Origin of the sequence: Arsukibacterium sp., from assembly GCF_018402695.1 — a bacterium.
Taxonomy (GTDB): domain Bacteria; phylum Pseudomonadota; class Gammaproteobacteria; order Enterobacterales; family Alteromonadaceae; genus Alishewanella.
Genome location: NZ_JAGYIM010000022.1, coordinates 57,554 through 103,047 on the forward strand (window position 1 = coordinate 57,554; position 45,494 = coordinate 103,047).

Annotated in this window: 54 protein-coding genes (1 of these 54 cut by a window edge); 43 read left to right on the top strand and 11 right to left on the bottom strand. The window is 48.8% G+C overall.

All coding sequences use genetic code 11. The features are described 5' to 3' along the window. On the bottom strand, positions 1–1,079 hold the 5' portion of the coding sequence (locus KG631_RS14780) for a response regulator (RefSeq protein WP_214000453.1). It extends 1,672 nt beyond the left edge of the window; only the first 1,079 of its 2,751 coding nucleotides appear in the window; its start codon is at positions 1,077–1,079; the stop codon falls past the left edge of the window. An 82-nt stretch (positions 1,080–1,161) separates the two neighbouring features. Here KG631_RS14780 and rlmD point away from each other — a divergent pair, with 82 nt between their 5' ends. From rlmD to KG631_RS14800, 4 genes are all read left to right on the top strand, one after another. Then, complete coding sequence (gene rlmD, locus KG631_RS14785; RefSeq protein ID WP_214000454.1) at positions 1,162–2,499, top strand: 23S rRNA (uracil(1939)-C(5))-methyltransferase RlmD; 1,338 nt, start codon at positions 1,162–1,164, stop codon at positions 2,497–2,499. Positions 2,500–2,508: 9 nt separating this feature from the next. Then, a complete protein-coding gene (gene relA / locus KG631_RS14790; RefSeq protein WP_214000455.1) occupies positions 2,509–4,707 on the top strand; it encodes a GTP diphosphokinase in 2,199 nt (732 codons plus the stop codon). A 23-nt stretch (positions 4,708–4,730) separates the two neighbouring features. Further along, positions 4,731–5,516, top strand: coding sequence for a nucleoside triphosphate pyrophosphohydrolase (gene mazG, locus KG631_RS14795; protein ID WP_214000456.1), 786 nt, complete (start codon positions 4,731–4,733; stop codon positions 5,514–5,516). 159 nt (positions 5,517–5,675) lie between these two features. Then, entirely contained in the window at positions 5,676–7,304 is a 1,629-nt protein-coding gene (locus KG631_RS14800; RefSeq protein WP_301003871.1) for an endonuclease, read from the top strand. A 56-nt stretch (positions 7,305–7,360) separates the two neighbouring features. Here the strand turns inward: KG631_RS14800 and KG631_RS14805 are convergent, their stop codons facing one another. The 4 genes from KG631_RS14805 to KG631_RS14815 form a co-directional block, all read right to left on the bottom strand. Beyond that, positions 7,361–7,615, bottom strand: a complete 255-nt coding sequence (locus tag KG631_RS14805; RefSeq protein ID WP_214000457.1) for a Txe/YoeB family addiction module toxin — start codon at positions 7,613–7,615, stop codon at positions 7,361–7,363. Continuing rightward, positions 7,612–7,857 (bottom strand): type II toxin-antitoxin system prevent-host-death family antitoxin, encoded by a 246-nt coding sequence (locus tag KG631_RS14810; RefSeq protein ID WP_301003872.1) that lies wholly within the window; start codon positions 7,855–7,857, stop codon positions 7,612–7,614. The genes KG631_RS14805 and KG631_RS14810 overlap by 4 nt, the downstream gene beginning before the upstream one ends. Before the next feature lie 100 nt (positions 7,858–7,957). Further along, on the bottom strand, positions 7,958–8,107 hold the full coding sequence (locus KG631_RS18985) for a tyrosine-type recombinase/integrase (protein ID WP_301003873.1): 150 nt from the start codon (positions 8,105–8,107) through the stop codon (positions 7,958–7,960). Between the two features lie 4 nt (positions 8,108–8,111). Beyond that, positions 8,112–8,996, bottom strand: a complete 885-nt coding sequence (locus tag KG631_RS14815) for an integron integrase (protein ID WP_301003874.1) — start codon at positions 8,994–8,996, stop codon at positions 8,112–8,114. Positions 8,997–9,255: 259 nt separating this feature from the next. Between KG631_RS14815 and KG631_RS14820 the strand changes: the two genes are divergently transcribed. From KG631_RS14820 to KG631_RS14925, 22 genes are all read left to right on the top strand, one after another. Then, positions 9,256–9,540 carry a hypothetical protein gene (locus KG631_RS14820; protein WP_214000459.1) on the top strand — a complete coding sequence of 95 codons (285 nt, stop codon included), beginning with the start codon at positions 9,256–9,258 and terminating at the stop codon, positions 9,538–9,540. A 115-nt stretch (positions 9,541–9,655) separates the two neighbouring features. Continuing rightward, a complete protein-coding gene (locus KG631_RS14825; RefSeq protein WP_214000460.1) occupies positions 9,656–10,090 on the top strand; it encodes a hypothetical protein in 435 nt (144 codons plus the stop codon). 72 nt (positions 10,091–10,162) lie between these two features. After that, positions 10,163–10,465 (top strand): hypothetical protein, encoded by a 303-nt coding sequence (locus tag KG631_RS14830; protein WP_214000461.1) that lies wholly within the window; start codon positions 10,163–10,165, stop codon positions 10,463–10,465. Between the two features lie 122 nt (positions 10,466–10,587). Further along, on the top strand, positions 10,588–10,854 hold the full coding sequence (locus tag KG631_RS14835; RefSeq protein WP_214000462.1) for a hypothetical protein: 267 nt from the start codon (positions 10,588–10,590) through the stop codon (positions 10,852–10,854). A gap of 109 nt (positions 10,855–10,963) precedes the next feature. Then, positions 10,964–11,455: a hypothetical protein gene (locus tag KG631_RS14840; RefSeq protein WP_214000463.1), complete on the top strand. Its 492-nt coding sequence runs from the start codon at positions 10,964–10,966 to the stop codon at positions 11,453–11,455. Then, the gene (locus KG631_RS14845; RefSeq protein WP_214000464.1) at positions 11,448–11,876 is read left to right on the top strand and encodes a hypothetical protein; all 429 of its coding nucleotides are present in this window, start codon (positions 11,448–11,450) and stop codon (positions 11,874–11,876) included. Before KG631_RS14840 ends, KG631_RS14845 begins: the two co-directional genes overlap by 8 nt. A gap of 603 nt (positions 11,877–12,479) precedes the next feature. Continuing rightward, on the top strand, positions 12,480–12,872 hold the full coding sequence (locus KG631_RS14850) for an ankyrin repeat domain-containing protein (protein WP_214000465.1): 393 nt from the start codon (positions 12,480–12,482) through the stop codon (positions 12,870–12,872). An 88-nt stretch (positions 12,873–12,960) separates the two neighbouring features. Beyond that, positions 12,961–13,266 carry a hypothetical protein gene (locus KG631_RS14855; RefSeq protein ID WP_214000466.1) on the top strand — a complete coding sequence of 102 codons (306 nt, stop codon included), beginning with the start codon at positions 12,961–12,963 and terminating at the stop codon, positions 13,264–13,266. Between the two features lie 54 nt (positions 13,267–13,320). Then, positions 13,321–13,707, top strand: a complete 387-nt coding sequence (locus KG631_RS14860; protein WP_214000467.1) for a hypothetical protein — start codon at positions 13,321–13,323, stop codon at positions 13,705–13,707. Between the two features lie 127 nt (positions 13,708–13,834). Continuing rightward, a complete protein-coding gene (locus KG631_RS14865) occupies positions 13,835–14,161 on the top strand; it encodes a hypothetical protein (RefSeq protein ID WP_214000468.1) in 327 nt (108 codons plus the stop codon). 90 nt (positions 14,162–14,251) lie between these two features. Then, a complete protein-coding gene (locus tag KG631_RS14870) occupies positions 14,252–14,641 on the top strand; it encodes a hypothetical protein (RefSeq protein ID WP_214000469.1) in 390 nt (129 codons plus the stop codon). Between the two features lie 77 nt (positions 14,642–14,718). Further along, the gene (locus tag KG631_RS14875) at positions 14,719–15,072 is read left to right on the top strand and encodes a hypothetical protein (RefSeq protein ID WP_214000470.1); all 354 of its coding nucleotides are present in this window, start codon (positions 14,719–14,721) and stop codon (positions 15,070–15,072) included. Positions 15,073–15,175: 103 nt separating this feature from the next. After that, entirely contained in the window at positions 15,176–15,478 is a 303-nt protein-coding gene (locus tag KG631_RS14880; RefSeq protein WP_214000471.1) for a hypothetical protein, read from the top strand. A 157-nt stretch (positions 15,479–15,635) separates the two neighbouring features. Further along, positions 15,636–15,962: a hypothetical protein gene (locus KG631_RS14885; RefSeq protein ID WP_214000472.1), complete on the top strand. Its 327-nt coding sequence runs from the start codon at positions 15,636–15,638 to the stop codon at positions 15,960–15,962. Positions 15,963–16,105: 143 nt separating this feature from the next. Beyond that, a complete protein-coding gene (locus KG631_RS14890) occupies positions 16,106–16,753 on the top strand; it encodes a hypothetical protein (protein ID WP_214000473.1) in 648 nt (215 codons plus the stop codon). Between the two features lie 110 nt (positions 16,754–16,863). After that, positions 16,864–17,445: a tetratricopeptide repeat protein gene (locus KG631_RS14895; protein WP_214000474.1), complete on the top strand. Its 582-nt coding sequence runs from the start codon at positions 16,864–16,866 to the stop codon at positions 17,443–17,445. A 100-nt stretch (positions 17,446–17,545) separates the two neighbouring features. Further along, on the top strand, positions 17,546–17,977 hold the full coding sequence (locus KG631_RS14900) for a hypothetical protein (protein ID WP_214000475.1): 432 nt from the start codon (positions 17,546–17,548) through the stop codon (positions 17,975–17,977). Between the two features lie 144 nt (positions 17,978–18,121). Then, positions 18,122–18,478 (top strand): VOC family protein, encoded by a 357-nt coding sequence (locus KG631_RS14905; RefSeq protein ID WP_214000476.1) that lies wholly within the window; start codon positions 18,122–18,124, stop codon positions 18,476–18,478. A 138-nt stretch (positions 18,479–18,616) separates the two neighbouring features. Further along, on the top strand, positions 18,617–19,003 hold the full coding sequence (locus tag KG631_RS14910) for a hypothetical protein (protein ID WP_214000477.1): 387 nt from the start codon (positions 18,617–18,619) through the stop codon (positions 19,001–19,003). Between the two features lie 221 nt (positions 19,004–19,224). Continuing rightward, positions 19,225–20,163, top strand: coding sequence for a YihY/virulence factor BrkB family protein (locus KG631_RS14915; protein ID WP_214000478.1), 939 nt, complete (start codon positions 19,225–19,227; stop codon positions 20,161–20,163). A 10-nt stretch (positions 20,164–20,173) separates the two neighbouring features. Next, positions 20,174–20,626, top strand: coding sequence for a DUF6194 family protein (locus KG631_RS14920; protein WP_214000479.1), 453 nt, complete (start codon positions 20,174–20,176; stop codon positions 20,624–20,626). Positions 20,627–20,709: 83 nt separating this feature from the next. Beyond that, complete coding sequence (locus tag KG631_RS14925) at positions 20,710–21,057, top strand: hypothetical protein (protein WP_214000480.1); 348 nt, start codon at positions 20,710–20,712, stop codon at positions 21,055–21,057. A gap of 23 nt (positions 21,058–21,080) precedes the next feature. On the opposite strand, the gene KG631_RS19270 is transcribed toward KG631_RS14925, so the two are convergent. Genes KG631_RS19270 through KG631_RS14940 form a run of 3 tightly spaced genes read right to left on the bottom strand, consistent with a single transcriptional unit; the run spans position 21,081 to position 23,415 of the window. After that, positions 21,081–21,248: a hypothetical protein gene (locus KG631_RS19270; RefSeq protein ID WP_365869176.1), complete on the bottom strand. Its 168-nt coding sequence runs from the start codon at positions 21,246–21,248 to the stop codon at positions 21,081–21,083. Between the two features lie 56 nt (positions 21,249–21,304). Next, positions 21,305–23,122 (bottom strand): EAL domain-containing protein, encoded by a 1,818-nt coding sequence (locus tag KG631_RS14935; RefSeq protein ID WP_214000482.1) that lies wholly within the window; start codon positions 23,120–23,122, stop codon positions 21,305–21,307. Between the two features lie 41 nt (positions 23,123–23,163). Next, positions 23,164–23,415, bottom strand: a complete 252-nt coding sequence (locus KG631_RS14940) for a hypothetical protein (RefSeq protein WP_214000483.1) — start codon at positions 23,413–23,415, stop codon at positions 23,164–23,166. 15 nt (positions 23,416–23,430) lie between these two features. Here KG631_RS14940 and KG631_RS14945 point away from each other — a divergent pair, with 15 nt between their 5' ends. Both KG631_RS14945 and eno read left to right on the top strand, forming a co-directional pair. Further along, positions 23,431–25,068, top strand: a complete 1,638-nt coding sequence (locus KG631_RS14945) for a CTP synthase (RefSeq protein ID WP_214000484.1) — start codon at positions 23,431–23,433, stop codon at positions 25,066–25,068. Between the two features lie 59 nt (positions 25,069–25,127). Beyond that, on the top strand, positions 25,128–26,420 hold the full coding sequence (gene eno, locus KG631_RS14950; RefSeq protein ID WP_214000485.1) for a phosphopyruvate hydratase: 1,293 nt from the start codon (positions 25,128–25,130) through the stop codon (positions 26,418–26,420). Positions 26,421–26,492: 72 nt separating this feature from the next. Here the strand turns inward: eno and KG631_RS14955 are convergent, their stop codons facing one another. Beyond that, positions 26,493–27,011: a DUF1569 domain-containing protein gene (locus KG631_RS14955; protein ID WP_214000486.1), complete on the bottom strand. Its 519-nt coding sequence runs from the start codon at positions 27,009–27,011 to the stop codon at positions 26,493–26,495. Between the two features lie 105 nt (positions 27,012–27,116). On the opposite strand from KG631_RS14955, the gene KG631_RS14960 reads away from it, so the two are divergent. From KG631_RS14960 to KG631_RS15010, 11 genes are all read left to right on the top strand, one after another. After that, positions 27,117–27,776, top strand: coding sequence for a hypothetical protein (locus KG631_RS14960; RefSeq protein WP_214000487.1), 660 nt, complete (start codon positions 27,117–27,119; stop codon positions 27,774–27,776). 101 nt (positions 27,777–27,877) lie between these two features. Next, positions 27,878–28,183: a cell division protein FtsB gene (gene ftsB, locus KG631_RS14965; protein WP_214000488.1), complete on the top strand. Its 306-nt coding sequence runs from the start codon at positions 27,878–27,880 to the stop codon at positions 28,181–28,183. After that, on the top strand, positions 28,180–28,905 hold the full coding sequence (ispD, locus tag KG631_RS14970) for a 2-C-methyl-D-erythritol 4-phosphate cytidylyltransferase (RefSeq protein ID WP_214000489.1): 726 nt from the start codon (positions 28,180–28,182) through the stop codon (positions 28,903–28,905). The genes ftsB and ispD overlap by 4 nt, the downstream gene beginning before the upstream one ends. Further along, positions 28,902–29,381 carry a 2-C-methyl-D-erythritol 2,4-cyclodiphosphate synthase gene (gene ispF / locus KG631_RS14975; protein WP_214000490.1) on the top strand — a complete coding sequence of 160 codons (480 nt, stop codon included), beginning with the start codon at positions 28,902–28,904 and terminating at the stop codon, positions 29,379–29,381. Before ispD ends, ispF begins: the two co-directional genes overlap by 4 nt. Continuing rightward, positions 29,381–30,439: a tRNA pseudouridine(13) synthase TruD gene (locus KG631_RS14980; protein WP_214000491.1), complete on the top strand. Its 1,059-nt coding sequence runs from the start codon at positions 29,381–29,383 to the stop codon at positions 30,437–30,439. The genes ispF and KG631_RS14980 overlap by 1 nt, the downstream gene beginning before the upstream one ends. A 23-nt stretch (positions 30,440–30,462) precedes the next feature. Next, positions 30,463–31,215: a 5'/3'-nucleotidase SurE gene (surE, locus tag KG631_RS14985; protein ID WP_214000492.1), complete on the top strand. Its 753-nt coding sequence runs from the start codon at positions 30,463–30,465 to the stop codon at positions 31,213–31,215. Between the two features lie 2 nt (positions 31,216–31,217). Further along, complete coding sequence (locus tag KG631_RS14990; RefSeq protein WP_214000493.1) at positions 31,218–31,856, top strand: protein-L-isoaspartate(D-aspartate) O-methyltransferase; 639 nt, start codon at positions 31,218–31,220, stop codon at positions 31,854–31,856. Between the two features lie 33 nt (positions 31,857–31,889). Next, entirely contained in the window at positions 31,890–32,780 is an 891-nt protein-coding gene (locus tag KG631_RS14995) for a DUF368 domain-containing protein (RefSeq protein WP_214000494.1), read from the top strand. Then, positions 32,755–33,693, top strand: a complete 939-nt coding sequence (locus KG631_RS15000) for a peptidoglycan DD-metalloendopeptidase family protein (protein WP_301003877.1) — start codon at positions 32,755–32,757, stop codon at positions 33,691–33,693. The genes KG631_RS14995 and KG631_RS15000 overlap by 26 nt, the downstream gene beginning before the upstream one ends. A gap of 115 nt (positions 33,694–33,808) precedes the next feature. Continuing rightward, positions 33,809–34,810, top strand: a complete 1,002-nt coding sequence (gene rpoS, locus KG631_RS15005) for an RNA polymerase sigma factor RpoS (RefSeq protein ID WP_214000495.1) — start codon at positions 33,809–33,811, stop codon at positions 34,808–34,810. A 193-nt stretch (positions 34,811–35,003) separates the two neighbouring features. Continuing rightward, complete coding sequence (locus tag KG631_RS15010; protein ID WP_214000496.1) at positions 35,004–37,676, top strand: M14 family metallopeptidase; 2,673 nt, start codon at positions 35,004–35,006, stop codon at positions 37,674–37,676. 26 nt (positions 37,677–37,702) lie between these two features. On the opposite strand, the gene KG631_RS15015 is transcribed toward KG631_RS15010, so the two are convergent. Both KG631_RS15015 and mutS read right to left on the bottom strand, forming a co-directional pair. Beyond that, positions 37,703–38,872 carry a benzoate/H(+) symporter BenE family transporter gene (locus KG631_RS15015; protein WP_214000497.1) on the bottom strand — a complete coding sequence of 390 codons (1,170 nt, stop codon included), beginning with the start codon at positions 38,870–38,872 and terminating at the stop codon, positions 37,703–37,705. Then, positions 38,872–41,481 (bottom strand): DNA mismatch repair protein MutS, encoded by a 2,610-nt coding sequence (gene mutS, locus KG631_RS15020; protein ID WP_214000498.1) that lies wholly within the window; start codon positions 41,479–41,481, stop codon positions 38,872–38,874. The genes KG631_RS15015 and mutS overlap by 1 nt, the downstream gene beginning before the upstream one ends. A 32-nt stretch (positions 41,482–41,513) precedes the next feature. Between mutS and KG631_RS15025 the strand changes: the two genes are divergently transcribed. From KG631_RS15025 to KG631_RS15035, 4 genes are all read left to right on the top strand, one after another. Continuing rightward, positions 41,514–41,861 (top strand): nicotinamide-nucleotide amidohydrolase family protein, encoded by a 348-nt coding sequence (locus tag KG631_RS15025; protein WP_365869183.1) that lies wholly within the window; start codon positions 41,514–41,516, stop codon positions 41,859–41,861. Between the two features lie 5 nt (positions 41,862–41,866). Beyond that, on the top strand, positions 41,867–42,016 hold the full coding sequence (locus KG631_RS19275; protein WP_365869184.1) for a CinA family protein: 150 nt from the start codon (positions 41,867–41,869) through the stop codon (positions 42,014–42,016). Positions 42,017–42,069: 53 nt separating this feature from the next. Continuing rightward, on the top strand, positions 42,070–43,113 hold the full coding sequence (recA, locus tag KG631_RS15030; protein WP_214000499.1) for a recombinase RecA: 1,044 nt from the start codon (positions 42,070–42,072) through the stop codon (positions 43,111–43,113). 328 nt (positions 43,114–43,441) lie between these two features. Then, entirely contained in the window at positions 43,442–43,876 is a 435-nt protein-coding gene (locus tag KG631_RS15035) for a hypothetical protein (RefSeq protein WP_214000500.1), read from the top strand. The last annotated feature ends 1,618 nt before the right edge of the window (positions 43,877–45,494 follow it).

Sequence of the window (45,494 nt, forward strand, 5' to 3'; positions counted from 1 at the left end):
AGTAAGTCACGCAGTGAAAACGGTTCAGGATTAATTGACATCCGGCCTTCTTCCAGCTTGGAGAAGTCCAGCACATCGTTTACCAGGTGCAGTAAACTGTTGGCCGATTTCTGGATGGTGCTAAGGTAATCATGCTGGTTGGCACTAAGCTGGGTTTTCAGCAGCTGGCGGGTAAAACCGATTACGCCATTTAACGGGGTGCGCAGTTCATGGCTCATTTTCGCCAGAAATTCTGATTTTTGCCGGTTCTCCTCCACCGCTTTGCGTCTGGAGAAATCCAGTTGAATATTCTGAACTTCCAACTGTTCCATACTCAGCTGTAAGTCACTGGTTACCTGCTCAATATTCTGCTGCATTTCCTGTTCCAGCGAGGTGAGCTGCTGACTAAGCTGGTTAATGCTGGTCTGAATTTGATCCAGCTCTTTAATGCCAGACACGTTTGGCTGTTGCTGATAATTACCCGCCTGCAGCTCTTGCAGCTGCAACTGCAGCCGGCTGAGTACCGGTTGAATTTTCTGACGGACAAACTGGCTTAAAATAACACATAGCATAATGACTGCCGCTACCAGCATGGTGACATGCAACTTATAGCGTTGTTGCTGCAGCAAAATTTGTTCATTTTGTAAATGCAGCAGAATATAAGGCCCCTGCGCCGGCTGGTTGCTGTTAAATAGCAACGACTGATAAGTCAGCAAGCTTTGCTCAAAAGGCACCAGCTGGCCCACTGCGCTGCCGTTGTCAGGGGTAAAAGCAGGATAGGCGGCGGGTTTATGTTGCGGGTTGCTACTGGCAAGCACTTGCCCGTCTTCGGCAAACAGCAGAATATTGCTGACCACCGGAGAATTCAGGCGATGACTGGTATTTAATAATTCCTGAATAGCAGCAATATTATTGGCCGCCAGAAACTTTTCGCTGCTAATTGCCAGCGGCACTGCTATATTTCTGGCCTGGGCAGCCAGGTTCCGGTGCAATTCCGCTGTCTTACTGGAGGCAAAATAACTACCCAGACTGACACTGGCCAGCACGGCGGGCAGCAGAGCGCAAAGTAGTATCCAGTAACGTAAAGCAATTTTCGTCATTAGGGCCAGGGCTTGTTACAATAGTTGCGGGCCTGCCCATAATGACATAACAATTTCTACTTGCCTATAACACAGAGCGCAGATGGTCACACTATACAAAGCAAAGGCGAAAGCCCGCCTGATTAAGGCAACCCTTACCCTGGACATTGACAGCACAGACTACGAGGTAAATGGCCTTAGCCGCTACCAGCAAAAAATTGCTTTTGTCAGCGGTGCGTTGCCAGGCGAAAAGGTGCAGGCGCTGGTGCTGGAAGATAAACCGGGTTTTATCAAAGCCCGTACCATAAAAGTACTTAAACCAGCACCAGAACGGCAAACCCCATTTTGCCCGCATTTTAGCCAGTGCGGTGGCTGTCAGTTGCAGTATCTGGATAACGACCGGCAACGCCAGCTAAAACAGCACGGGGTAAACCAGTTAATCCGCCATCAGGCCGGGCTTGACAGCTTGCCCTGGCAACCGATGATCAGTGGCCCGGATACCCATTACCGGCGTAAAGCCAGGTTGGGTGTCTGGTATGATAAAAAAACACGCCAGCTGAGTGTTGGTTTTCGTGCTGAGGGTAGTAAGGCCATAACTGCTATCGGCGAATGCAGCATGTTAAGCCCACTGCTGACACCGGCGCTGACCCTATTGCCGCCGGTGATCAAGGCCCTGCCCGAGCCTGCGGCAATTACTCACCTGGAACTGTTTGTTGCTGCTGAGCGGCCCTACGTGGTGGTGCGCCATGTTAAACCCTTAACCCAGGCCCAGCAGCAACTGTTCAGCCAAAGCTGGCCCCAAGCGTATTTTCTGGGCGATGACGGTACAGAGACTTTGCAGCCCTGGCAGGCTGATACGCCCGCTCCGGCGTATACCCTGGCAGAGCAGAATATTACGCTGCAGTTTCAGCCGGGCGATTTTATTCAGGTAAATGAGGCGATTAATCAACAGATGGTAGCGCAGGCACTGGCCTGGCTGCAGGTAAACGCCGACGATATCATTCTGGATTTATATGCCGGTATTGGTAACTTCAGCCTGGCGCTGGCCAAATATGCCAAAACAGTGCAGGGTATTGAAGGGGTGGCCAAAATGGTGCAGCAGGCGGCAACCAATGCGCAGCTAAATGGTCTTAGCAATGCCAGTTTTGCCCGGGCCGACTTACATCTACCCTGGCCAGAGGCACCCTGGGTCAGGCAGCGTTACACTAAAGTGGTGCTGGATCCGGCCCGTGCCGGCGCGCAGGGCGCCATAGCGCAAGTTGCCGCACTTAAAGCGGCACAGATATTGTACGTGTCGTGCAACGCTGCCACCTTCGCTCGCGATGCCAAGGTATTGCTTGGCCAGGGCTATCAGCTGCAAAAGCTGGCTGGCATCGATATGTTTCCGCATACCAGCCACCTTGAGCTGATGGCGTTATTCAGTTTGCCCGCAAAAAAATAAGGAGTTTTCATGGTCAGGGTTCGTCAATCGCATAGTAGTGGCTATCATGGCGGCGATACGCTGGAGTGGCTGTGTTCGCTGGGATTGACTGAAAAGAAAATCAGCGCCTTGCTAAATTGTGGCTTATGGCTGAAACAGCAAGGATTAGATGACAACATTGCCCAGGTGCGGACCGGCTGGGAAATGGTGGAAATTCTGGCCGATTTGAAAATGGACCACGACTCTTTGCTGGCCGCGTTATTATTTCCGGCGTTTGACGGCCACCTGCTTAGTGAAGACCAGCTGGCCGCAGAATTTACCCCAACCGTTATCAGCCTGCTGCATTCTGTGCAGCAAATGGATGCTATTCGCACTATTCCCACCGGCGCCAACCAGAGTGTTAACCCCCAGCAGGCCGATAATTTGCGCAAAATGCTGCTGGCGATGGTAGAAGACGTCCGGGCAGTGGTATTAAAGTTGGCGGCACAAATTTGCTATTTGCGTGAGGTAAAAGACGCCGATGAAGAAACCCGGGTGCTGGCCGCCAAAGAAACCAATGCGATTTTCGCGCCGCTGGCCAACCGGCTGGGTATTGGCCAGCTGAAATGGGAGCTGGAAGATTTAGCCTTTCGCTATTTGCATCCCGGCGTCTACAAGCAGGTGGCCAGTTTACTGGAAGAAAAGCGGCTGGACCGCGAGCAGTATATGCAGGATTTTGTTGCTGCGGTGCGCCAGAAAATGCAGGACGCCAAACTCGACGTTGAGGTGTATGGCCGGCCCAAACACATATTTAGTATCTGGAAGAAGATGCAGAAAAAACAGCTGAGCTTTGATCAGTTGTTTGATATCCGGGCGGTACGAATAATTACCGACCGGGTGCAGGATTGTTATGGTGCGCTGGGTATCGTCCACACCGGCTGGCGCCATTTACCCAAAGAGTTTGATGATTATATCGCGACCCCGAAACAAAACGGTTATCAGTCAATCCATACCGTGGTGCTGGGGCCGCAGGGTCGTGCCGTGGAAATTCAGATCCGCACCCGGCAAATGCATGAAGACGCCGAGCTGGGTGTTGCCGCCCATTGGCGCTATAAAGAAGGTGCGGTAGGCGGCAATAAAGTGGTCGCCAATGACGAGAAAATTGGCTGGCTGCGTAAGTTACTGCAATGGCAGGAAGATGTGGTTGACGGTACCGATTTAGCTGAAGAGCTGCGCACTCAGGTTATTGAAGACCGGGTGTATGTGTTTACCCCCAAAGGCGATATTGTCGATTTACCGATAGGATCGACACCTCTCGATTTTGCCTACTATGTGCATTCCAATGTGGGCCATCGCTGTATTGGCGCCAAAATTTCCGGCCGCATTGTGCCCTTTACCTATCAGCTGAAAACCGGCGATCAGGTGGAAATTTTAACCGGGCGCGAACCTAACCCCAGCCGTGACTGGCTAAACCCGAACCTGGGCTATTTAAAATCAAGCCGGGCCCGCTCCAAAGTACAGTATTGGTTCCGGCTGCAGGACCGCGACAAAAACCTGGCAGCTGGCAAAGAGCTGCTGGACACCGAATTAACCCGCTTAAATCTGGTGATGGAGTACCCGGCCAAGGTGCTTAGCCGCTTTAATGTTAATTCGATGGACGAACTGCTGGTGGGCATAGGTGGCGGTGAAATTAAAGTGACCCAGGTCGTACACTTTATTCAAAGCCAGAGTGGTAAGCTGGCACAGCCGGAAATTGACCCGCGTCTTAAAACCAAACCGTTGCCTGGTAGTAAAAGCAAAAGCGATGTCGTGGTGCAAGGGGTCGGCAATTTACTGACCCATATGGCAGGCTGTTGTCAGCCGCTGCCGGGCGATGCCATTATTGGTTATATTACTCAGGGCCGGGGTATTGCGATTCACCGCGACGACTGCGATCAGTTTAAAACGTTGCAGGACAGTCATCCACAGCGGGTAGTCGACGCCACCTGGGGCGATAAATATGCCTCAGGGTATGAAGTGGATATTCGCATTGTAGCCCATGACCGTAACGGCCTGTTGCGTGATATCACCAGTATTCTGGCCAACGAAAAAGCCAACGTCACGAAAATGAGCAGCAGCTCCGATATTAAAGAGCAAACTGCGGTCATTAATATGACCCTGGAGTTGTATAACCTCGACTCGCTGAATAAGTTGCTAAGTAAAGTCAGCCAGATAGATGACGTAGTCGAAGCAAAGCGGTTTCATCATTAAACCTTAACTAAAAAGAGAGCAGTGTGGCAGATAATATTCAGCGCCTTTTAACCATTATGAGCCGGTTGCGTGACCCTGAAACCGGCTGCCCGTGGGACCTTAAGCAAAGCTACGCGACGATAGTGCCTTACACCCTGGAAGAGGCCTACGAGGTGGCCGACGCTATTGCCCGGCAAAGCTTTGATGAATTAAAAGATGAGCTGGGCGACTTACTGTTTCAGGTGGTGTTTTATGCCCAGCTGGCCAAAGAGGACGGCCGTTTCGAATTTGATGATTGCGTGGCCGCCATATGCGATAAGCTGGAGCGGCGTCACCCGCATGTGTTTGGCAACATGCAGACAGCAAATGGCGCTGATGCAGAAGTGGTGCTTAAAAACTGGGAAGCGCTGAAAAGTACCGAACGCAAACAAAGTGGTTTGCATAGTGTGCTGGACAATATTCCGCAGGCCATGCCAGCCCTGAGTCGGGCTAATAAACTGCAAAAACGTTGTGCCACTGTCGGTTTCGACTGGCCCTCGGTCGATGGCTGCTGGGATAAGGTAAAAGAAGAAATACTGGAAGTGGAGCAAACAGCGCCTGGCAGTGAAGCGTTAGCAGAAGAGCTGGGTGATTTAATGTTTGCGCTGGTGAATGTGGTTCGCAAGCATAAGCTAGACCCGGAAACGGTGCTGCGCGCCGCTAACAGCAAGTTTGAAACACGCTTTCGTGGGGTAGAGCAACTGCTGGCTGGGCAAGGAAAAAGCCCGCAGCAGAGCAACCTGGATGAGATGGAAGCCCTGTGGCAGCAGGTAAAGAAAGCTAACCGCTAACCTTGACAATAGCTGTACCCGCAACCGCCGGCCGTGCCAGCATGGCCGGTCTTTTCATAAAAAATTCACTATTGTGCTATTTTTAACCAACAAAACTGCAGTATGGTAGCAGGTAGTGCTGGCAGTCTGGCTGGCATATTACGCCACAGGACTTTTAGTATGACTAATATGAAAACAATCAAAAAGCTAACAGCTTTATTGGGGTTACTGGCAACGCTCAGCGTGCCAGCCCAGGCGACCGTATTAAACGGCGGTTTCGAGCAATGGTCGGGTAATCAGCCTGCCGACTGGGGCTTAATTGACAGCGGTATTAGCGTTAGCCAGTCCACTACAGTGAAATTCAGCGGTAGCAGTGCCGCAGCAGTCAGTGTCAACACAACCAGTCAGGCGAATACCGACTTTCGCCAGCTGGTCAGTGTTAATGCCGGCCAAACCTATAATTTCAGTACGGCGGTGTACCACACCGAAGGCAGTGTCCGGGCTCGCCTATATGTTAATGGCTATCAGGGCTATTCGAATGAGCAACTGACCGGCCAGTGGCAAACGCTCAGTTACCGTTATACGCCAACAAGTAGTGGCACTATTGAAGTGGGTTTACGTTTTTACGACGTGGCCGGTTTTGATGGTGCCGAACGGGTATACGTTGACCAGTTTGAGCCAACCACCAGCCAGTCACCGCCACCAGGCGGCTGCAGTGATAACAGCGCCGAATTTGCGCTGACTACCGATAACTATGGTGGTGAAACCAGCTGGCAGTTGGTATCCGCCAGCAGCGGCACGGTGTACAGCGATGGCAACTTAGCCAGTAATACGCAGTACAGCGAGCAGTGGTGTCTGGCGGCAGGTGATTACACCTTTACTATATTTGACAGCTACGGCGACGGCATTTGTTGTGGTTATGGCAGTGGCAGCTACAGCCTGACCCTGGCGGGTGCATCGGTATTCAGTGGTGGCAGTTTTGGCTCATCGCAAAGCCATAGTTTTAGTGTCGGCAGTGGCGGTGGCGATGATGTCGAGCTGGACGCTTATTATGCTGCGGCTGCAGGCTTAACCGGCTACTCGCTGAAAACCGCGCTGCACAACATTATTAAAGACCATTCGGTGCAGGGTTACAGTGCTATCTGGACGTTTTACAATGTGTACGAGCTGGATAACTATTATGAAAATGATGGTTCGATACTCGATATCTACTCGGAAAAACCGTCTGCAAGCGACAGCTATGTCTATGCGGCCAGCAGTGATCAGTGTGGCAGCTACAACAGCGAAGCCGATTGCTACAACCGCGAACACAGCTTTCCCCGCAGCTGGTTTGGTGGTGCGGTAGAGCCAATGAACTCCGATATTCACCATATTTTTGCGACTGATGGCTTTGTCAATGCCAAGCGCAGCAGTTACCCCTACGGTGACGTAGGCAGTGCCAGTTTTACCTCAAGCAATGGTACCCGGCTGGGCACAGCTGCCACCGGCAGTGGCTACAGTGGTGTGGTGTTTGAGCCAATAGATGAGTTTAAAGGTGATGTAGCGCGGGCTTATTTTTATATGGCAACCCGTTACCAAAACCAAATTGCTGGCTGGCAGAGTAACAGCAGTCAGGCTGACGCCGCTTTAAACGGCAACAGCAGTCAGGTGTTTGAAAGCTGGTTGCTGCAAATACTAAAGCAGTGGCATCAGCTGGACCCGGTAAGCCAGAAAGAGCGTGACCGTAACGACGCGGCCTATCAGTATCAGGGTAACCGCAACCCCTTTATCGACCACCCGCAGTTTGTAACTGAAATCTGGGGTAATTAACAAGCAGCTATCAGGGCGCAGCCAGTAACCAGTTATAACCGGTTACTGGCGTCGCCCTAATAATGATAACGACACTGCACAATAACAATCTGATGGTCTGTCACTTTATAAACCAGCCGATGCTCCCGGTCTATCCGTCGTGACCAATAGCCTGACCAGTTGTGCTTTAACGGCTCGGGGTCGCCGATGCCTGCGAATGGCTGCCTGGCTATCTCTTTAATTAACGTATTAATTCGTTTCAGTGTTTTTTTATCTGTTTGCTGCCAATACAGATAATCTTCCCATGCGGTTTGGGCAAAGGTTAACATCATTCTTTAATTAGCTCTTTTACCAGCAGCTTACCTGATTCGACTTCGGCAATTGCCTGGTTTAAACGTGCCGCATTCTTCGGGCTGGCCATCAGGTAGGCCGTTTCTTCATAAGCCTGAAAGTCTTCAAGGCTGATGAGAACTGCTGGTTTACCGTTTTGGCGGGTGATAAGTACCGGCTTATGGTCGTCGTTAACTTTGTCTAAGGTTGTAGCAAGTTGGGCGCGAAACGCTGAATAACTCATGGTGTCCATTAGTGATATCTCTGTGCTGGCAAATACAGGACATATTGTAGTTGTACTTATACTTGTACGCAATGCAGCGATGGTAAAAGCAGTAACATAACTACAGCAACATTGACAGCGGGCTTTTTACGCCACTGGCACCGCGATTTAAAACATGAGTATAAATTTGGGTGGTGCGAATATCCGCATGACCGAGTTGTTCCTGGACGGTGCGGATATCGGCGCCAGCTTCCAGTAAATGGGTTGTCACAAATTCATCGGGAATGAATTTGAACAGCCGCCGGCTGGCCCGAAGGGTAAAATGCATGGACGCATTTTATAACCGAGTGACGCAGCGTGTGGCAGGTGACATTCTTGCTTATGTTGGCCTTTTTAGCGGCTAGTTTAACTTCGCGCCTTAAGCAGGTTTCATCCAGATGGTGTCTGCGGAGCAACTTGCTATCTGGATCTGTACTCAGTTTTCCTGACGGGAACAAATATTGCCAACCAATTTGTTTTGGTGCCCCGGGGTTTTTGCGGGCCAGGGCATAAGGTAACCAGACACCACTATATTCAGGGTTAGCCAGATCAGCCTGAAAATACTGCAGAACATATTGGCTTTGCTGTTTAAGTGCCGGCACTAATTCTGGCGCTAGTGTCACCCGGCGGTTTTTATTGCCTTTACCTTGCCACACCATCACCGACAAATAATCGTAATCAATATCATGCACCCGTAATCTAACCGCTTCCATCAGCCGCAGCCCACTGCCGTACATTAATTGGGTAAGCAGTTTATATTTAGGGTCGACTACCTTTAACAGCGCATTAATTTCGGCACGGGTTAATACCACGGGTAACTTTGGGGAAAGCTGGGAGCGATTAAAATTTAAATTCAGTGATAGCGGTTGTTGCAACACTTTGCTGTACAGGAAACTCAGTGCATTTAATGCTGTAGCCTGGGTTCGCGGCGCGACGTTGCGCTGATTTACCAAAAAGCTTAAAAACGTCTCTACATCCTGCTCTGTCAGTACCGACGGATGCTGCTTTTTATGATACAGAACGTAAAACTTAATCCAATAAACATAAGCTTCAATGGTTCTTTTTGCGTAACGACGGGCATACATAAATTCAGCAATGTACTGCAAAAATGGCGATGCCATAAGTGATACTCTCTAATAAATGAAAGTGTATAAATATACAGTAGTAGGTGAATTAATTGTTAGCAAGTAAATCGCAAGCTTAAAACACGCTTTCCCCAAGCTGTACCAGATAACCCGCCAGAAATGTGTTGATTTACTGAAAGTTATTGGGTAACTTCATTTTATTTACAAAAGATAGAATGTAATTTACACGTCATGAAAGCGTGGATGTTACAAACTACTAAGCTGTTATGTTGCTTCTTGAATATGGAACGTTTCGATGAAAAGTAAGCTGGAATCAGCTATTGGTACATTTCCTAAATATCTAGCTATTCAGATGTTTTTTATATCATACATCCTTACTATCTATTTTAAGGCTAGTGCGCCTTCGCCTAAAATTTACCAACCTGAAATGGTCTTTTATCTCATGCCTCTTTTAATGGCAATGGTGTTCATTCATCTTGGTTATCTTTCAGTTACTGTACGAAAATTCACGTTAGCTCAGCGTATACAAATTTTAGGAGTGCTCATTTTTTATGGCACTATTTGGTATGTTCTTTTCTAGCACGCAACATAACAAAACAATAAACAACATTCGCTTCGCTCATTGGGAAAAAGCCTCGCTGTCGCTCTGCTTTTCCCGTTATTGTAAGCGTTATGCAGTTTGTTGAGATTCAGTAATGTCAAAAGTTAGCAACCTGAAAAAAGCTGATTTTCTTATCTTGGCAGTACTCGCTTTACTTTTCATTGGATGGTTTATAAACAGCAGAAGTGATTCAAATATCGGTTACATCGATCTGGCAGGTAGTGTTCTTTCCTGCGAAAAAGATAAAAAGTGGTCACATTATTTAGGTTACTTTAGTTTAAATAGCGAACAATACTATACCTTGCAAAAATACAGTTCTTGTGACGCATTTAAAGCGGAAATGGCGGGTAAGTCATTAATGGCAAAGTACTTAAAATCTAATGGTTTAATAGTCGAGTTAAAAAGCGACGATCAGATTTTGTATAATTCGGGCGTTGCCGGATTTGCTTTGGGTTTGGTATTTGCCTGGTTTTTAGCATTTGCGGTAATAAGGTTGCCAGTACGCTGGCTCTTAAAAAAACATGCATAACAAGGCAAGTCAGCATCGCACCTTCGGTGCTGGACTCGCTAACGCTCGCCGCTGCTTGGGGCGTTATATGCTATGAGTGATTCGAATATCTACTATCAACTCGAGAAATTGAGAGCACGCTTTGATGGCATAGCTGTGGAATCCATAGAGCAAGAACTTGAGTGCGCACAATTTGAGTCACTACAAATTGACGGAATAGTATTTCAGTCGTCTGCGTGGCTGGATCAAGTTGGAGATGAAAAGTTACTTATTTTCCAACTCCAACAGTCAGGTTTATTCATAAGCAAAAGCTATTGTATTGGAATCAAATATTCTGACAACCTGGGTGCAGTTCATTTAACAAATAAACAGCTTTGGGAAATGGGTATTCCATAGATGGAAGCATATAACAAGTTACTGAATTTCGTTCCGGCCACAAACAGCGTGGCCTCCACTGGACTGCCTACGCTGCGCTGCGGCAGCCAATTAGCAAAGCGTTTTAAGCCATGGGGAACACAGTGAAATCATCGCTATTTCAAATAGGCACTTTGTTGCTCATTTTTGGTGCGCTTTTTTTAACGATTCCAGCAGTACCTTCTGTAGATGCTGGGCATAATTATGATTCGTTCCCGAATCCAACTTTGTTTATTGGTCTGCTGTGTGTTGCTATTGCAGCAGGAATAAGCATCAGAAAACTTGGCTTTCCGAAATTATTTTGGGTTTTCTTTGCGTCGTTATATGTCGTTTTTTCATTGGGTATCCACGCAAGAGTTTGGTGGTTTTAATGGCTTATAACAAGTTGCTTAATTTCGTTCCGGCCACAAACAACGCTGCCTCCACTGGACTGCCTACGCTACGCTGCGGCAGCCAATTAGCAAAGCGTTAGGGCACTCTATGAGAACATTGCTCCTGTTAGCTCTTGCAATAATCAGTGCTGATTTGCTTGCTTCTGTCACAGAATGCGAAATTGCTGACTTTGATGGAGCTCAGGCAAGCTATGTTTCTCAGCTTTATAATAAGGCTGACGTCGTTATAGAGCTTGGAAATATGATCGAAGTTTTGGATGACTTGAGCAAGTACGAGGTTACAGGGGTTTGGAAAGGTGAGGTCGGAGAGCACATTTATTTAAAGTTTAGTTATGAGCTGAATACAGTCTTCTTTGGCAAACGAATCGAACCAAATGTTTTAGAAGATGCGGCTTATCCGATCCATCGATGCCTTTATATTAAAGACGTTCTCTCGTCTGAATATGGAAAGCCAAAAATGCCTTCATCAACTTTCTTTAACCTGAATCACGCGTCATCGTTATTAATTTGGTCTGCATTGTTTTCACTATTGGCATTGTGCGGACTAAATGTTTACTTATATAAGTGGATCAATGCCTAACAAGTTACTTAATTTCGTTCCGGCCACAAAAAGAGTGGCCTCCACGGGACTGCCTACGCTGCGCTGCGGCAGCCCATTAGTAATGCGTTATATTTTTTTGGAGATTTCTACCTCAATGAAATTTAAATGGATCTTTGCTTCTTTAATAATTATTTCTGGTTGCAGTACTACTTCGAATTTGAATGAAGATTTTTGTGTAAAAAATGAATGTTCAAAACAAACTCAAGTTGCTTTTGAAAAGTTTAAAAAGCATAAAAACTATAAAGCGTTTGCATTCGGCAAAAGCGAAAATGGAGAAGTTTTTGGATTTTCGTATGACTATAAGTCACAAAAAGCTGCCAACATGCGAGCGTTACTTGAATGTCAAAACAGAGTTGATGCTTTAAAAGCGGATGTAAAGTGTGTTGTAATCAAAAAGTAAAAATATAACAAGCGCATCAACTTGACAAATACTTGTTGGCTTCTGCGCTGCGCTTCGGTTTATAGCCAACCAATATTTGCCCGTTATGCGAGCGTTATGTGCTTAGGTTGTCATGAGCGTCGAAAATAGAGTTTTTAAATGAACACACGCGACTACTTGCTAGCTTTATTTGACATTCATTCGGGCTCACTTCCGATAAGAATTGCCTCAGATGAATTTATTTCTCGTGAATTACTCTCGGAGCTAATTCTAAAAGGCTACGTTAGCACGACAATGCAGGCACCTGACAAATCGGTTTTTATGAATCTTTCGCTTACAGAGAGTGGTAAAAGTATGCTCTCTGAATTAAGGAAAATGAACCCTGAATTATCTAAAACACTACCATTCAGAAAATACAGAGCAATAATAATGAATATAATATATTTTGTTATTACATTGTTCGTTATGGAGTTTTTTTTCAGAGTGCTTCGTGGTGGCCAGTAGTCTCAAACTCGCACATAACAAACCGCAGCACTCGCTCCCGCTGGTCGCTGGGACGCCCGCTACGCGGTCTGTCGCCCGTGTGCGGGGCGTTATATTTGCATTCAGCATCGAGGTTAAATTTTGAATCAAAAGGAATTGAATGATGCATTAATTCAGGCGGCTGACTGTGACGTCGAATCAGCTCGAGAGTTGCTTGCGGCTGGAGCAAATCCAAATGGCATGCCTTTAATTATGGCAATTCAGTGTGGTGCTGAGGACATTGTTTCTCTTTTCATAAAAGCTGGTGTTGATCTGAATTCTAGTTATTCTGATACAACACCTCTAATCAGAGCAGTCACTGCAGGTTACCCAAATATAGTAAAATTGCTTATCGTTCACGGAGCTAAACCTGACTTTACAGATACCACTGGAAAAACAGCGAAAAAAAGGCTATCTGAATGTTCTATGCCCCGTTTAAATGAACACAATAGAAATTTAATTACCGAGTACCTAAGTGGTGCAGAACAAATATAACAATCGCCATCAAAAACGCGCCCTTTGGGCGCTCGACTCGCAACAAGTTGCTCGCGTTTGTGGCGGGCGTTATGTGTAAGGATGCTTCGTGAAGACTGTAGTTTTATACGGATTTGAAGGTGAGTTTGTTGGTGGTAATGAATACGATTACAACCATCCTGAATTACATCATGTCCATAAATGCCTATTATTTTTGGCTCAGGACAGTGAACATCCGGATTTTGAATTCGCGACTACAGAATGCTCAAAGTTTGGCTTTGCCAACTTGAAAAATCTCACTGGTAAGCCGTTAAAGGTTGATGTGCTGAATACCGACAAATTTAGCGGTTTTGCCGGGTTTTACGAAGAAGCTTTAAACGAGGGTAGCTCAATTGTTTACTACCCAAACACATAACAAACCGCGTCATTCGGGGCCTGCGGCCCCTGCTGGCGGCGTTAGGTAAAAATCGTGAAATCACAACTCGATATTCATCCATATACAGAATGGTTTGTAGAAAACCTGCAGTACAAAGACAATTTGTTGGTGATTACAGTCGAAGAAAGTCCCAAGATGGCTGGGAATATAAATTCGCCAAAAAGGTATCTTATTATTTTTAACGACGCCTTAACCTTTCAGAAATATGAAGAAGCAGATCATTTTGAAAACTATTCAGAAAATAGAACCGTTGGCGTAATTGGAAAATACTCTCATTCTATACTTATTGAATTTTACAAGACGAAAACGATGTTGTTCGAGCTTATCCCAGGAAAAATAGAGCATTATTCGCTGATAACTTCAAACGAATGTTTTCACGTGTTAACGAGATTAGAACCACAAATTGTCAATGTTACCTAACAAAAAGTTCAACGCGGACACAGTAACCTTCGCTTCGTTCATGCGCATGCACTTCGTGCATTTTTGCGCAACACTACGCTCCCGGTTACTGTGCCGGTTAACTTGGCGTTATGCGAAAAGGTAATTCATGATTAGCGAACCTGAAAAACCAAAAAATTATAACAGGGACTACGCCGTAATATGCGTATTGGCAATACTTATTGCCGCCGTTCTAATTTACTTTCAAGTCCAATACGTAACCGTCCTCATTCCTGTTGCCCTTGTAACCATTGCTCCGTTGTTTTGGTTCCGTGATTACCATAAGGCACAGAAAGCATACTTAGACAAAAAAAACAAAGCTAAAAATACGGAACAGTGCGAATACCAAAGCGATGTAAATCAAAATATTGCAAATTATGTTGCGACACAGCGTCTAAAAAGGGCGAATAAAAAATGGTGGCAGTTTTGGGTTTAGATGCGCATAACAATCGCCATCAAAAACGCGCCCTCTCGGCGCTCGACTCGCAACAAGTTGCTCGCGTTTGTGGCGGGCGTTAGCTGAACTATGAAAGATTCAACCAAGTTAGCCATTTCTAAATTCCTCTTGGCAGATTTATTTGTCGGTTTGCCTTTATATATTGCTCTTTTTGCTTGGTTGCAAAAAAATGCGCTGTCTTTTAGCAACTTTAATGATCTCAAGTTAGCTCTTGAATTAGGTGTATTGTTAACGACCTTAAGTGCAATTATTGGTGTATTTTTTTTGGTTCCGTTTTGGGTGCTGGCTAAAAGGTTTAAGTTTGCTTCTTATCCGAGCATTGTGTTTTTCAGTGTGCTGCCATCGTTTTTACTGTATCTGAACGAAAGTAAACAATTTTACTTGTACTCTTTGGCAATTAGTGCGGCAATCGGGTTAAGTTTCTTTAAGATGAGCAAATCAATTAATGTCAGCAGCTAACAAGGCAAGTCAGCATCGCACCTTCGGTGCTGGACTCGCTAAAGCTCAACGCTGCTTGCGGCGTTAAGTTTGTAAGGATGCATCAAATCAAGATTCTTATCGCAAAGGCATCAATTGTTCTTTTGGTATTATTATCTCTTTGGAGCGCCACACTCGTTTACGCAAAGCTCAGGGATAGCGCTTCCATAGCTGTAGCTCAGCAATATATTGATGCACTAGAAAATTACATAAGTGTCAAAGGTAGCTATCCAAAATCACTGGATAAATTACAGCTCTCGGTAAACAACAAAGTGCTTGGTTTTTTACCCTCTAATAAGATTATTTACAAAAAAAATGAAAATGCATACATCATTTACTACAAGCAATTTCCATTAGGGCCTGGCCATGTGTATTCCAGCCAAAGCAAAAAGTGGTACTTTGATGAAATATAAAAACTTAACAAGTTTAGCCAGCATCGCCCACGGAAAAGCATCCGTGGGCTGGACTCGCTACGCTCGCCGCTGCTAAATGCGTTATGTTTTTCGAGAATAACCGATGAATTTAGGCGAATGGGATTCAGCCGTTTTTAAAAGCGTGAGCATACCAGCTATTTTGGTGCTGCTTTACGCTGTTTACGAAACGGGGCTTCCGCTTGATTTAGATTCTATTGCCGGGCTCGGCACCTTCGCCATGTTGTTTATTGGGGTGTATCTGGCAATTTCTTTGGTTGGCTGGCTAATAATTGGTTTTCCTGTTCACTGGTTAATTTGTGTTGGCCAGCAGTGGCGGCTGGTTTATGTATGTTGCTGCCGCTATCCTATTTTCTGGTCTACTATTCTTGGTTTTTGGGGTAGTTGAGGTCGCGGCAATATATCGTTTTTTCGCTTTAGTTCAGGCGGTGTTGTTTAAATATTATGCTTATAAATAACCACAAACATAATAAACCGCGTCATTCGGGGCCTTCGGCGACGCTTACAAGTTCGCGCGAATGCGCGGGGCGTTATACGGACTTAATATGATCGAGCCGACAAAGCCACCATCGTTTATTTATAAACAAGCGATCTTAATAGCCATATGCATGCTGTATATGCTAGGGGTATTCGCCCTGGCTTTGAAGTACCCTAGTTACAACTCTATGTTCATATTGTCTTTTTCATTTGTAGCGGCACTACAACACTGGATATTGCCTAACGTTCTGTACAACAAAGAAGAAAAATTATATTTGAAGGCAAAAAAGATATGTGACGCAAAACAGAGTGAACAAAAAGTTGTTCTAGCCCACAAATTGCAGAATGGCGATGTAAACAAAAATATCGAAAACTACTTAAAAAGAAGAAAATAATTTGGTTTTTGGCCTGTATAATAAGTTGCTAAATTTCGCTCCGGCTACAAACCGCGTGGCCTCAACGGGACTGCCTAAACTCCGCTGCGGCGGCCCATGAGTAATGCGTTAGCGCAAACATTAGTAAAAGGAAGTGCATAAAAATGAAAAGAATCTGCCTCGTATTATTTTGTTCACTCGCTGCTTTGATAACCAGTGGTTGTGTGACAAGTCCTATTGTCATTGAAAAAATGAAGATAGAGGAATCAAAGCATAAGCTCTCGCAAAGAGTATTATTGGTGACTGACGGGGAGTTTTTGTCTTTTAAACACAATGAAAAGCAATTAGGTACAAGCTTTGAGTACGATCTTGGTTTTTATCTCAAGAATGCGATTCACGATTCATTAAAATCAGTGTTTGAAGCAGTTGCGCAAACAGACACAAGCTCAATGAATGACAAATTTGATTTAGTTATCAAACCGACTGTACTCTCTTTTTCTGCGCCTGTGCCTGCATTAGTAGTTATGCGCACTAAAACCGAAGTGACAATTCGATATGAGGTTATTCCGCAGGCGCCTCTAAAATCATATTTTATAACGTCTACAGGTACTTATGAGTTGCTGGATGATCAAGATAAAAAAGTATACAACTCTTTAACTGGTCGGGATATATACACTTACAACGCTTCAACTAATTTTGGTATGGCTATACCCAACTATTCATATGAAGCTGGGAAAGATGCATATATGGCGGTTTATCATGCACTTAGAGATCTAAACTCTCAATTATTGGCAGAGCTCGCGAGTAGCTAATAAATTGCTTAATTTCGTTCCGGCTACAAACGGCGTGGTCTCCGCTGGACTGCCTACGCTGCACTGCGGCGGCTCATTAGTAACGCGCTATGATTCTAAGGGAGTTCAGGTTGACTGATTTAGATAAATTTAAAAGTTTTGTTGCTTCAATTTCTGAAAAAGACATCAGTGACGATGAGTTACTTCAAAAGTCTAACGAGTTCTTCGTTGAAAATTGTAGTGAAATAGATGCAGAGTTCGTAAATACGCTTTTATCAGCCAAAGCGGAAGGTACCAATATCGGACTGGAGTTAATGGAAAGTTATGCCTATAAGGGCTCTCCTGCGGCTCAACTTGCAATTGGTGTTCTAAAACTCGAAGGTAAAGGAATAGCGAAAAATGTTACTGAAGCTATTTTTTGGTTAAAGAGAGCTTACATAGGGAAAAATCCGAAATCAGGTCTTATGCTGTCGGCTGTTTACGCAAATGGTTTGGGGGTAACTGAAAATATGGTTAAAGCCAGGGAGTATCTTAAAGGCTCTGCTGATATGGGTGTTCCCAAAGCACAATATCACTATGCAGGCATGCTGATTGATGGTGATGGCGGTTCTATCGACGAAGAAACAGCAATAGACTATATGTTCATGGCTGCTAACAATGGGTACGAAGATGCCGTCACATTCTTAAGAGATAATGACTTAATCGAAACATAACGAACAAATATTGTCGCCAGCAAAAATCGCTGGCTGCGACGTCAACCGACTGTTTAGCTTTTCGCGCTAAATTTGGGTGTTAGTTTTATAGGGAGAATTGATGCAATCTACAATTAAGAGAATGTTATTTAATTTTGGCGGCTATTCTTTTTGGGTTGTGCTGGTTTGCTGGGGATTTTTATTTCTTCTTCTGAAGAGTTGTCAAACGGTCTGTCATCATACTGTTGTAAATACTGTTTCGTCACCAAATGGTGAGCAAGTGGCAGAAATAAGCATCGGCGATTGCGGCGGGGCCACCACTGACTTTTTTGGTAGTGTTGATGTGACAAGTAACAATTCGAGGCTTAGTGCTGAAAAATTATTTACCTTTGCAGGTCGTCCAGAAGAAACGGGCCTTGAAGTATATTGGGTTAATGACAACGAACTTGTCATCAGTGTCTCAGATCTTTATAAAGCTCGAAGCATTAATCCTAATGGCAGAAAAAGTGCCGATTTAAAAGTAAGTTATCGGTATCGTGAGAGACAAAACTAACAAACAAATATTATCGATACTGTCCTGCATGGCAGGGAAGCATTCGCGCGTACCAAAATTAAATATTTTGCTTTTGCATTCTTTATTTTATCTGCATTATTTCAATTCACAGTGCAATCCACAGTACAAGGCAAGGAAAAGCATATGGCAGGGCCAGCACAAAACGGTGTTCTTATTTACTCTGGTGATTTGGCCAACTTATCAGCGTTTTATGAAAAACTTTTCGGTATGCGTGTTGTTCGTAAAACCAATGATTTTATCAGCCTGGAAACGAATGGTTTTAACTTAATCATTCATGTTCCACCTTTCAATATGCCGGATAAAGCGTTTAGCCCTGTTAAGCTTTTCCTCACAGTGGCTGACATGGCTATTGCAAGAGAGCAAGCTGTTAAATTTGGCGGTCAGGCATTCGAGGGTGAGTGGAGCAATCCTGTATTTAAAGTTTCAAACATCGCAGATCGAGACGGCAACCATATTCAATTACGTCAGTTCAATACCTAAATAAGAGTAAGTTGGCGGTCTTCGTAAATGGATAAAGCCCATAACAGGCCGCTGTTGTGCTACTGTCGTTGCCGGGAAAGCTTACGCTGTACTTCAGCTGGCCCGAACCCGCAGCGTTAAAAATATACGGAGGATCAGGTGAAAGATTTATCAGCCAAGCAGTGGTTTTGGACTTTACTAATTGTTATGCCAGTTACATTTTACGTGGTGGAGCTTTTCACAGGCGAGGCCCAGCCGAGCATATTATCTGTTGTATCCTATATACTCTCGTCAGTTTTGGGGGTTTTACTGGGTTATGTGCTATTCACTAAAGGCCTGGTTAAAATCAGTCACTTTAACGGGTTCAAGTTATTAGCATTCATTATCATCATGGCACTGGTAATTGGGCTGTCGCTGCTGATTAGTTTCCTTGGCATAAATCAGTTGGGTATTCTGATTTTTAAGACGGTAATCATATCATTCAGCTCAGCAGCGATTGTTTTTGCTTTTGGCTGCAAGCAGCAAGAACCTGAGAGGAGTCTATGAAGTTTGCTAAGTGCCTTGCAGCCTGAGCCAACGATTGTCCAAAATAATGTGTGTTAGCCATTATTGTTATTGTTTAACCATCACCGCTTAATAACTAAAACGGCCTTGTAATATAAGCGGCTGTGGCGGATAAAGGTTGAGTTTTATGTAAGCTGGCATGGCTGAATTTCTGGCTGCCGTGTAACGCCCCAGACAAATTCAGGACTGAGGTATTTTTCAGAATGGTTTCTAAAATCTACAACAAACTCCCCGCCGCAGTGCAGCACTGGCTGGGTATTTTCGGGGCGGCAATTAAAAACTGGCTGGGCAGTCAGGCCTTTATTTATGCCGCCGCGCTGGCGTTTTTCACCGTGTTCTCTATTGCGCCGATTCTGGTGGTGGTGGTGGCGCTGGTCGGGCTGATTATTGGTGAAAAGGCTGTGCAGGGGCAGCTGTTTGCGCAGCTGGAAGGCACACTGGGTTCGGAAGCCGCTGGTGTGGTGCAGACGGCAGTGGTTAATTCGCAAATTGACCAAAGTGGCATCTGGCCGGCGTTGATTGGGATTGTTGCCACCATTGTTGGCGCTACTACGGTTTTCGCCCAGATGCAGCAGTCGCTGAATCAGATCTGGGACGTTGCGCCGCGCCCCTCTAAAAGTAACCTGTGGATCTTTATCAAAAGCCGCTTGCTGTCACTGACCATTATCCTGGCCATAGGCTTTATTTTGCTGGTTTCGCTGCTATTGTCTGTGGCCTTGCGCAGCGTGATGGCCTATGCCGAAGGCTGGCTGCCGGTGCCAGGCTGGGTAATGGTGGGGATGGAGTTAGTGCTGTCGCTGCTGGTGATTACCCTGCTATTTGCGGCGATGTTTAAAATTCTGCCTGATGTACTGCTGTCGTGGCGCGACGTGTTACTTGGTGCCTTTATCACTGCTGTACTTTTCACCGCAGGCCGCTCTCTTATTTCCATCTATCTGGCCTATACCGCCACCGCATCGGCCTATGGTGCTGCCGGTTCTCTGGCATTGCTGCTTTTGTGGGTAAACTACTCTTCAATGATTCTGCTGTTCGGCGCCGCCTTTACCCGGGCGCACCTCGAAGGCCGGGGCAAGAGCATACGCCCCAAGAGCACAGCGGTGCGGGTGCATCGGGAATTGATTGATGATGTAGCGCATAAATAAGGATCATAAGGTGGATAAACAGGATGTTGCAGCGTATATTCTGGGCCGGTATGCGGGTTTAGTGGCAGTGGAAGCTTGGGGTGAACAGTCGTTCTTTTATAACCCTGATAAAGCGCTGCCACGCGGCGTCTATTTTGCTACCGTTAAAGACAAAGATGGGGATAATGACCAGGCCTCCCGCCTTGGCCGTGATGGGGTGTTCCGCTTTAATTTTGGGATCAGTAACGCATCGTATAAAAAAGTACTGGGGCAACGGCCCGCCAGACCTGTTGCCGGTGGTGTAGTGAGTACCGGCCATGATTTCAGCCAGTTTAATACTCTGTTGCCACACCCGGTTTACGCCTGGATGTCATGGGTATGTGTTGTAAATCCGGACGGCGCCATGATGCAGCAGCTGACGCCGTTGCTGGATGAGTCCTATGCGCTGGTGGTGGAAAAGTATACTAAGCGGATAAAGAAATAGACAAAGCGCTGGCTAAAATGGATTGCTTACGCCACGGGAGAACCGGCGTAATCTTCAGGTGTGATAAACAGAGGAAAGATAGAGTGAATAAAATTTATATTGGTTTACTGGCCGGCTTAACATTTGGTGTATCTGCAAACGCCTATAAAAGCGAGATTGTAGAGGTATCAATCAAAGTAGATGAGGGAAAACAAACTTTTCGCCTGGTGTGCAAGCCCAAAATGGTCAGATCTGAACTGCCTGCTAACTGGGTTGACTCCTGTAATGGTATAGGTGAAAAGCTGTTGGAGTTAGCAGTGGAAAACGGAATGAAGCTCAACGTTGTTGCTAAGCCTTTTGGAAAAGCAGGCGATCTGGCTCAGAAAACCACCGCTGAACTGCCAGAAAACGTTATGCCGACAGAGATCATCAGCCCCGAATTTGGCGGTTGAAATGCTTTGCTTCGCGGATGGCATCAGGCAAAAGCTCTGACGCCGATTAATACCTGATGCAGATAGACAGCATATACGAAATATAGAAACACGCCGGTGAATAATGCCAGCATATCGCGACTGTTTCGCGCTGGCTGTGCGCTAAAACCTGTAGCGCTATCCTCGCGCTGGCAATAGATAAAACCGGCCACAGCCCTGATTAAAAAACTGCCAAACAACTGGATATCAGCCAGGGTGCCAATTAAAACTAAAGATACGATGACAGGAGATATCGGGTTAGTGCCTCTGCTGACATTGGTCTGGCGTAACGATAGCCCTGGGCAAGTCGGTAACCAAGTTGCAGCAAAAATTGTTCTTGCTGTTCGGTCTCGACACCTTCGGCGATAAGGTCCATATTCAGCTGAGACGCTAATGACGCCATTGAAGATACAACGGCGGCGCCTGCGCCATCCGGGCAGTCACTGACAAAGCCCCGGTCGACCTTCAATGAGTCAAACGGCAGCCGGATAACCCGGTTCATTGACGAATGACCGGTGCCAAAGTCATCTATTGCCAGGGTAAAGCCGGCCTGATGCAATTTATTAAGTGTTTGGTTAACGTCTGTGAAGTGCGTTTCCAACGCCCCTTCAGTAATTTCCAGTTTAATCTGGCTGCAGGCAATACCTGATTGCTGAGCCCGGGCCACCAGTTTATCAGCCAGCAGAGGGTCACTAAGCTGTACCGGCGACAGATTAACAGATATCCAAAGTGCCTGGTCGTGTTGCTGCCAACTGGCCAGATCGCGACAGGCAGTATTGAACACCCACAGCCCGAGCTCATGAATAATGCCGATCTCTTCTGCCACCGGAATGAACCGGTCGGGTCCGATCGGCAATTTATCTTCTCTGGGCCAGCGGATCAGTGCTTCAGCTCCCACCACCTTACCTTGTTCAGCGATATCAACAATAGGCTGATAATGAAGCAGAAACGCTTTTTCTATGGCGGCCTCTCTTAGCTCTGTTTCAATACTGATTCGTTCGCGAAACGCCGAGAACTCCTCAGCGGAGAAGCGCCGGGCCTGGTTGCCGCCAAGTTCACGGCTGCCCAGCGATGCGGCTGAAGCAGCATCAACCACATGATAAACGGCGGAATGATGATTCATCAGCGCCAGTCCCAATGACGCCGTGATATTGGCTTTTTGCGTACCTATTACTATTGGCCGGGCAATGGCGGCAAGGACCTGATTAGCTTTATCATCTAACCAGTTATTAAGGGTAATGCTATCCTCGCTTTGTCGGCCAATGTGGATCAAAATAAAATTATTGCCATCGCCGCGCCCCAGATAAACATCCGGTCCCAGCAAGTTACTTAAACGCTGCGCCACTGTGCGCACCACTGTCAGCCCGCCTTGTTGGCCAAAAGTGCGAAGTACCAGACTCATCCGGTCAAGCCGCACTTTAATTACAGCCGTGGCAGCCTGCGGGCCGGCGTTATCCAGTAAACGTTGTCCTTCACGAATAACAGTAGCCCGGTTAGGCAACCCCGTGGCCGCGTCAAAATCTGTCGCAGTGTGCAGTGCCTGCTCTGTGCGCTGATAGCGCACGCGTAGCTCCATCACTTCGGTGATTAGCGCTGCAAATTCCTGAAACAGCTTTTGCTGCGGCGCACTGAGCTTGCCTCGTGGTTGCATATCAATCAGGCAAACGGTACCTATGGTATAGCCATCACTGGTAATGAGTGGCATACCGGCATAAAAACGCAGGTGAGGCGCGCCGGTAACAATAGCCAGGTTACGGGTGCGCTCATCTTCCCGTAAATCCGGAATAACCATAAGCTGATTTGTTTCTAGAATAAACTGGCAGACACTCTGATCCCGGGGGCAGGCAAATTGCTCGCCTGCAAACGCCTTCACCCACTGCGTTGCATCGTCAAGCAGGTGAATACCAACGTTAGGTACATTAAAAAAATCTGCCACCATTCTGACAATACGATCAAAAGGTTGCTCATAGCCGGAATTAACAATATGTAGCCGCTCAAGGGCGTTTAACCGTGCGCTCTCCAAATTGACAACATTACTTTCGGACATCATTTTCCTCCGGGTAAACTGTTCCGAAATAATCTCTGTTGTTAAAAAATAGCACAATTTGCAATATCTGGTTTTGGGCCGCCGGCCATAGTGCTTTCAGCTTGTGATTGATTTGCAGATAAAAAAACATTGGGCAGGCAGGGTATTGCTGATTTACATTGAGTGGCTGGCAAGCCTTTGCTATACTTTCCGCCCGTCCTGATACCAATTCTTGCACACCCGCAGTAGCCCAGTGTTAACCCACCGGCGGCCTGGTGTTGTTGCGATGTTGGTATTTCTTTATTGATTAACATTGTCTCAGGGGTCTCATGACTACAAGATATATCTTTGTGACGGGTGGCGTGGTTTCCTCCTTAGGTAAAGGCATTGCCGCCGCATCGCTGGCTGCGATTCTGGAAGCGCGTGGCTTAAAGGTTACCATCCTCAAACTTGACCCCTACATTAACGTCGACCCTGGCACCATGAGCCCGATTCAGCACGGTGAAGTATTTGTCACCGAAGACGGTGCTGAAACCGATCTCGACCTTGGCCATTACGAGCGGTTTATCCGCACCAAAATGACCAAACTGAATAATTTTACCCAGGGCCGGGTTTACGCTGAAGTGCTGCGTAAAGAGCGCCGTGGTGATTATTTAGGCGCTACTATTCAGGTGATACCGCATATTACCAATGAAATAAAGAACCGGGTGGTGCGCGGCGCTGAAGGCTACGATATTGCTATTGTGGAAATTGGTGGCACCGTCGGCGATATTGAATCGCTGCCATTTTTAGAAGCGATTCGCCAACTGGGTACTGAAGTGGGCCGCGAGCGCACCTTATTTATGCACCTGACCCTGGTGCCGTACTTAGGCACTGCCGGTGAAATTAAAACCAAACCTACCCAGCACTCGGTAAAAGAGCTGCGCTCTATCGGTATTCAGCCGGATATTCTGGTATGTCGCTCCGACCGGGCGATCCCGGCGAACGAGCGCGCTAAAATTGCTTTATTTACCAATGTTGAAGAAAAAGCCGTTATCTCGTTAAAAGACGTCTCGAGCATTTATCAAATTCCGGCATTGCTGAAATCGCAAAGCCTGGATGATTTAGTTTGCCGGCGTTTCCATATTGAAGCACCGGAAGCCGACTTAGCAGAGTGGGAACAGGTACTGTATCAGGAGTCGAACCCAACGGGCGAGATTACCATCGGCATGGTGGGTAAATATGTTGAATTGCCCGATGCGTATAAGTCAGTCAACGAAGCGCTGGGCCATGCCGGCCTGAAAAACCGGGTTAGTGTGAATATTAAATATGTTGACTCCCAGGATGTGGAAAGCAAAGGCGTCGGTATTCTGGCAGGCTTAGACGGCATTCTGGTGCCTGGCGGTTTTGGTGAGCGAGGCATAGAGGGTAAAATACTGGCGGCGCAACATGCCCGCGAGCAGGGCGTTCCTTATTTAGGTATTTGCCTGGGTATGCAGGTAGCATTAATTGATTACGCCCGTAATGTGGCTGGCATGGCCGGTGCCCACTCTACCGAATTTAACAAAGATACCGCTTACCCGGTTGTTGGTTTAATTACTGAATGGCTGGATGCCGCAGGCTCAGTGGAAACCCGTTCAGATAAATCTGACTTAGGTGGCACGATGCGCCTGGGCAGCCAGAACTGTAACCTTATTGATAATACCAAAGCCCGCGAGATTTATGGCAAAGCAGTTATTCAGGAGCGGCATCGTCACCGCTATGAAGTGAATAACAACTTACGGCCAAAACTAGAAGAGGCGGGGTTAGTGGTATCGGGCTTATCGGCTGATAACCAACTGGTTGAGATGATTGAAATTCCGTCTCACCCGTTTTTTGTTGCCGGCCAGTTTCACCCGGAATTTAACTCGACCCCACGTGATGGTCACCCGCTGTTTCAGGCGTTTGTCGCTGCGGCGTACAAATTTCAGAAAAAGCAACGCGTATAACTTTTGCTAAGCCGGGTGGATATCCCGGCTTTTTCGTTTTAGAACAGGGGATTGATAGCATGTCTGAGATTGTAAAAATTATTGCCCGTGAAATTATGGACTCACGCGGTAACCCAACGGTTGAAGCCGATGTGTATTTAGCCAGTGGTGCAATGGGCCGCGGTTGTGCGCCATCAGGTGCCTCTACCGGTTCGCGCGAAGCGTTAGAGCTGCGCGACGGTGATAAAAGTCGTTATCTGGGTAAAGGCGTGACTAAAGCGGTGGCCAATATTGATGGCCCTATTCAGGCGGCACTAACGGGTAAAAATGCCTATCAGCAAGCTGAAATTGACCAGATCATGATCGATTTAGATGGCACTGACACTAAAAGCAAACTGGGCGCCAATGCCATACTGGCGGTGTCACTAGCGGTGGCCCGTGCTGCAGCAGCTGATAAAAAAATCCCGTTGTACCAGCATATTGCTGATTTAAATGGTACCCCGGGCCAGTATTCAATGCCGGTACCGATGATGAATATTATCAACGGTGGCGAGCACGCCGATAACAACGTTGATATTCAGGAATTTATGGTACAGCCGGTTGGCGCCAAAACCTTTGCTGAAGCGCTTAGAATGGGCGCGGAAATTTTCCACAGCCTGAAAAAAGAGCTGCAAAAGCGTGGCCTGAATACGGCAGTGGGTGATGAAGGTGGTTTTGCACCGGATCTGAAGTCAAACGAAGAAGCGCTGACCGTTATCGTCGAAGCGGTGAAAACTGCGGGTTATGAAATGAACAAAGATGTGACGCTGGCGCTGGACTGTGCCGCGACAGAGTTCTATAAAGACGGCAAGTACGTGTTAGGCGGCGAGAATAAGAGCTTTGATTCATTCGGCTTTAACGACTATTTAGCCGGCTTAACCCAGCGTTATCCGATTGTGTCAATTGAAGATGGCCTGGACGAAAGTGACTGGGACGGCTGGAAAGACTTAACCAACAAAATTGGCAGCAAAGTGCAGCTGGTGGGCGATGATTTATTTGTCACCAATACCAAAATTTTAAGCCGCGGTATTGAGCAGGGCATTGCTAACTCTATTCTAATCAAGTTTAACCAGATAGGTTCGTTAACCGAAACCCTGGCTGCGATTAAAATGGCCAAAGATGCTGGCTTTACTGCCGTTATTTCGCACCGTAGTGGCGAAACCGAAGATGCCTTTATTGCTGATTTAGCCGTAGGTACTGCCGCTGGTCAGATTAAAACCGGTTCGCTGTGTCGTTCTGATCGGGTTGCCAAATATAACCAGTTACTGCGTATTGAGCAGGAATTAGGAAGCAAAGCCCCGTACAAAGGCCGCAGCGAAATTAAAGGCCAGTAAGCCCTTATTCGCATTAGTAGCAATATACAAAGCCACCGCAAGGTGGCTTTGTTGTTTTTGGTGCTAACAGCTTTAGCTGATGCTGATTTGCGCTAAATGGCTTTGCAAGTGTAGGTTGTGAACACTGTAGTATTGTGCTTTGGTCAGGTTGCCAAAGGCAAAATGAGGCTGCAGCTGGCCTCGCCAGTCCATAAATTGCTGTACATTATAAATTAATTCCCGCAGGGCAACATCATTAGGTAAGCCGGGCTCAAGGGCGGGCGCGCCAGGGATCGGTTCATCCAGCGGATGATGCAACTTACCTGTTGCGGCAAAAGCATTGACCGCCAGTTTGCCAATGCTGTATTGGAACAACGGTGAGCGGGCTTGTGGATAGCCATAAATTGAATAGCTGATACTCTGGGCGCAATGTTGCAAGATCTGGCTGACATTCCAGACGCCGCTGCTGGTTAAGCGCTCAGGTGGCAACGCTTTAAGTTGCACCAGAATGTCTGATAAAGGGTATTGGCGCAGGGTGGCAACCAACTTGGATGTCAGTACCAGAGCTACCGGTGTCAGCACACTGGCTTTAATAAATTGACGACGGTTCATACGCTTTTGCTGTAACGCTTGTTGGATAGCGTAAACTAGCATTTTTTAGGGGGTGGCTGCTACTTTTGCTTTTACAAGCTGCAGCCGATTGGCTAACATCAGCGGATGATTGAACCCCTGAGCAACCAGCCACATTTCTGGCAGGTATCCAGCGATAACCAGACTTATACCGAGCTTTGCAATGCTTTGTATGAGCGCGAGCTGCTGCGCCTGGCAAACATCAGCCCGGAGCAACTGCCGTCATTGCAAAAGCGGCTGGCAGCCCTGCCTTTCTATATCCGCCGGGCTGCCGCCAATATCGTTACCTACCGTACTGAGTTGCAGCTGGACAGCCAGAATGCGTCCTGGTTTCATAAGCAGCTTGCCCGCTGCCCGGCGCGCAAACAGCAGGCCGACCCGATTGCCAATTTCTACTTAAAAGCAGCCAAACCCGGGCTGATTGTGCCGGTGTACATTGAACAGCTTACCCTGGAGCAGATTGTGCTGGACAGTGTGGATGAGGTCGACAGCAGTGGTGAGCGCTTACATTGCAACGAACATGGCTGGTTTAGTTTTAATGGCACGCCGTTACAAAACGACAATGCCAGTAAGTTTTTATTAAAACCGAACAAAGCTATTGTTACTGCTGCCAGCTGTGGCCATCAGTGGTTAAATAACGATAAAAAAGCGCCCAGAGTGTTGAGTTTACGGGAGTTATTGCTAACCAGTCGCTTAAACTGGCAGAACTTTGCCAAACCTTATCAGGCCAGCCGTGAGCTTAAATAAGCTGAAAACGCCTAACTTTTCGTGTTACCGCGGCAATTAGGGCTTTGCAGCGCGGTAACAAGCCAGCATAATAACGCTATGTCTCTAACAGATCCTGGCATATGCGACTGCTAACCGGAATATTGCTAATTTTATTTTGCCTGCTGCAATATCGCTTGTGGTTTGGTCAGTATAGTGTGACCGACTATTTACAACGGCTGGACGAAATTGCGACCCAACGTGCCAGCAATCTGGAATTGCAGAAACGTAACCGGATGCTGATGGCCGATGTAACCGATTTACAACAGGGGCTGGAGGCCATTGAAGAACGGGCTCGCAATGAGTTGGGTTTAATTGGTGAAGACGAAGTTTTCTTCCGGATAGTGCAAACTGAAGGTCAGCAGGTTCCGGCAAAGGGTAAACCATGACCAAGCCGCTTGACCTGACAATTGCCGCCGTGATCCCCGCCGCTGGCGTTGGTAAACGAATGCAGGCGGCTATTCCAAAACAGTATTTAACCCTTAGTGACAAAACCATTCTCGAGCACAGTGTTGGCCGGATCACTGGCCATCCGCAGGTTGCCGCGTTGTGGCTGGCGCTGGATAAAACCGATCCTTATTTTGCGGCAACACCATTGGCTACCATGGCCATCGAGCGGGTTAATGGTGGCGCTGAGCGGGTGCATTCAGTATTACAGGCGCTGCAGCAAATAGATGCCCAACGTTACCCCTGGGTGTTAGTGCATGATGCAGCCCGGCCGCTTATCCGCGAGGCGGATATCACCCTGCTGATTAGCCGTTGCCTGCAGGCAAACCAGGGCGGCATCCTGGCCTGTCCGGTGCGCGACACCATGAAACGCGGTCGGGTATGCGCCACTGGTAACCTGGTGACTGAAACCGTCGAGCGTGAACAGCTTTGGCATGCGCTGACGCCGCAGTTTTTCCCTACCATGCAACTTCGGCTGGCGATACAGCAGGCCCTGGCGGCGGGTGTTACCATTACCGATGAAGCGTCAGCAATGGAGTGGGCCGGCCAACCGGTATTGCTGGTAGAGGGGCAGCCAGACAATATTAAAATTACCCGCCCGGCTGACCTGACGCTCGCCGCCTGTTTTCTTGAACAACAACAACTGGAGCAGCCAACAACATGAATTTTCGGATAGGTCACGGTTTTGATGTCCATGCTTTTGGCGGCACCGGCCCGGTAACCCTGGCGGGTGTTAGAATTGAATATAGTCAGGGTTTAGTGGCGCACTCGGACGGCGATGTGGTGTTGCACGCGGTGGCCGATGCCTTATTGGGTGCGTTAGCACTGGGCGATATTGGCCATCACTTCCCTGACAACGACCCGGCGTTTAAAGGTATTGATAGCCGGATTTTACTACGCAAAGTATTCGCCGAGGTCAGCAAAGCGGGTTATCAGTTAAATAATCTGGATGTAACTATTATGGCGCAGGCCCCTAAAATGGCGCCGCATATCAGTGCTATGCGTCAGTGCCTGGCAAGTGACTTAGCCGCTGAGATCAGCCAGATCAATGTGAAAGCGACCACCACGGAGCAACTGGGATTTGTCGGGCGCAAAGAAGGCATTGCGGCTGAAGCCGTCGTATTGTTGGTTCAGCGTTAATGAATGCGGACTATAGCGCCGATTTTGCCAACTGGTATTATTTGTATGGTAAGCCTGCTGTTACCGCCACTATTCGCAGCACGCCTGAGGATTTTATTGTCGATGAGCAGCTGAATTTTCAGCCCAGTGGGAGTGGTGAGCACCTGCTGCTACAAATTGAAAAGCGTGGCCAGAACACCCAGTACATTGCCAGGCAGTTAGCCCGGCTTACCGGCCTTAGAATGCGTGATATCAGCTATGCCGGCTTAAAAGACCGTCATGCACTGACCCGGCAGTGGTTTTGTTTTAAATGGCCCATTAAGCAGGAACTTGACTGGCAGGCGTGGCAAATAGAAGACAGTCAAATACTGCAGGTAGTGCGCCACTACCGCAAATTACGGCTGGGGGCGTTAAAAGCCAACCATTTCCAGCTGACCCTGACCGATGTTAGCGAGCCCGAATTGCTGCTGAAGCGATTGCAACTGATTAAAAACGGCGTGCCCAACTACTATGGTGAGCAGCGGTTTGGTCGCGGTGGTGGTAACCTGGCATTGGCTGACAGTTTGTTTGCCGGCGAGCGGATAAGCGATCGTCAAATCCGTGGCCTGGCATTGTCGGCCAGTCGCTCTTATCTGTTTAATGCCGTGCTATCGCAGCGGATTGCTCAGGGTTTATTTAACCAGGTGCTGGACGGTGATATTCTGCAGTTAGATGGCAGTGGCTCAATTTTTCAGGTAACCCAAGCTGACAGCACATTGCAGCAGCGCCTGCTCGATGGTGACGTACATCCAACGGCACCGCTGGTCGGGCTGGACGGTGCGCAGGTAACTCAGCAGGCCGCAGCATTGGAGCAGAAGGCACTGGCTGAGCATCAGCCATGGTGTCAGGGTCTGGTTGAGTACCGGCTGCAGGGGGCGCGGCGTAGCATCAGATTAGTGCCGCATCAACTTAGTGCGGTAATAAAAGGGAATAGCGTTACCTTAAGTTTTGCTTTGCCGGCGGGTTGTTTTGCCACCAGTGTCCTGCGAGAATTAGCACGTTACCGGGATGGCAGCCGACCATTGGCTGAACTGGAGTAACGCTGGGTGAAAATGGAGTAGTTATGCGAATTTTATTAAGCAATGATGACGGCGTGTACGCCAAAGGCATTCAGGTACTGCAGCAGGCGCTATGCCAGATAGCTGAAGTGACTACCGTTGGCCCGGACCGCAATTGCAGTGGCGCTAGCAACTCTTTGACTTTACTGAATCCACTGCGTACGCAGACACTCGATAATGGCTTTACCGCGGTCAGTGGCACCCCGACTGATTGTGTCCATCTGGCAATTAGTCAGTTGCTGGATTTCACCCCCGATTTAGTGGTTGCCGGCATTAATCATGGCGCTAATTTAGGCGACGATGTGCTGTACTCGGGTACCGTTGCTGCCGCAACCGAGGGCCGTCATCTGGGGTTGCCCGCTATTGCTGTGTCATTGGCTGGCCGGAACGAGGAGCATTTTGCCACTGCAGCCCATGTTACGGTAGAAGTCATAAAAAAGCTGAAGTCGCATCCATTGCCCGCTGATCAAATTTTAAATATTAATGTGCCTGCTATTGCCCTTAGCGAGTTAAAAGGCATTATGGTTACCCGGCTTGGCCGGCGGCATAAAGCAGAAACCATGAGCAGTGATACCGACCCCTGGGGCCGGAAAATATACTGGTATGGCTCATTGGGGCCAGAGCTGGATGCCGGCGAGGGTACTGATTTTTATGCGATAGCTAATGGCTATGCGTCTATTACGCCGCTGCATGTCGATATGTCGGCCTATAAAAGTATGGATACACTGGAGCAATGGTTAGCGGGGATCAGGTTGTAATTATGGCAGTAGCAACAGCCCGCAGTGCAGCGGTATTAGCACAAAAATTACGCAGCGAAGGTATCACCGACGATGCGGTATTACAGGCGGTATCCCAGGTGCCCCGGCACCTGTTTGTCGAAGCCGTGCTGGCCCACAAAGCTTATGAAAATACCGCCCTGCCAATTGGCCAGGGCCAGACCATTTCCCAGCCGTACATAGTAGCGCGGATGACCCAGCTGTTGCTGCAGGGCAAAGCACCGGGCAAGGTATTGGAAATAGGTACTGGTTCGGGCTATCAGACCGCTATTCTGGCGCATTTGTTTAGTCATGTCTGCTCGGTCGAGCGGATTAAAGCGCTGCAGTTTCAGGCCAAGCGCCGGTTGCAGCAGCTCGATTTACACAATGTGTCAATGAAGCATGGTGACGGCTGGCTGGGCTGGCCCAGTAAGGCCCCTTTTGACAGTATTATTGTCACGGCGGCGCCGGTTGAAGTGCCGGCGGCCTTGTTACAGCAGTTAACGGATGGTGGCCGGCTGGTTATTCCGGTGGGTGTTAAAGAACAGGTGCTGCGGGTGTATCAGCGCAATGCTGACACCTTTAGCAGTCAGGATATTGAAGCAGTGCGCTTTGTGCCACTGGTCCCGGGCGAATTAGGTTAACAGCGCAGCAGCAAGAGGCCACAAAAAGGGATTATGAAGAATTATATTCATTGGATAATTAAAGGGTTAGCAATGGGTGCTGCGGATGTAGTGCCCGGGGTGTCGGGCGGCACCCTGGCGTTTATTCTGGGCATTTATGAACGGCTGTTAGCTGCCATCAGTTCGGTAAATACGGCGGCGGTTAAGTTGCTGCTGCAAGGCCGTTTCAAGACATTGTGGCAGCATATCGATGGCACTTTTCTAGCGTGTTTATTCAGTGGCATTTTACTCAGTATCTTTTCTCTGGCCAATGTTATCAGCTATCTGCTGGAGCACCGGCCGGTGCCATTGTGGGCATTTTTTAATGGCCTTATTCTGGCCTCTTTACCGGTTCTGTTACGCAGTGTCAGCTGGTCTGCGCTCAGAATAGTGTTGTTATTGCTGGGGGCTGCATTTGCTGTGGTCGTTGGTATGCTGGCACCGGTGCAATTACAGCCCGCGCCTTACCTGTTTTTTCTGGCCGGGGCCGTCGCGATTTGTGCCATGATTCTGCCGGGTATCTCGGGTAGTTTTATTTTACTAATTCTGGGCATGTATGCCCCGGTTATGTTGGCGGTAACAGAGTTTCAGCTGGGTATTCTGCTGCTATTTGCCAGCGGTTGTCTGGTTGGTTTACTTAGTTTTTCGAGATTATTGAACTGGTTATTAGAGCATTTTCATGATGCAACGCTGGCGTTGCTGACCGGGGTGGTTATTGGTGCGCTTTACCGGATCTGGCCCTGGCAACATAATCAACAAATGTTTAGCCCCTGGCAGTATCAGCAACAGGTGGCAAATCATGAGCTGTTACCGGCGGCCGGTGCGTTGATTGCCGGTGTTCTGGTTATCGCGCTATTGCTGAATTTAGAGCGGTTGTTCAATGGTGCCGGCCAGGGCCGTAAATAAGGAGCGTTTTATTAAGCGGATGACGGAGCTGAAATGGATTGCTGGCCTGCCTGTTGCGCTGCTACTGGCGCTAAGCGGCTGTACCTCCAGTTCAGGGCCGGCGCCGGTTACCACGCTTGAGCTCAGAGAGAACCCATACCGGGAGCGTAACCGGGGGAGCCTTGCCGCCAGTCAGTATGTTGTACAACGCGGGGATACCCTGTACGCCATTGCTTTTCGGGCCGGGCTGGATGTGCGAACCCTGGCCAGTCGCAACAATATTAAAAGTCCTTACACGATTTACCCGGGCCAGGTGGTGCAGTTGGTTGCCAGCAAATCCAGCAGGCCTGCCAGTCAGACGGTTAAAGCAGTCACCAGTAAAGCCGCCCCCCGAAAACCGGCGAGTGCCGGCCAAAGTGGTCAGGCGACTGATAAGGCAAAGCAAGCAAAATCAAATAGTTCAGCAAAAGCGGCTAAACCTGTTGCGTCGTCAAAACAAACACGTTATGTTCAGACACAACCTGCAAAAAGCAGCAAAAAAACCGCGGATAATACCTCAGTTGGAAACAAGGTGCAATGGCACTGGCCAGTGAAAGGGAAAATTGTTTCGCGCTTTTCAACCCGCGAACATGGCAACAAAGGGGTTGACATAGCGGGGCAGGACGGTAGCAGAATTAATGCTGCAGCAGATGGCCAGGTAGTTTATGCCGGTAGTGCCTTACGCGGTTATGGCAACCTGATCATTATAAAACATAACGACGATTATTTAAGCGCTTACGCCCACAATAAACGTATTTTAGTGGCAGAGCGACAGCAGGTTAAAGCTGGGCAGCAAATTGCCGAAATGGGCAGTACTGATGCCACCGATAGCCGGTTGCATTTTGAAATCCGTTTCAGGGGCAAATCGGTTGACCCGTTACGATATTTACCGTAACAAAAGGTTACAGTGATAACGAGACTAACCACAAAGGTTAGCAATGGCACACAAGCACGAAGGCAGGAAGGTAGCTGAGTCAGACCCGATACCCGGCAGACGTGGGAGAAAGGATATGGGACTTAAAAGTGATGACGTTGTAGAGTCAGATGTAGAATTAAAAGATGACGAGCTGGCGGACGAAGTAGCGACGCTGGACGATGAGATGGAACCGGATGTTGCCGAGTTAGCGGGTGAAGAAATTATTCCGGATGAAGTATTTGCCAAGGACGATAGTCAGAAATCGATGGACGCCACCCAAATCTACCTGGGTGAAATTGGGTTTTCTCCCCTGCTGAGTGCCGAAGAAGAAGTCTATTTTTCACGGTTATCATTGAAAGGTGATGCCGCTGCCCGTAAAAGGATGATCGAAAGTAACCTGCGGTTAGTGGTAAAAATTGCACGTCGCTATATTAATCGTGGTTTAGCCTTACTGGATTTAATCGAAGAAGGGAACCTTGGTTTAATCCGGGCGGTGGAAAAATTTGACCCTGAGCGCGGTTTCCGCTTTTCTACCTATGCCACCTGGTGGATCCGCCAGACCATTGAACGGGCCATTATGAATCAGACCCGGACTATCCGTTTACCAATTCATGTGGTGAAAGAGTTAAATATTTATTTGCGGGCAGCCCGCGAATTATCGCAAAAACTTGATCACGAGCCGACACCGGAAGAAATCGCTGCAGCGCTGGACCGGCCGGTAGCTGAAGTGCGTAAAATGTTGAAGTTAAATGAAAAGATAACCTCAGTAGATATGCCTGTCGCCGGTGCTTCTGAAAAACAACTGCTTGATGTGATCGCCGATGAGAAAGAACAAGGGCCGGAAGGTGAGCTGCAGGATGAAGATATCCGACAGCACCTGGTGTTATGGCTGGATGAGCTGAATCCGAAACAGCGTGAAGTGCTGGCCCGCCGTTTTGGTTTGCTGGGCTATGAACCTTCAACCCTGGAAGATGTTGGCCATGAAATTGGCTTAACCCGTGAACGGGTGCGGCAAATTCAGGTGGAAGCCTTGCGCCGCTTAAAAGAAATTGTGACCCATCAGGGCCTGAATATTGAAACCCTGTTTCAGGATTAACCGCAGCTATCAGTAACAGAACGGGCGCTCAGGCGCCCGTTTTTATTTGAACATATACACAAAGGATGGCTACACCCGGCTTAGCTTTGGCACAGTTGGTCGCAATGCTAGAGACCGATAGTTGCATCTTGTACGCAAGCCGCTTAGCGTAGTGTTAGTAGTAGCGGGCAATAATAATAAAATAGGGTTTTTCATGACGTTAATAAAAATTTCGGCGTTAGCAATGGCAATGGGACTGTGTTCTGTTGCCAGTCAGGCGGTACCAGTGTTTCCGGACAGTGACTACAACCAGGCAGTGGCGTCTGTGGAGCAAGTACTGGGCTATCCGCTGGCCAGCCGGATTTCTGAGCCTGCGGCGATAAAACAGTATTTTGAACAGCTGGCACAGGCCCATCCCAACCGGATTAAACTGGTACCCTATGCACAAAGCTGGCAGGGCCGGCCGCTGTTTTATGTGGTCATCGGCAGTGAGCAAAATATTGGCAGACTAGCTGATATTCAGCAGCAGATGCAGCAACTGGCTAACCCGCAACGCATCGATGACCGACAGGCTAAGCAGATTATCGACCAGTTACCAGCCAGCGTCTGGATTGCCAATACGCTGCACGGTAATGAAATTAGCCCGGCCGAGTCTTCGATGGCACTGGCCTATCATTTGCTGGCCGATCAAAGTCCGCAAACGGCTAAGCTACTGGAAAACACCCTGGTGTATATTGACCCGCTGCAAAACCCGGATGGCCACAGCCGTTTTGTCAGTCGTTACTATGCTACCGTCGGTTTAGCTCATTCGCCGGACAGGTTATCGGCCGAACATAATGAACCCTGGCCCAACGGCCGCACTAATCATTACTTGTTTGATATGAACCGGGACTGGATTTCGTTAACCCAGCCAGAAACCCGCGGCCGGGTAAAAGCGCTGCAGCAGGTTTACCCGCTGGTGTTCGTTGACTCGCATGAAATGGGTGGTGATATGGGCTATTACTTCAGCCCGGAAGCCGAACCTTACAACCCGCACATTCAGGCGAATCAACGTCAGAGCCTGCAATGGCTGGGCGAGAACAATGCCCGCTGGTTTGATAAATTTGGTTATGATTATTTTACCCGGGAAATTTTTGATGCCTTTTATCCGGGTTATGGCGCCAGCTGGCCGTTGTATCAGGGCAGTATCGCTATGACCTACGAAATGGCCTCGGCCCGTGGTCATCAGTACCGCAAAGCTGATGGTGAGATTCTGACCTTTGCTGATGGGGTACAGCGTAACTTTGTCGCGTTTATGTCCACCATTGAAACCGCCAGTCAACGGGCGCCAGAGCTACTGAATAACTTTTATCAGTATCGTAAGGATGCCATAGCACAAGGCAGCTCAGGTTCGGTGCGCAGTTATATTTTCCCGGCGGGACGCGACAGTGCCGGCCTTAGCAAACTGGGCGCTATTCTGACCGAGCATGGTATAACGGTTGGCAAAACAACTGAGGCCTTTAAAGCCTGCGGCGAGAGTTATCAGGCTGGTAGTTATGTCATTAATACCAACCAGCCAACCTATCATTTAATCCGCACCTTGCTGGATGATACGGTGCCGATGGATAAAGAGTTTATTGTCAAACAAGAGCAGCGCCGGGCCAATAACCTGCCGGATCAGATCTACGATGTCACTGCCTGGTCACTGCCGCTGATGTATAACCTGCCAGTGGTGAGTTGCAACCGGGCAGTCAATGTTGCCACTACAGCGGTCACTACTGAGCGTGTTCTGGCGGGGAGCGTAAGTAACCCGCAGCCCGGTTATGGTTATATTGTGCCCTGGGGTGATATGGCGGCCGCCCGCTTTGCCAGTGCAGCGCTGCAACAGGGCATAAAGCTGAAAAGCAGTGATTTACCTTTTACGCATCAGAATGGTAAGCGCTATCCGGCTGGCAGCCTGATTATCAGTAAGGCTGATAATGGCGCCGAGCTGATGACCCAAGTGCAACAGCTGGCTACCCATAGTGGTGCCAGCGTGACTGGTGTTGACAGTAGCTGGGTTACCGATGGCCCTAACTTTGGCTCGTTCAATGTAAAAACCCTGCATAAGCCTAATATTGCGATGTTGTGGGATGAGCCGACTAACCCACTCAGTGCCGGCAGTGCCCGCTTTGTGCTGGAGCGTAATTTGAATTATCCGGTAACCGCGATCCGGCCGGCGCAGTTGCGTGGCGCAGACTTAAGCCATTATCAGGTGTTAGTACTGCCAGCCAGCAGCCGGGGCAGCTATCAGCAAGCATTGGGCAATACTGGCCTGGCCAACCTGCGCAGCTTTGTTGAGCGCGGCGGGGTACTGATCGCCCTTGGCAATGCCACTGATTTATTACTGGCTGGCGATACCCCGCTGCTTAGCAGTAAACGTGAATATAAAGTGCGCGACGGTGATGAGAAGAAGGCTGGCAAGGAGATGAAGGTTGCCGGTAGTGTGATAAAAACTCCGGAAGACTATCAACAGTGGCTGGTGCCGGAGAAAGCTGATCCGGACTGGGTACCGGGTTTCCTCGCCCGGGCTGATGTTGATCAGCAACACTGGCTGACCGCCGGTGTGCCTGAAACCGTCAATAGTATTTATGTCGGTAATCAGGTGTATCAGCCACTGACCATCGCCGATGGCCGTAATGTGGTGAGTTTTGCCCCGGCAGAGCAGCTATTGGCCGGTGGCTTTGTCTGGGATGAAAACCGCCAGCAAATTGCCCACAAGCCGCTGGTGATGGTGCAGGGAGTAGGCAGAGGCCAGGTTATCAGCTTCACCCAGGAGCCGAACTTCCGCGCCTATGTCGATGGTATGCACTTGCTGTACATTAATGCGGTATTCCGCGGTGCGGCCCACGCCAACCCGCTGCGTTAGGGAAGTGGCAACTGACGGCGCCGGCACTAACTGCTGGCGCTGTTTTGTTTTTGAATAAGCACCGTAACGGTGCCGGCAATTAAGCCCCAGAACGCTGACGCCAGACCGAAAAAGCTGGCACCAGAAGCGGTAACCAATAAAGTAATTACTGCCGCATCCCGGTATTTGGGCTCGCTGGTGGTCGTGGCCAGGTTAGCGGCAATAGTGCTAATCAGCGCCAGGCCCGCCAGCGCGGCTACCATTTCTTTGGGGAAGGCGGCAAACAATGCCACGACAGTGGCGCCTGCCAAGCCAGCCAGCAAATAAAATACCCCGGCGGCAATACCGGCAATATAGCGTTTTTGCGGCTCTGGGTGCGCTTCAGTACCGGTACAAATGGCAGCAGTAATGGCGGCCAGATTAATTGAAAACGCGCCAAAGGGCGCTAATAACAGGGTGCTAAGTGCGGTGCTGCTGATAAGCGGTGATACCGGAGTCTGATAGCCACTGGCCCGCAGTACCGCCACCCCCGGGATATTTTGCGAGGCCATGGTCACCAGCAACAACGGCAAACCCACCCCGACTAAGGCACTTAATGAAAATTCCGGCGTGACCCATACCGGCTGCGCCAGACTTAAGGTTACTGCTGATAGATCCAGGCTGCCACCGCTAATGACGATGAGAATACCGCTTAGCATCACCAGCAAAATGGCATAGCGGGGCCAGAATACCTTAGCGAATAAATACACCAGACACATGCCGCAGACCAGCAGCCACTGGCTTTGCATAGAGCTGAAAATAGCAAACCCAAATTGCAGTAAAATACCGGCCAGCATGGCACTGGCCAGCGGCAGCGGAATTAATGCCGTCAGCTTTTCAAACCAGCCACTAATGCCGATAACCAGCCCCAGGGCGGCGGTAAAAATAAATACGCCGGTGGCCTGTTCAATACTCAGCCCCTGCAAACTGGTGGCCAGTAGCGCCGCGCCCGGCGTTGACCAGGCAGTGATCACCGGCGCTTTGTAATACCACGACAGGCCAATACAGGTCGCCGCCATGCCAATACCCAGTGCCAGTAGCCAGGAGGCCATAATCTCATTGCTGGCGCCAGCCGCACTGGCTGCCTGAAATACAATAGCGACTGAACTGGCGAACCCGACCAGCACCGCCACAAAGCCGGCTACCACGGCCGATAAGCTTAAATCTTTACTAACCATCAGGCTTCCTTCGCATCCCGGCTAAGTTGGTAGAGTAAATCCAGCGCCTGACGGGCGCTGAGCTCGTCCGGGTTGATGGCAGCCAGCTGCTGCAGCAACGGGTGTGCAGCCGGCATTAACGGCAGCTGTTGCTGCAATTCTGCCGCGGCCTGACGTTGCGTGGTAGCAGGCGTGCTGGCGGTGTTCAACTGGGCCCGGCCTTGTTGCTCTAACTGGCTGAGTTTTTGTTTGGCCTGACTAATCACGGCTTTAGGCACCCCAGCCAGCTGGGCAACCTGCAAACCAAAGCTTTTGCTGGCTGCACCGTCCTGCACATGGTGCATAAACACGATGTCATCGCCATGTTCAACCGCATCTAAGTGGACATTAACGACACCATCCAGCGTATTGGCCAGTTCGGTTAGCTCAAAATAATGGGTGGCAAATAAGGTCAGGGCTTTAATCCGGGTGGCCAGGTAGTCGGCGCAGGCCCAGGCCAGGCTTAAACCATCATAGGTGCTGGTACCTCGGCCAATTTCATCCATCAGCACCAGGCTGTGTTCAGTGGCGTGGTGTAAAATGGTCGCAGTTTCGCTCATTTCCACCATAAAGGTGGAGCGGCCTGAGGCTAAATCGTCTGAGGCGCCAATCCGGGTGAAAATGCGGTCAATCGGGCCCAGTGTCGCGCTAGCGGCCGGCACAAAGCAGCCAATATAGGCCATCAATGTAATTAACGCCGTCTGGCGCATATAGGTTGATTTACCGCCCATATTCGGCCCGGTAACCATTAACATCCGCCGACTGGCGCTAAGGCTCAGCGGGTTGGCAATAAAAGGTTCGCTCAGCACCTGTTCGACTACCGGATGGCGGGCCTGCTCCAGTTCAATACCCGGCTTGGCGCAAAGCACCGGCCGGCAATAATTCAGGCTCACCGCCCGCTCTGCAAAGGTGCAAAGCACATCCAGTTCGGCCAGCGCCTGGGCCAGTTGCTGTAACTGACTTAAATAAGGGCTTACCCGCTCAAATAATTGCTCGTATAACTGTTTTTCCAGCGCCAGCGCCTGACTTTGACTGCCCAGCACCTTGTCTTCGTATTCCTTTAATTCCGGAATAATATAGCGTTCGTTATTTTTTAAGGTCTGGCGCCGAACATATTCCGGCGGTACTTTGGTGTCCGCGCTGCGGCCGGTTTCAATGTAGTAGCCGTGCACCCGGTTAAAGCCAACTTTTAACGAGGCGATACCGGTTCGCTCGCGTTCGCGCAGCTCAAGCTGCTGTAAATAATCGGTGGCGCCGGTGGCCAGCGCCCGCCAATGATCCAGCTCGCTGTTATAACCGTCGGCAATGACCCCGCCATCGCGGATTAACACCGGCGGTGCCTCAACAATCGCCTCAGTTAGCAATTGCTGCAGTTCGGGCAGCGGCTGACTGTTGCGGCCAAGTTGTTGCAACAAGCTGGTAGTGGCAAAGCTTAAACTCTGTTGTAATGCCGGTAATTGCGCCAACGCCTGGCGTAACCTGGCAAAATCACGCGGCCGGGCACTGCGCAGGGCCAGCCGGGCGATAACCCGTTCAATATCGCCAATCTGCTTTAGTGCCGGCTGTAAACTTTCGACGTCGTCTGTCAGCTCATTAACGGTATCAAGCCTGGCCTTAACATCGTGCTGGTTGCGCAGCGGTGCGTGGATCCAGCGCTTTAATAAGCGGGAGCCCATTGCTGTCTGGTTGCAATCGAGCACCGAGGCCAGGGTGTTTTCATAGCCACCACTAAGGTTTTGGGTTAGCTCTAAATTGCGGCGGGTGGCGGCATCCAGTACGATATAGTCTTCGGCCCGTTCCAGCGCGATGGCGCGGATATGCGGCAGGCTGGCGCGTTGGGTATCTTTAACATATTGCATCAGACAGCCGGCGGCCATTAAGGCTACCGGCGCCTCGTCGACGCCAAAACTGATTAAATCCTTGGTGCCGAATTGCTGGCAGAGCAAGCGCTTCGCGGTGGCCAGTTCAAATTCCCACTCTGGCCTGCGCCGGGCTCCTTTGCGCTGCTGGCATAACTCCGGCTGGCTGAACAGCTCCGGATAAAGTATTTCGGCCGGGTTAAGCCGTTGCAACAACGCCGCCAGGTCGCTGCTATTGGCTACCTGATTAATTAAAAAACGGCCGGCACTTAAATCCAGCTGGGCCAAACCAAACTGGCCGCGTTGCTCACAGATGGCACAGAGCAAATTGTCCTGCCGCTCGTTTAGCAGCGCTTCATCGGTTACCGTACCGGGGGTAACAATTCGCACCACTTTGCGTTCAACCGGGCCTTTACTGGTAGCCGGGTCACCAATTTGTTCGCAAATGGCTGCCGACTCACCCAGTTGGACTAACCTGGCCAGATAGCCTTCAACGGCATGGTAGGGCACGCCGGCCATCGGAATTGGCTGACCGGCACTCTGGCCTCGTTTGGTCAGCGAAATATCCAAAAGTGCCGCGGCTTTTTTGGCGTCATCAAAAAATAACTCGTAAAAGTCGCCCATCCGGTAAAACAGCAGAATGTCGGGGTGCTCACTTTTTAATCCCAGATACTGTTGCATCATCGGGGTGTGACTGCTTAGGGCTTGCTCCGGTTTCTGGTCTGACGGCATAATGACACTCTGAATTCCCTGTTGGATTGGCTATGGTACCTGCAACCGATACTCAGCAACTGGCTGCAGAGCTGGGTGCGTTATTATCACGGAAAAATTGGTTCGTCACCACTGCTGAATCCTGCACCGGTGGCGGCATTGCTTACTATTTAACCGCTATTGCCGGCAGCTCTGCTTATGTTGATCGTAGTTTTGTTACCTACAGCAACAAAGCCAAGCAGCAGCTACTGGGCGTGCGTAGCGCCACTTTATTACAATTTGGCGCGGTAAGCGATGAAACGGTTAAAGAAATGGCTGCCGGGGCAGCGTTAGCGGCAAATGCTCAGCTGGCGATAGCGGTTTCAGGTATCGCCGGGCCCGGCGGTGGCTCGGCAGGCTGAAGCCAGTGGGCACTGTCTGGTTTAGTTTCTGGCTGAATGGCCAGCTTAGCAGCCAGCAGCAGTTTTTTGCCGGCGACCGCGAGCAGGTGCGTCAGCAGGCAATTGATTATGCGCTGGAGCACAGCATCTTATTATTGACAGCCTTGCCAAACTAGACTACTGTACGAGCATACAGTGTTTATGCAAGCCGAATTTTCTGGAGTGAACAATGGACGACAATAAGCAAAAAGCCCTGGGCGCTGCCCTTACTCAAATTGAACGTCAGTTTGGTAAAGGCTCTATTATGCGCCTTGGTGACAGCACGGCATTGGATATTGCCTCAGTATCCACCGGCTCGCTGGGCCTGGATATTGCCCTTGGCATAGGCGGCTTGCCGTACGGCCGGATTGTTGAAATTTACGGACCTGAGTCATCAGGTAAAACGACGTTAACCCTGCAGGTAATTGCCGAAGCGCAAAAAGCCGGTAAAACCTGTGCCTTTATTGATGCAGAGCACGCCCTGGATCCGGTTTATGCCAAAAAGCTGGGCGTAAAAGTAGAAGACTTGCTGGTGTCTCAGCCAGATACCGGTGAGCAGGCGCTGGAAATTTGTGACAGGCTGGTGCGCTCTGCTGCAGTAGATGTCGTGGTAGTCGACTCAGTAGCGGCGTTAACGCCAAAAGCCGAAATTGAAGGCGACATGGGCGACAGCCAAATGGGCTTGCAAGCCCGGTTAATGTCTCAGGCACTGCGTAAGCTAACCGGTAATATTAAGCGTTCTAATACCTTGTGTATTTTTATCAACCAGATCCGGATGAAAATTGGTGTAATGTTTGGTAACCCCGAAACCACCACCGGAGGTAATGCCCTGAAGTTCTATGCGTCAGTGCGGCTGGATATCCGCCGGATTGGCTCGGTAAAAGAAGGTGATGAAATTACCGGTAACGAAACCCGGGTAAAAGTGGTGAAAAATAAAGTGGCACCGCCGTTTAAACAGGCCGAATTTATTATTCAGTATGGTGCGGGTATCAACAAAAATGGTGAGCTGATCGACCTTGGGGTTGCCCAGGGCCTGGTAGATAAATCGGGTGCCTGGTATGCCTATCAGGGTAATAAAATTGGCCAGGGTAAAGCCAATGCTATGAAGTTTCTGACTGAGAACCCGGCGATAGCCGATGAAATTGAAAAGGAACTGCGTAGCCGCTTGTTACTGAAACCCGGTGAAAAAGTGATTGAAGAAGCTATTCCGGCAGAATTCGAAGCTGATTTGTAATACTTTTATACTAGAAAAAAGCCGGCGTTTTTGCCGGCTTTTTTGCTTTTTTATAACCAGAAAAACCGCTGGATTTTGCTGGCCAGGATAGCGGAACCCTGATTTAAATCGTTGAGGCAGCAGGTAAACTTGAAATCGGCCAGCCAGTTGCTGTTTGTATAATCGCTAAGCGCCAAGCAGCATGATGATTAACCGGCAAATTTTGTCTTGCCCTGCCGGATGGCCAGCGTTAATCTGGTAGCTCTGTTTTTTACTAAAAAACCTATTTTGTTAACATTCACTTTATCAATAATGTTGTCATCGCCGTAGGTGGCCGGTACTGTTAATAATGATTAAACATACGTTACTGTTGCTGGCCTGCTTACACTGTTTAATTGGTTGTAATGCCGATATCAGTGTCCAAGATGAACCAAACGACCCGGTTGCACAGGAATATCCACTGGCATTCGTCGCCAGGCCGTTACTGAACGAAGACGGTGATCCCTACAAGCCTGAGCTGGCAGCACCTGAGCAGTTTAATCCGGGCGCGCAGCTTTTCCTCAAACAAAATGCGTTTGCTGAGTCGGCAGAACGTGAATTGCTGGCCGAAGTCTTTGCTGATGAGCCATACGACGTAAAAGATTTGGTGGTATCACCCGACGGCGATACCTTGTTGTTTGCGTTGCGGCCACCAGAATTGGCCGATGTGGCTGATGAATTACAACCCCGTTGGAGTATCTGGCGTTACAGTCGCAGCAGCGATACCGTTGCGCCAGCGTATTAGCAGATCCCTTGCTGGCTGAGCAGGGCCAGCTGATATAAGCCCAGGCTTTTTAGCCGATGGGCGTATCGTGTTCAGCTCCAGCCGCCAGCAATAAAGCCAGGCAGATCTTACTGGATGAATTTAAACCACAATACAGTGGCTTCGCATGAAGATTTACAAGGTCCGGCGTTTAACTCTGCATGTAATGAATGCCGATGGCACCGACATTGAGCAAATAAGCTTTAACCCTGAGCCGCGATCTTTATCCTGTGCTGCTGGCGGATGGCCATATGTGATACAGTCGCTGGGACAGCCAGAGCGATCGTATTACGTTTAACTGGTATCAGATGCGGCCGGATGGCTCGGCTGAACCAGTTGCTCATACGGCTGGCACTCATCAAACCGGACCAGACAACTTTCCAGTATTATCAAGGTTTACTAAACCACTAATTGTGGCTGGAATAACGGAGGTTATAACATTCATCACGCAAATGGCATAACGGTTTTTGAATAACAAACCACCACTACCCCAATTCTCACGAATAACGCTGTGTGGCCCAGTGACAATGGGCAATGCGTTGTATCGGGAAGTATTGAATTTACCCACTCAGGCCCTCTGCTGCCGTGACGCGATATTCATTCAGCCCGAAGGCCATTTGAACCACGTTGCAGAGCGCGTGCGTTGCAGGATCGCTCAGACATTTCAGACAAATGGTCTGTGCCGGTTGCTGGGGTCGATGAGCAGGTAACCGGCTGTGAACTGGTTGAAACCTGCTGACTACTGCAAACGATTGTTTGGACATGGTTGTTTGAAACAGTCAGCAAACTCAGGTACACCGGTAAGCTGGAACAACTTTGGCGGATAATAACCAGACCTGTCAGTGATGACGTACACGAGGCGATGTTTTTTATGGCTAATCCGAGTGGTTCTAACGCTTCAAAAATCGTGAAATATTTTAGATATTCACAAGTGTTTACGACGTGGTGGCGAGGCGGTATTGCACTGGGCGATCGATCGATGCAAACCAGCGCGCGCAGCGCCAGTCCGTTAACTAATCGGTGCCGCGGCGTGACTATTCCACGGAAGGAGATGTACCCAATTGCTGGGGTACCGCAAGGTAATGCGGGAGTAGACAGTACACCGGTCAACCTGACCCAGTTCAGTGCGGATTAAAGTACAAACCAACGTACCGCCGGCGCTGAGCTTACTGAATAGTGAAGGTCGGCAGTATCGCCAACATCAACAGTGGATAACCCTGGCCGCCGGCGAAACCCTTAGTTGCCAAAGCTGTCATGTACGAACAATACCCGTCCCATGGCCGGCAAAAATAGCGGTGGCGGCAATTAACCCCAGACGAAACTAACATCAGCCTGCTGCCAATGCAAACCGTTGCTACCACCAAACCTGCGGTGAAATAACAGCGCAAACCATGGCCAGCACGCTAAATGAACAAACGCGGAAGTGCTGGATTTGGATTGTGGACGATCGGCGACTAAACCTGATCGCAAATTACAACAGTTCATCTGGCGACACCATTTCCAATTAAGCTCGGACCTACCGCCCAGTTGGCAAGCAGCTAATGAGTTGGTTGTTATCAAGAAATACATTCAGCCACTGGCAATTGGACCACTGTTTAGT

What these genes read in the sequence shown, in the direction of transcription:
- rlmD (WP_214000454.1), top strand. Translation starts at nt 1,162, where the DNA reads ATGGTCACACTATACAAAGCAAAGGCGAAAGCCCGCCTGATTAAGGCA.
- relA (WP_214000455.1), top strand. Translation starts at nt 2,509, where the DNA reads ATGGTCAGGGTTCGTCAATCGCATAGTAGTGGCTATCATGGCGGCGAT.
- KG631_RS14800 (WP_301003871.1), top strand. Translation starts at nt 5,676, where the DNA reads ATGACTAATATGAAAACAATCAAAAAGCTAACAGCTTTATTGGGGTTA.
- KG631_RS14805 (WP_214000457.1), bottom strand. Translation starts at nt 7,615, where the DNA reads ATGATGTTAACCTTTGCCCAAACCGCATGGGAAGATTATCTGTATTGG.
- KG631_RS14810 (WP_301003872.1), bottom strand. Translation starts at nt 7,857, where the DNA reads ATGAGTTATTCAGCGTTTCGCGCCCAACTTGCTACAACCTTAGACAAA.
- KG631_RS14815 (WP_301003874.1), bottom strand. Translation starts at nt 8,996, where the DNA reads ATGGCATCGCCATTTTTGCAGTACATTGCTGAATTTATGTATGCCCGT.
- KG631_RS14820 (WP_214000459.1), top strand. Translation starts at nt 9,256, where the DNA reads ATGAAAAGTAAGCTGGAATCAGCTATTGGTACATTTCCTAAATATCTA.
- KG631_RS14825 (WP_214000460.1), top strand. Translation starts at nt 9,656, where the DNA reads ATGTCAAAAGTTAGCAACCTGAAAAAAGCTGATTTTCTTATCTTGGCA.
- KG631_RS14830 (WP_214000461.1), top strand. Translation starts at nt 10,163, where the DNA reads ATGAGTGATTCGAATATCTACTATCAACTCGAGAAATTGAGAGCACGC.
- KG631_RS14840 (WP_214000463.1), top strand. Translation starts at nt 10,964, where the DNA reads ATGAGAACATTGCTCCTGTTAGCTCTTGCAATAATCAGTGCTGATTTG.
- KG631_RS14845 (WP_214000464.1), top strand. Translation starts at nt 11,448, where the DNA reads ATGCCTAACAAGTTACTTAATTTCGTTCCGGCCACAAAAAGAGTGGCC.
- KG631_RS14865 (WP_214000468.1), top strand. Translation starts at nt 13,835, where the DNA reads ATGATTAGCGAACCTGAAAAACCAAAAAATTATAACAGGGACTACGCC.
- KG631_RS14870 (WP_214000469.1), top strand. Translation starts at nt 14,252, where the DNA reads ATGAAAGATTCAACCAAGTTAGCCATTTCTAAATTCCTCTTGGCAGAT.
- KG631_RS14875 (WP_214000470.1), top strand. Translation starts at nt 14,719, where the DNA reads ATGCATCAAATCAAGATTCTTATCGCAAAGGCATCAATTGTTCTTTTG.
- KG631_RS14880 (WP_214000471.1), top strand. Translation starts at nt 15,176, where the DNA reads ATGAATTTAGGCGAATGGGATTCAGCCGTTTTTAAAAGCGTGAGCATA.
- KG631_RS14885 (WP_214000472.1), top strand. Translation starts at nt 15,636, where the DNA reads ATGATCGAGCCGACAAAGCCACCATCGTTTATTTATAAACAAGCGATC.
- KG631_RS14890 (WP_214000473.1), top strand. Translation starts at nt 16,106, where the DNA reads ATGAAAAGAATCTGCCTCGTATTATTTTGTTCACTCGCTGCTTTGATA.
- KG631_RS14900 (WP_214000475.1), top strand. Translation starts at nt 17,546, where the DNA reads ATGCAATCTACAATTAAGAGAATGTTATTTAATTTTGGCGGCTATTCT.
- KG631_RS14905 (WP_214000476.1), top strand. Translation starts at nt 18,122, where the DNA reads ATGGCAGGGCCAGCACAAAACGGTGTTCTTATTTACTCTGGTGATTTG.
- KG631_RS14915 (WP_214000478.1), top strand. Translation starts at nt 19,225, where the DNA reads ATGGTTTCTAAAATCTACAACAAACTCCCCGCCGCAGTGCAGCACTGG.
- KG631_RS14935 (WP_214000482.1), bottom strand. Translation starts at nt 23,122, where the DNA reads ATGTCCGAAAGTAATGTTGTCAATTTGGAGAGCGCACGGTTAAACGCC.
- KG631_RS14940 (WP_214000483.1), bottom strand. Translation starts at nt 23,415, where the DNA reads ATGTTAATCAATAAAGAAATACCAACATCGCAACAACACCAGGCCGCC.
- KG631_RS14945 (WP_214000484.1), top strand. Translation starts at nt 23,431, where the DNA reads ATGACTACAAGATATATCTTTGTGACGGGTGGCGTGGTTTCCTCCTTA.
- eno (WP_214000485.1), top strand. Translation starts at nt 25,128, where the DNA reads ATGTCTGAGATTGTAAAAATTATTGCCCGTGAAATTATGGACTCACGC.
- KG631_RS14955 (WP_214000486.1), bottom strand. Translation starts at nt 27,011, where the DNA reads ATGAACCGTCGTCAATTTATTAAAGCCAGTGTGCTGACACCGGTAGCT.
- KG631_RS14960 (WP_214000487.1), top strand. Translation starts at nt 27,117, where the DNA reads ATGATTGAACCCCTGAGCAACCAGCCACATTTCTGGCAGGTATCCAGC.
- ftsB (WP_214000488.1), top strand. Translation starts at nt 27,878, where the DNA reads ATGCGACTGCTAACCGGAATATTGCTAATTTTATTTTGCCTGCTGCAA.
- ispD (WP_214000489.1), top strand. Translation starts at nt 28,180, where the DNA reads ATGACCAAGCCGCTTGACCTGACAATTGCCGCCGTGATCCCCGCCGCT.
- ispF (WP_214000490.1), top strand. Translation starts at nt 28,902, where the DNA reads ATGAATTTTCGGATAGGTCACGGTTTTGATGTCCATGCTTTTGGCGGC.
- KG631_RS14980 (WP_214000491.1), top strand. Translation starts at nt 29,381, where the DNA reads ATGAATGCGGACTATAGCGCCGATTTTGCCAACTGGTATTATTTGTAT.
- surE (WP_214000492.1), top strand. Translation starts at nt 30,463, where the DNA reads ATGCGAATTTTATTAAGCAATGATGACGGCGTGTACGCCAAAGGCATT.
- KG631_RS14990 (WP_214000493.1), top strand. Translation starts at nt 31,218, where the DNA reads ATGGCAGTAGCAACAGCCCGCAGTGCAGCGGTATTAGCACAAAAATTA.
- KG631_RS14995 (WP_214000494.1), top strand. Translation starts at nt 31,890, where the DNA reads ATGAAGAATTATATTCATTGGATAATTAAAGGGTTAGCAATGGGTGCT.
- KG631_RS15000 (WP_301003877.1), top strand. Translation starts at nt 32,755, where the DNA reads ATGGTGCCGGCCAGGGCCGTAAATAAGGAGCGTTTTATTAAGCGGATG.
- rpoS (WP_214000495.1), top strand. Translation starts at nt 33,809, where the DNA reads ATGGGACTTAAAAGTGATGACGTTGTAGAGTCAGATGTAGAATTAAAA.
- KG631_RS15010 (WP_214000496.1), top strand. Translation starts at nt 35,004, where the DNA reads ATGACGTTAATAAAAATTTCGGCGTTAGCAATGGCAATGGGACTGTGT.
- KG631_RS15015 (WP_214000497.1), bottom strand. Translation starts at nt 38,872, where the DNA reads ATGGTTAGTAAAGATTTAAGCTTATCGGCCGTGGTAGCCGGCTTTGTG.
- mutS (WP_214000498.1), bottom strand. Translation starts at nt 41,481, where the DNA reads ATGCCGTCAGACCAGAAACCGGAGCAAGCCCTAAGCAGTCACACCCCG.
- KG631_RS15025 (WP_365869183.1), top strand. Translation starts at nt 41,514, where the DNA reads ATGGTACCTGCAACCGATACTCAGCAACTGGCTGCAGAGCTGGGTGCG.
- recA (WP_214000499.1), top strand. Translation starts at nt 42,070, where the DNA reads ATGGACGACAATAAGCAAAAAGCCCTGGGCGCTGCCCTTACTCAAATT.
- KG631_RS15035 (WP_214000500.1), top strand. Translation starts at nt 43,442, where the DNA reads ATGATTAAACATACGTTACTGTTGCTGGCCTGCTTACACTGTTTAATT.